The 51,364-nt window shown below is 61.5% G+C and carries 70 protein-coding genes, 1 other RNA gene and 1 pseudogene (2 of these 72 only partly in view); 46 read left to right on the forward strand and 26 right to left on the reverse strand.

Going from position 1 to position 51,364, the window contains the following annotated elements:
* A protein-coding gene (locus NKT35_RS20720) for an AI-2E family transporter (RefSeq protein ID WP_254296767.1) crosses the window boundary here: on the forward strand, positions 1 to 827 show its 3' portion. The gene continues 265 nt to the left of window position 1, outside the view; the window shows 827 of its 1,092 coding nt (coding positions 266-1,092); the start codon falls outside the window, past its left edge; it ends in the stop codon at positions 825 to 827.
* 141 nt (positions 828 to 968) lie between these two features.
* On the opposite strand, the gene NKT35_RS20725 is transcribed toward NKT35_RS20720, so the two are convergent.
* The 13 genes from NKT35_RS20725 to NKT35_RS20785 all read right to left on the reverse strand — a co-directional run bounded on the left by NKT35_RS20725 (position 969) and on the right by NKT35_RS20785 (position 8,818).
* Positions 969 to 1,322: a Mor transcription activator family protein gene (locus NKT35_RS20725; protein WP_254296771.1), complete on the reverse strand. Its 354-nt coding sequence runs from the start codon at positions 1,320 to 1,322 to the stop codon at positions 969 to 971.
* Positions 1,319 to 1,921: a gp16 family protein gene (locus tag NKT35_RS20730; protein ID WP_254296774.1), complete on the reverse strand. Its 603-nt coding sequence runs from the start codon at positions 1,919 to 1,921 to the stop codon at positions 1,319 to 1,321. The genes NKT35_RS20725 and NKT35_RS20730 overlap by 4 nt, the downstream gene beginning before the upstream one ends.
* Positions 1,922 to 1,996, reverse strand: an RNA gene (locus tag NKT35_RS20735) — hammerhead ribozyme type II. It lies immediately after the preceding gene.
* The gene (locus NKT35_RS20740; protein WP_254296777.1) at positions 1,996 to 2,268 is read right to left on the reverse strand and encodes an HU family DNA-binding protein; all 273 of its coding nucleotides are present in this window, start codon (positions 2,266 to 2,268) and stop codon (positions 1,996 to 1,998) included. Before NKT35_RS20740 ends, NKT35_RS20735 begins: the two co-directional genes overlap by 1 nt.
* A gap of 91 nt (positions 2,269 to 2,359) precedes the next feature.
* Positions 2,360 to 2,971 carry a DUF3164 family protein gene (locus NKT35_RS20745; protein ID WP_254296781.1) on the reverse strand — a complete coding sequence of 204 codons (612 nt, stop codon included), beginning with the start codon at positions 2,969 to 2,971 and terminating at the stop codon, positions 2,360 to 2,362.
* On the reverse strand, positions 2,968 to 3,345 hold the full coding sequence (locus tag NKT35_RS20750) for a hypothetical protein (protein ID WP_254296784.1): 378 nt from the start codon (positions 3,343 to 3,345) through the stop codon (positions 2,968 to 2,970). The genes NKT35_RS20745 and NKT35_RS20750 overlap by 4 nt, the downstream gene beginning before the upstream one ends.
* The gene (locus NKT35_RS20755; protein WP_254296789.1) at positions 3,339 to 3,671 is read right to left on the reverse strand and encodes a hypothetical protein; all 333 of its coding nucleotides are present in this window, start codon (positions 3,669 to 3,671) and stop codon (positions 3,339 to 3,341) included. Before NKT35_RS20755 ends, NKT35_RS20750 begins: the two co-directional genes overlap by 7 nt.
* A gap of 44 nt (positions 3,672 to 3,715) precedes the next feature.
* On the reverse strand, positions 3,716 to 4,021 hold the full coding sequence (locus NKT35_RS20760) for an HI_1482 family protein (protein WP_254296794.1): 306 nt from the start codon (positions 4,019 to 4,021) through the stop codon (positions 3,716 to 3,718).
* 1 nt (position 4,022) lies between these two features.
* Positions 4,023 to 5,219 carry an ExeA family protein gene (locus NKT35_RS20765; protein WP_254296797.1) on the reverse strand — a complete coding sequence of 399 codons (1,197 nt, stop codon included), beginning with the start codon at positions 5,217 to 5,219 and terminating at the stop codon, positions 4,023 to 4,025.
* A gap of 11 nt (positions 5,220 to 5,230) precedes the next feature.
* The gene (locus NKT35_RS20770) at positions 5,231 to 7,018 is read right to left on the reverse strand and encodes an integrase (RefSeq protein ID WP_254296802.1); all 1,788 of its coding nucleotides are present in this window, start codon (positions 7,016 to 7,018) and stop codon (positions 5,231 to 5,233) included.
* A gap of 11 nt (positions 7,019 to 7,029) precedes the next feature.
* Positions 7,030 to 8,025 (reverse strand): hypothetical protein, encoded by a 996-nt coding sequence (locus NKT35_RS20775; protein ID WP_254296812.1) that lies wholly within the window; start codon positions 8,023 to 8,025, stop codon positions 7,030 to 7,032.
* Between the two features lie 14 nt (positions 8,026 to 8,039).
* Complete coding sequence (locus NKT35_RS20780; protein ID WP_254296822.1) at positions 8,040 to 8,348, reverse strand: helix-turn-helix domain-containing protein; 309 nt, start codon at positions 8,346 to 8,348, stop codon at positions 8,040 to 8,042.
* Positions 8,345 to 8,818 carry a hypothetical protein gene (locus tag NKT35_RS20785; RefSeq protein ID WP_254296830.1) on the reverse strand — a complete coding sequence of 158 codons (474 nt, stop codon included), beginning with the start codon at positions 8,816 to 8,818 and terminating at the stop codon, positions 8,345 to 8,347. Before NKT35_RS20785 ends, NKT35_RS20780 begins: the two co-directional genes overlap by 4 nt.
* Positions 8,819 to 8,929: 111 nt before the next feature.
* Between NKT35_RS20785 and NKT35_RS20790 the strand changes: the two genes are divergently transcribed.
* Positions 8,930 to 9,202, forward strand: coding sequence for a hypothetical protein (locus NKT35_RS20790; RefSeq protein WP_254296836.1), 273 nt, complete (start codon positions 8,930 to 8,932; stop codon positions 9,200 to 9,202).
* Positions 9,203 to 9,392: 190 nt separating this feature from the next.
* Here the strand turns inward: NKT35_RS20790 and NKT35_RS20795 are convergent, their stop codons facing one another.
* Positions 9,393 to 9,635, reverse strand: coding sequence for a DNA-binding protein (locus NKT35_RS20795; protein WP_254296842.1), 243 nt, complete (start codon positions 9,633 to 9,635; stop codon positions 9,393 to 9,395).
* A gap of 128 nt (positions 9,636 to 9,763) precedes the next feature.
* Between NKT35_RS20795 and NKT35_RS24245 the strand changes: the two are divergent.
* The 27 genes and pseudogenes from NKT35_RS24245 to NKT35_RS20920 all read left to right on the forward strand — a co-directional run.
* Positions 9,764 to 9,904: pseudogene (locus NKT35_RS24245) on the forward strand (carph-isopro domain-containing protein); the annotation flags it as partial.
* Positions 9,905 to 9,913: 9 nt separating this feature from the next.
* Positions 9,914 to 10,279 (forward strand): hypothetical protein, encoded by a 366-nt coding sequence (locus NKT35_RS20800; protein WP_254296847.1) that lies wholly within the window; start codon positions 9,914 to 9,916, stop codon positions 10,277 to 10,279.
* Between the two features lie 61 nt (positions 10,280 to 10,340).
* Positions 10,341 to 11,204: a coiled-coil domain-containing protein gene (locus tag NKT35_RS20805; protein WP_254296851.1), complete on the forward strand. Its 864-nt coding sequence runs from the start codon at positions 10,341 to 10,343 to the stop codon at positions 11,202 to 11,204.
* A gap of 14 nt (positions 11,205 to 11,218) precedes the next feature.
* Positions 11,219 to 11,749 (forward strand): hypothetical protein, encoded by a 531-nt coding sequence (locus tag NKT35_RS20810; protein ID WP_254296853.1) that lies wholly within the window; start codon positions 11,219 to 11,221, stop codon positions 11,747 to 11,749.
* A gap of 111 nt (positions 11,750 to 11,860) precedes the next feature.
* Positions 11,861 to 12,271 (forward strand): M15 family metallopeptidase, encoded by a 411-nt coding sequence (locus NKT35_RS20815; RefSeq protein ID WP_254296855.1) that lies wholly within the window; start codon positions 11,861 to 11,863, stop codon positions 12,269 to 12,271.
* The gene (locus NKT35_RS20820; protein ID WP_254296858.1) at positions 12,268 to 12,498 is read left to right on the forward strand and encodes a DUF2644 domain-containing protein; all 231 of its coding nucleotides are present in this window, start codon (positions 12,268 to 12,270) and stop codon (positions 12,496 to 12,498) included. Before NKT35_RS20815 ends, NKT35_RS20820 begins: the two co-directional genes overlap by 4 nt.
* A complete protein-coding gene (locus NKT35_RS20825; protein WP_254296861.1) occupies positions 12,491 to 12,658 on the forward strand; it encodes a hypothetical protein in 168 nt (55 codons plus the stop codon). The genes NKT35_RS20820 and NKT35_RS20825 overlap by 8 nt, the downstream gene beginning before the upstream one ends.
* Positions 12,651 to 13,247: a hypothetical protein gene (locus tag NKT35_RS20830; RefSeq protein ID WP_254296864.1), complete on the forward strand. Its 597-nt coding sequence runs from the start codon at positions 12,651 to 12,653 to the stop codon at positions 13,245 to 13,247. The genes NKT35_RS20825 and NKT35_RS20830 overlap by 8 nt, the downstream gene beginning before the upstream one ends.
* A complete protein-coding gene (locus NKT35_RS20835) occupies positions 13,240 to 13,458 on the forward strand; it encodes a TraR/DksA family transcriptional regulator (protein ID WP_254296867.1) in 219 nt (72 codons plus the stop codon). Before NKT35_RS20830 ends, NKT35_RS20835 begins: the two co-directional genes overlap by 8 nt.
* Entirely contained in the window at positions 13,455 to 13,796 is a 342-nt protein-coding gene (locus NKT35_RS20840; RefSeq protein ID WP_254296870.1) for a hypothetical protein, read from the forward strand. The genes NKT35_RS20835 and NKT35_RS20840 overlap by 4 nt, the downstream gene beginning before the upstream one ends.
* Positions 13,793 to 14,104, forward strand: a complete 312-nt coding sequence (locus tag NKT35_RS20845) for a hypothetical protein (RefSeq protein ID WP_254296872.1) — start codon at positions 13,793 to 13,795, stop codon at positions 14,102 to 14,104. Before NKT35_RS20840 ends, NKT35_RS20845 begins: the two co-directional genes overlap by 4 nt.
* A gap of 1 nt (position 14,105) precedes the next feature.
* On the forward strand, positions 14,106 to 14,675 hold the full coding sequence (locus tag NKT35_RS20850) for a DUF3486 family protein (RefSeq protein WP_254296874.1): 570 nt from the start codon (positions 14,106 to 14,108) through the stop codon (positions 14,673 to 14,675).
* Complete coding sequence (locus tag NKT35_RS20855) at positions 14,675 to 16,276, forward strand: hypothetical protein (protein WP_254296876.1); 1,602 nt, start codon at positions 14,675 to 14,677, stop codon at positions 16,274 to 16,276. Before NKT35_RS20850 ends, NKT35_RS20855 begins: the two co-directional genes overlap by 1 nt.
* Positions 16,273 to 17,745, forward strand: a complete 1,473-nt coding sequence (locus NKT35_RS20860) for a DUF935 domain-containing protein (protein ID WP_254296878.1) — start codon at positions 16,273 to 16,275, stop codon at positions 17,743 to 17,745. Before NKT35_RS20855 ends, NKT35_RS20860 begins: the two co-directional genes overlap by 4 nt.
* Positions 17,738 to 18,574 (forward strand): phage head morphogenesis protein, encoded by an 837-nt coding sequence (locus NKT35_RS20865; protein WP_254296880.1) that lies wholly within the window; start codon positions 17,738 to 17,740, stop codon positions 18,572 to 18,574. Before NKT35_RS20860 ends, NKT35_RS20865 begins: the two co-directional genes overlap by 8 nt.
* Positions 18,571 to 19,023, forward strand: a complete 453-nt coding sequence (locus NKT35_RS20870; protein WP_254296881.1) for a phage virion morphogenesis protein — start codon at positions 18,571 to 18,573, stop codon at positions 19,021 to 19,023. Before NKT35_RS20865 ends, NKT35_RS20870 begins: the two co-directional genes overlap by 4 nt.
* A gap of 80 nt (positions 19,024 to 19,103) precedes the next feature.
* The gene (locus NKT35_RS24075; RefSeq protein ID WP_256493415.1) at positions 19,104 to 19,226 is read left to right on the forward strand and encodes a hypothetical protein; all 123 of its coding nucleotides are present in this window, start codon (positions 19,104 to 19,106) and stop codon (positions 19,224 to 19,226) included.
* Positions 19,227 to 19,418: 192 nt separating this feature from the next.
* Positions 19,419 to 20,024, forward strand: a complete 606-nt coding sequence (locus NKT35_RS20875; protein WP_254296883.1) for a hypothetical protein — start codon at positions 19,419 to 19,421, stop codon at positions 20,022 to 20,024.
* Positions 20,025 to 20,097: 73 nt separating this feature from the next.
* On the forward strand, positions 20,098 to 21,204 hold the full coding sequence (locus NKT35_RS20880; protein WP_254296885.1) for a phage protease: 1,107 nt from the start codon (positions 20,098 to 20,100) through the stop codon (positions 21,202 to 21,204).
* A gap of 13 nt (positions 21,205 to 21,217) precedes the next feature.
* Positions 21,218 to 22,144, forward strand: a complete 927-nt coding sequence (locus NKT35_RS20885) for a hypothetical protein (protein WP_254296887.1) — start codon at positions 21,218 to 21,220, stop codon at positions 22,142 to 22,144.
* 9 nt (positions 22,145 to 22,153) lie between these two features.
* On the forward strand, positions 22,154 to 22,393 hold the full coding sequence (locus NKT35_RS20890; RefSeq protein ID WP_254296889.1) for a hypothetical protein: 240 nt from the start codon (positions 22,154 to 22,156) through the stop codon (positions 22,391 to 22,393).
* On the forward strand, positions 22,390 to 22,722 hold the full coding sequence (locus NKT35_RS20895; protein WP_254296890.1) for a capsid cement protein: 333 nt from the start codon (positions 22,390 to 22,392) through the stop codon (positions 22,720 to 22,722). Before NKT35_RS20890 ends, NKT35_RS20895 begins: the two co-directional genes overlap by 4 nt.
* A 1-nt stretch (position 22,723) precedes the next feature.
* Positions 22,724 to 23,173 (forward strand): gp436 family protein, encoded by a 450-nt coding sequence (locus NKT35_RS20900; RefSeq protein WP_254296892.1) that lies wholly within the window; start codon positions 22,724 to 22,726, stop codon positions 23,171 to 23,173.
* The gene (locus NKT35_RS20905) at positions 23,173 to 23,637 is read left to right on the forward strand and encodes a Gp37 family protein (RefSeq protein ID WP_254296894.1); all 465 of its coding nucleotides are present in this window, start codon (positions 23,173 to 23,175) and stop codon (positions 23,635 to 23,637) included. The genes NKT35_RS20900 and NKT35_RS20905 overlap by 1 nt, the downstream gene beginning before the upstream one ends.
* On the forward strand, positions 23,634 to 23,849 hold the full coding sequence (locus NKT35_RS20910; RefSeq protein WP_254296896.1) for a hypothetical protein: 216 nt from the start codon (positions 23,634 to 23,636) through the stop codon (positions 23,847 to 23,849). The genes NKT35_RS20905 and NKT35_RS20910 overlap by 4 nt, the downstream gene beginning before the upstream one ends.
* Positions 23,850 to 23,851: 2 nt before the next feature.
* Positions 23,852 to 25,282 carry a phage tail sheath subtilisin-like domain-containing protein gene (locus tag NKT35_RS20915; protein ID WP_254296898.1) on the forward strand — a complete coding sequence of 477 codons (1,431 nt, stop codon included), beginning with the start codon at positions 23,852 to 23,854 and terminating at the stop codon, positions 25,280 to 25,282.
* Position 25,283: 1 nt separating this feature from the next.
* Entirely contained in the window at positions 25,284 to 25,808 is a 525-nt protein-coding gene (locus NKT35_RS20920; protein ID WP_254296900.1) for a phage major tail tube protein, read from the forward strand.
* A gap of 61 nt (positions 25,809 to 25,869) precedes the next feature.
* Here NKT35_RS20920 and NKT35_RS20925 read toward each other — a convergent pair whose 3' ends face one another.
* From NKT35_RS20925 to NKT35_RS20940, 4 genes are read right to left on the reverse strand one after another with little or no spacing between them, the layout of a single operon-like run.
* Complete coding sequence (locus NKT35_RS20925) at positions 25,870 to 26,163, reverse strand: hypothetical protein (RefSeq protein ID WP_254296901.1); 294 nt, start codon at positions 26,161 to 26,163, stop codon at positions 25,870 to 25,872.
* Between the two features lie 20 nt (positions 26,164 to 26,183).
* Entirely contained in the window at positions 26,184 to 26,735 is a 552-nt protein-coding gene (locus NKT35_RS20930; protein ID WP_254296903.1) for a hypothetical protein, read from the reverse strand.
* Positions 26,732 to 27,346, reverse strand: a complete 615-nt coding sequence (locus NKT35_RS20935) for a lysozyme family protein (RefSeq protein WP_114072857.1) — start codon at positions 27,344 to 27,346, stop codon at positions 26,732 to 26,734. The genes NKT35_RS20930 and NKT35_RS20935 overlap by 4 nt, the downstream gene beginning before the upstream one ends.
* The gene (locus tag NKT35_RS20940; protein WP_254296905.1) at positions 27,339 to 27,872 is read right to left on the reverse strand and encodes a PAAR domain-containing protein; all 534 of its coding nucleotides are present in this window, start codon (positions 27,870 to 27,872) and stop codon (positions 27,339 to 27,341) included. The genes NKT35_RS20935 and NKT35_RS20940 overlap by 8 nt, the downstream gene beginning before the upstream one ends.
* A 145-nt stretch (positions 27,873 to 28,017) precedes the next feature.
* On the opposite strand from NKT35_RS20940, the gene NKT35_RS20945 reads away from it, so the two are divergent.
* Positions 28,018 to 28,287, forward strand: coding sequence for a phage tail assembly protein (locus NKT35_RS20945; protein ID WP_254296907.1), 270 nt, complete (start codon positions 28,018 to 28,020; stop codon positions 28,285 to 28,287).
* Positions 28,288 to 28,382: 95 nt separating this feature from the next.
* Here NKT35_RS20945 and NKT35_RS20950 read toward each other — a convergent pair whose 3' ends face one another.
* The gene (locus tag NKT35_RS20950) at positions 28,383 to 28,634 is read right to left on the reverse strand and encodes a hypothetical protein (protein ID WP_254296909.1); all 252 of its coding nucleotides are present in this window, start codon (positions 28,632 to 28,634) and stop codon (positions 28,383 to 28,385) included.
* A 29-nt stretch (positions 28,635 to 28,663) separates the two neighbouring features.
* Between NKT35_RS20950 and NKT35_RS20955 the strand changes: the two genes are divergently transcribed.
* The 13 genes from NKT35_RS20955 (at position 28,664) to NKT35_RS21015 (ending at position 41,595) form a co-directional block, all read left to right on the forward strand.
* Entirely contained in the window at positions 28,664 to 31,426 is a 2,763-nt protein-coding gene (locus tag NKT35_RS20955) for a phage tail tape measure protein (RefSeq protein WP_254296911.1), read from the forward strand.
* Positions 31,426 to 32,304, forward strand: a complete 879-nt coding sequence (locus tag NKT35_RS20960) for a phage tail protein (protein WP_254296913.1) — start codon at positions 31,426 to 31,428, stop codon at positions 32,302 to 32,304. The genes NKT35_RS20955 and NKT35_RS20960 overlap by 1 nt, the downstream gene beginning before the upstream one ends.
* A complete protein-coding gene (locus NKT35_RS20965) occupies positions 32,304 to 32,510 on the forward strand; it encodes a tail protein X (protein ID WP_254296915.1) in 207 nt (68 codons plus the stop codon). The genes NKT35_RS20960 and NKT35_RS20965 overlap by 1 nt, the downstream gene beginning before the upstream one ends.
* A complete protein-coding gene (locus NKT35_RS20970) occupies positions 32,498 to 33,670 on the forward strand; it encodes a phage late control D family protein (protein ID WP_254296917.1) in 1,173 nt (390 codons plus the stop codon). The genes NKT35_RS20965 and NKT35_RS20970 overlap by 13 nt, the downstream gene beginning before the upstream one ends.
* The gene (locus NKT35_RS20975) at positions 33,667 to 34,275 is read left to right on the forward strand and encodes a phage baseplate assembly protein V (protein ID WP_254296919.1); all 609 of its coding nucleotides are present in this window, start codon (positions 33,667 to 33,669) and stop codon (positions 34,273 to 34,275) included. The genes NKT35_RS20970 and NKT35_RS20975 overlap by 4 nt, the downstream gene beginning before the upstream one ends.
* A 148-nt stretch (positions 34,276 to 34,423) precedes the next feature.
* Positions 34,424 to 34,612 (forward strand): hypothetical protein, encoded by a 189-nt coding sequence (locus tag NKT35_RS20980; protein ID WP_254296921.1) that lies wholly within the window; start codon positions 34,424 to 34,426, stop codon positions 34,610 to 34,612.
* 42 nt (positions 34,613 to 34,654) lie between these two features.
* A complete protein-coding gene (locus tag NKT35_RS20985) occupies positions 34,655 to 35,881 on the forward strand; it encodes an IS256 family transposase (protein WP_254293804.1) in 1,227 nt (408 codons plus the stop codon).
* A 216-nt stretch (positions 35,882 to 36,097) separates the two neighbouring features.
* Entirely contained in the window at positions 36,098 to 36,442 is a 345-nt protein-coding gene (locus tag NKT35_RS20990) for a GPW/gp25 family protein (RefSeq protein ID WP_254296923.1), read from the forward strand.
* Complete coding sequence (locus NKT35_RS20995) at positions 36,439 to 37,545, forward strand: baseplate assembly protein (protein ID WP_254296925.1); 1,107 nt, start codon at positions 36,439 to 36,441, stop codon at positions 37,543 to 37,545. Before NKT35_RS20990 ends, NKT35_RS20995 begins: the two co-directional genes overlap by 4 nt.
* On the forward strand, positions 37,538 to 38,119 hold the full coding sequence (locus NKT35_RS21000; protein WP_254296927.1) for a phage tail protein I: 582 nt from the start codon (positions 37,538 to 37,540) through the stop codon (positions 38,117 to 38,119). Before NKT35_RS20995 ends, NKT35_RS21000 begins: the two co-directional genes overlap by 8 nt.
* Positions 38,119 to 40,035: a phage tail protein gene (locus NKT35_RS21005; protein WP_254296929.1), complete on the forward strand. Its 1,917-nt coding sequence runs from the start codon at positions 38,119 to 38,121 to the stop codon at positions 40,033 to 40,035. Before NKT35_RS21000 ends, NKT35_RS21005 begins: the two co-directional genes overlap by 1 nt.
* 11 nt (positions 40,036 to 40,046) lie before the next feature.
* Complete coding sequence (locus NKT35_RS21010) at positions 40,047 to 40,664, forward strand: tail fiber assembly protein (RefSeq protein ID WP_254296931.1); 618 nt, start codon at positions 40,047 to 40,049, stop codon at positions 40,662 to 40,664.
* A gap of 154 nt (positions 40,665 to 40,818) precedes the next feature.
* The gene (locus NKT35_RS21015) at positions 40,819 to 41,595 is read left to right on the forward strand and encodes a DNA adenine methylase (protein ID WP_254296933.1); all 777 of its coding nucleotides are present in this window, start codon (positions 40,819 to 40,821) and stop codon (positions 41,593 to 41,595) included.
* A 236-nt stretch (positions 41,596 to 41,831) separates the two neighbouring features.
* Here NKT35_RS21015 and NKT35_RS21020 read toward each other — a convergent pair whose 3' ends face one another.
* The 6 genes from NKT35_RS21020 to NKT35_RS21045 all read right to left on the reverse strand — a co-directional run bounded on the left by NKT35_RS21020 (position 41,832) and on the right by NKT35_RS21045 (position 48,209).
* Positions 41,832 to 42,170 (reverse strand): 2Fe-2S iron-sulfur cluster-binding protein, encoded by a 339-nt coding sequence (locus tag NKT35_RS21020; RefSeq protein ID WP_254296935.1) that lies wholly within the window; start codon positions 42,168 to 42,170, stop codon positions 41,832 to 41,834.
* A complete protein-coding gene (locus NKT35_RS21025) occupies positions 42,170 to 43,360 on the reverse strand; it encodes a molybdopterin molybdotransferase MoeA (protein ID WP_254296937.1) in 1,191 nt (396 codons plus the stop codon). The genes NKT35_RS21020 and NKT35_RS21025 overlap by 1 nt, the downstream gene beginning before the upstream one ends.
* A 148-nt stretch (positions 43,361 to 43,508) precedes the next feature.
* Complete coding sequence (locus NKT35_RS21030) at positions 43,509 to 44,474, reverse strand: ABC transporter permease (protein ID WP_254296939.1); 966 nt, start codon at positions 44,472 to 44,474, stop codon at positions 43,509 to 43,511.
* Between the two features lies 1 nt (position 44,475).
* Positions 44,476 to 45,567 (reverse strand): ABC transporter permease, encoded by a 1,092-nt coding sequence (locus NKT35_RS21035; RefSeq protein WP_254296941.1) that lies wholly within the window; start codon positions 45,565 to 45,567, stop codon positions 44,476 to 44,478.
* The gene (locus NKT35_RS21040; RefSeq protein WP_254296943.1) at positions 45,564 to 47,093 is read right to left on the reverse strand and encodes an ABC transporter ATP-binding protein; all 1,530 of its coding nucleotides are present in this window, start codon (positions 47,091 to 47,093) and stop codon (positions 45,564 to 45,566) included. The genes NKT35_RS21035 and NKT35_RS21040 overlap by 4 nt, the downstream gene beginning before the upstream one ends.
* A 114-nt stretch (positions 47,094 to 47,207) precedes the next feature.
* Positions 47,208 to 48,209: a BMP family lipoprotein gene (locus tag NKT35_RS21045; protein ID WP_254296945.1), complete on the reverse strand. Its 1,002-nt coding sequence runs from the start codon at positions 48,207 to 48,209 to the stop codon at positions 47,208 to 47,210.
* 454 nt (positions 48,210 to 48,663) lie between these two features.
* Between NKT35_RS21045 and NKT35_RS21050 the strand changes: the two genes are divergently transcribed.
* From NKT35_RS21050 to NKT35_RS21060, 3 genes are all read left to right on the forward strand, one after another.
* Positions 48,664 to 49,413, forward strand: coding sequence for a tRNA pseudouridine(65) synthase TruC (locus NKT35_RS21050; protein WP_254296947.1), 750 nt, complete (start codon positions 48,664 to 48,666; stop codon positions 49,411 to 49,413).
* Positions 49,414 to 49,425: 12 nt separating this feature from the next.
* Positions 49,426 to 50,274, forward strand: coding sequence for a 23S rRNA (adenine(2030)-N(6))-methyltransferase RlmJ (locus NKT35_RS21055; RefSeq protein WP_254296949.1), 849 nt, complete (start codon positions 49,426 to 49,428; stop codon positions 50,272 to 50,274).
* 273 nt (positions 50,275 to 50,547) lie between these two features.
* Entirely contained in the window at positions 50,548 to 51,240 is a 693-nt protein-coding gene (locus NKT35_RS21060; RefSeq protein ID WP_254296951.1) for a nitroreductase family protein, read from the forward strand.
* Positions 51,241 to 51,314: 74 nt separating this feature from the next.
* On the opposite strand, the gene NKT35_RS21065 is transcribed toward NKT35_RS21060, so the two are convergent.
* On the reverse strand, positions 51,315 to 51,364 hold the 3' end of the coding sequence (locus tag NKT35_RS21065; RefSeq protein ID WP_254296952.1) for a dienelactone hydrolase family protein. 811 nt of this gene lie beyond the right edge of the window; 50 of the gene's 861 nt are visible here — the last part of the coding sequence; its start codon lies off the right edge, out of view — the gene reads right to left on this strand; the stop codon is at positions 51,315 to 51,317.

Here is a 51,364-nt window from a genome sequence, read left to right on the forward strand (position 1 = left end):
CGCTGGCCGACACGCTGCCGCACCTGGCCAATCTGGCGCACGACCTCACCAGCTTCCGCCTGCCCGATCCGCCGGCCTGGCTCTCCAATTTCCCGCTGGCGGGAGAAAGCCTGCGCAATCTGTGGCTTAGCACCCAGGCCGACCTGCCCGGCTTCTTCGACAAAGTGCGTCCGGCCGTGCAGAAAGCAGGCCTATGGCTGCTGTCCGGCGGCGCCAACCTGGGACTGAGTTTGCTGGAAATCGTGCTGGCCATCGTGGTGGCGGGCCTGCTGCTGATCAACGGCGATAAATTGTGGGACCTGGTGGAACGCATCGTGGTGCGGCTCGGCGGCGAGACGGCGGGCGACCTACCCGAGGTGATCGCGCGCACCATACGCAGCGTCACCACCGGCGTGGTCGGCACCGCGCTGGCGCAAACCATACTGTGCGTGGTCGGCCTGCTGATCGCCGGCGTGCCAGGCGCGCTGGTGCTGGGCTTTGTCTGCTTCGTGATCGCGGTGGCGCAGATGCCGACGCTGATCGTCTGGCTGCCGGCCGCGCTGTGGGTGTTCTACACCGGCCACACCGGCCTGGCGGTATTCCTGACGGTGTGGGGTTTCCTGCTGATCAACACCATAGACAACTTCCTCAAGCCGCTGCTGATCAGCCAAGGCGCGCAGATGCCGCTGTCGGTGATTTTCCTCGGCGTCATCGGCGGCTTGATCGCCTGGGGCGTGATCGGCCTGTTCATCGGCCCCACGCTGCTGGCGGTGGCGCTGACCATGCTGCGGCATTGGCTGGAACGGGATGAAAACGAGGAAATGGCCTGCGAAGGCGAGCAAGGCTGACTGAAGGGGTGAGAGATAAACCCACCCAGTAGTTACGTGATAATCGGGAACAGCTGGGATGATACGGGAAGAGGATGGATGGTGGTCTGAAAATCTATTTCACGTGTTGCAAAGGGTGGTGAGCGGGTCGGCCCACCACTTTTAGCTGAACATGTCGCCCTGGCGGCTTTCCATTTCCTCACGTCGGACGGCCTTCACGATCTTGTAAATCCACTGCAGGCTGACGCCATACTTGCGCGCCAGGTCGCCGTGGTTGTCTCCGGTGAATTCCTCGAATATCTTCCGGTCCCGCTTTGACAGCCTGACCGACAGCCCCATCGGAAAGTAAATGTTCTGGCCACCCCAGTGTGCCGCCATCCGGTTGGCGATCTCGCTTCCCAATTGCTCACCAATTTCTCGTTCAATGCTGGCTAGCTCCTGCAGAGCCTCGGCAATGTGATCAGCCAGGTCGGTTAGCAACTCCGGACCTTTGCTGCGGGTATGGATGGGCTTCATGCTTCCTCCTTCGCCTTCATGGCGGCTGTCAGGCTTTCCCAGGCGCTCAACATCGGATCGAACGTCTTGCGCGTCATGGCCGTAGTCATCCGCTGGTTGAGTTCGTCACACTGCGCTGCCGTCAGCGGCAATTGCTGCACCTCAGCCGCCAGCTTTAGCACCAGATCAGGCAGTGAGCGCATTGCCCATTTCTTCAACGATTCGATCACCTGTTCCAGTTGGTTGCCGGTCAGCCACTGCATGGCGTCCTGCCCGGTAATCCGCCTCACATAGGCAGCAAGGGCGCTTTCTGCCGGGTTCTTAACCACTCCGATCTGATACAGAAACAGCCACAGCGCGCGTATCTTCTTATGCTGCTCGTCCTGGGCCAGCGGGCGCGACTGAGTGGCTGGCTGCGCTTTGGAACGCACCTTGAAGCCACTGCGCTTCAGGTACTCCAACACCAGGTTCAGCTCTGGAACGGTCAGGTCAGCTGCGGATGCCTTCTTTCCAATCCGCTGGAGAATAGCGCGGTAGCTGTCGTCATCCAGGGCCAGCTCGCGCTTGGCTACGTGGATCAGGCGGATCAATCGCTGTCGGTCTTGAGTCTTTGCGTTCATCGTTGGCTGCTCATCAGTACCCGGCAACCACGCCGGGCAGACCGCGCACATATTTCTATGTGCACGGTTTCGCTTTACGCGGCGGCGTCCTTCAGCGCCTTGGCCGGGGAGAACTTAGGCGCGCGCTTGGCGGCGATCTGGATGGTCTCGCCAGTTTTCGGATTGCGGCCGGTCTTGGCTGCGCGCTGGGTAGTGCCAAACTTGCCGAGGTCAGAGATCGCCAGTTCGCCTCCCGCCCGCACGGTATCCAGTACCGCGGTGGTCAGCGCGTTGAGAATGGCTTCGGCTTGCTTGTTGGTGACATCTGCGTGGGCGGCCAGGTGTTTGATCAGGTCTTGCTTGGTCATGGTTTGCTCCTTGCTGGTGAAAGAAATTGTCAAAACGGCGTAGTGCTTAATCCGCTCGCACATCGTTTATGGCTTCGTCCTCCTCTGCATCTCACACCCCCGCCAGGTCCAGCCGCACCGCTTCGAACTTGCCAGTGCCTTCACTGCGCCGTTCGATGCGGACATAGGCCTTGGAGCACTGCACCCGAACCGATTCGGATAGCGCGCGCATCGCGCGTTGCCACTTCTCGTCCTGGATATCCAGACGCCGCAAGCCCAGCACTCGGCCTGTTGAGATGTTGCCGGCCTTATCGGTCTGGAAGGCGTCGGCAATCAGAGCCTTCACCTCCGGTCGCGCGTCCTCGGTCCATTCGTGGACGCATTCGTCAATCAGCGCCTTGGCCGCCTGCAGGCCCTCGTCAAATGTCAGCGTGTCGGCGATGGCCCGCTGCACACGGGTATTGCCGTCAAAGCTGGTCAAAGTGACATTGCCCTTTTGCCCGCCGACATCGGCCTGGTAGCGCTCGGCCGACAGGCTGACAAATGCCTCAATGTCGGCGAACAAGCCGGCCTTGAACTGCGTTAGCTGGTCCTGCATAGCCAAAGCCTTCTGCAGCGCCTCGGCGACAAACTCGTCGCGGGCGATGTCTATCGGCTTGATGATGTTGATCGGCACCAGCCGGCCCTTTCCGTCCTGCTTGTACCCTTCAGGGATAGCGTTCATTCCTCGCTCCTCAGTCCTACCAATCGTTTCACCTTGGCCAACTCGGCCCGGTTTCTTGCCAGCCATTCCGGCGTCAGCGGCACCTCATCTGCCGCTCGCCAAAATCGTCTGGGCGATAATGTCGGCGGTGGTGGCGGTTCCGGGCCGGGTGTTTCCTGGGTGGGCGTGGCCGGTTCCTCTGTCTCCGTCTCGGCTGGGGCTGCTACTTCTGTCGCAGGTGCTACCTGGCGCTGCTGCAACTCGTCCTGGTAGTCCAGCCAGACGATCTGTCTGGCCTGCTTGCGGTCAGTGCCCATAGCCACCAGCCGTTCCACTTCGTCGGCCAGACGCTGCCGGGTGGCAGCGTCCAGCTCTGGCACGACTGGCTTCAGCATCCCGCCTGGGCCTGCAGCAGCTGGCGTTTGCCGTTGATCATCTGCCGCGCCATCCGGTACAACTGGCGCCACGCCGGACGATTGGCCGGGGCAGACATCACCAGCATTTCCTGCTCCCACGCCGCGGTGTCAAACGCCACGCTGGTATCGATCCGTTCCTCTTGCTCAAACTGCACCGAGTAGATGTCCGCCACCAGCTCCAGGGCGGCCGGGCTGGCGCGAGTGATTTCGATGAAGCTGCGGCCGGCTGCCGAGGCGCGGATGATGTTTTCAGAGGCATACCGGGCAATGCGTTGCAACGAGGCCACTTCGTGATTCAGGTTCATGACTGACTCCTTGAATTGGGAAAGCTGCATTTGAATGACGGGGGTCAATTCCCCATTTCCGTCCAAACAATCCGGCATCCGCCCAGCTCAAACTGCCCCTGGCGGTACGGGCCAAAGTAAGTGTCACGGCCAAAGCTGAAGTAAACGGCCTCGCCCTTTTCAATCATCCGGCGGCAGTTGCCGCAGGTTTGAATGTTGATGGTCGGTCTGCTTGGGGTGCTCAGTTCCACAGACACCACGGTGAAATTGTTCTGGCTCAGCGCCTCTATCGCGCGAACTACCCTCATCGCGCCGGCCATCATTTGGGCGTTGAATGGCGGGCGTCGGGTTTGGATCGTTTCCGTCTTCACGTCACACTCCTTTCACCACGTCAGCGTTGACCAGCGGCGCGCCGATTTCGGCGGCCAGATTCATGCAAGCGGTCAGCATGTTGCCCACCGCCAGCGGGTACAGCAGGGAAACCGTTTCCGGCCGGTCCATGCGCTTGGTGTTGACCGTCAGCCGGGCGCGCAAGGCCTGGATGCCGCTATCGTCTATCACTTCCGCCACCGGCTTGTTCAGCCGCTCCAGCTTGAACTTCAGGTACTCATCCAGGCGCGCGCCTTCCAGCGGCGCCAGTTCCACCATCTCGCAGCGCTGCACCACCTCACGCACGGCGGCATCGCGTTCGGACAGCTTTACCTTCAGCTCCGGCTGGCCAATCAAGATGATGGACAGCAGCTTCTTGAAACCCAGCTCCAGCTCGAAAAAGCGCTTCAAATGCTTAAGGGTGGCGATGGGCAGCGCATGGGCTTCGTCAATCACCAGGCAGTGGCGATAGCCGGCGGCGTGGCTTTCCTTCAAGGCCTTGTGCAACTGGGCAAACCGGGCTTCCGGGCTGCTTTTCAGCTTCTCCAGCGGCGCCACCGCCGACATGATGGCTTCGCCTATGTGGGTGGACTTCAGCGTCTTGCCCTTCTTGTCGTTGTCTTCCATGGCCAGCACATAAGGCTTGATCAGCATGATGGGCTGGTTGTCGCGCAGGATGCGGTCTTCCAGGTCGCGCAGCAGCGTGGTCTTGCCCGCGCCGGACTCAGCCACCACCGCCAGCAGGCCGCCGTGTTTGGCCGTTTGCAGCATGGCTTCCCGCACGTAGCGGATGTCCGGGCTGATGAACATGTCCTCGTTGGACTGAATGGCGTCATCTGCAAACGGGTCGCGGAACAAGCTGAAATGTTTGCGGGTGGCGGGCAACAAGGTCTGTTTGCGTAGTAACATGGTTTCCTCCTGGTTGGATTCCTGGTCGGTTTTCGTCTGGGGGACCGAGCGGGCCGCGTTGGCGCGCGGCTCGCTCACCTCTTCAAATGCGCCTTCGATGTCCCCATCGCCGGCGCCATGCGTCTGCAGATAGCGACGGATGCTCTCCTGCAGCTCGGTTTCATCCAGGCTCTTGGGCCATTCGCCGTGATTGACGATTTGGGCCACCGTGGCCTGGGATACATTCAAGTGCTCAGCCAGGTCAGCCTGCTTACGGCCCACCTTTTGCAGCACGCTCTTCAGCTTCAACATGACTTGCTCCTCTATGCCGACTTCACCACGCGAAGCGGCGATTTCGCGCCCGCAGCCGGGCTGGTCAGCTCGGCCACAATGGCGGCGAGCTGGTCTTCGGGTACGCCGGCCGGGTAACGCTGGGCCAGCCATTGGAAACGGTCTTGCGTCCATTCGCCTCCCGCAGCGGTTACGCTTTGTTTCAGCTGTTTGGCGGCTTCGATCAAGGTCAAAGGCGCATATTCGATAGCTGGCGCTGCCAGCGCATGCTCTGTGCCGCGCCGCGGCAAGTAGCTTGGCAATTCAATGTCCTGTAGGTAGGAGTGCGCCTTGAGCCCACCCTCGAAAGGCGTCACGCGCTTAGCCCGCGCCGCCTCTGCCTCCGCGGTGGACAAACCCGGATAGGCCTGCTCATCCATCGAGCTGGCGGCATGCTCTATCACGGTTTGCGGCATGGACTGGTACGCTTCGCCGATCACTGGAGCCGACAACAGCTGGCCATAGGCGTCATAACCACGCTCCGGCTCCACCTGGTAGACGCGGTCGGCGCCGTTGTAGACAGGCACCGCCACCTGGATGGCGCAGTCTCCGAACACCATGGCGTTGACGCGCACCTCGTCGCCCACGTTGACCCCATCCAAGCCGCGCAGGCTATAGGCTGCGGTGCGTTCGGCCTGCGGATGCTTGAACGAAATGGTCAGGTCCGGGCGCACCTTGCGGGACTCCTCCTTGGCCGTCATGAACGCTTTGCACACCTCCACTGGGGGCAGCAACAGCAGCTGTTGCGGCTGGATCAGCTGCCAAAGATCAATGCGCGCAATCGCGTCAACCAAGCCGGTGCGGCGCAGCCGGCTGTCTTGGCCGGGAATCAGGTTGGCATTCCAGGCCCGGCTCCAGGTCATGGCAGCGTGGTTCAGCTGTTCGATGCTCGTCACCGGTTCAAAGCGCAGCCGGCTTTCGAACTGGGTTTCGACGATGTTGTTGGCGCCTTCCACGCCACCCTTGACGCGGGCTTGGCCGGCTTGGTGCTCCAGCGTTTCCACGCCCAGGGCGCGGCACAGGTTCTTGATGGCGGCCGAGGTGTTGGCGCTGCCCTTGTCCCACAACAGGAAGCGCGGCAGGCCCTGGAATAGCCGGCCCGGCTGCTCGCCCCAGGCGAACATCAGGAACTCGAACAGCTTGTGCTGGTTCTCGCCGGCCGATTCGCAGTACCAGGGCACGATCACGCCGCTGGCCTTGTCGTACAGCACGTAGCGCCACACCTTGAACTTCACCTTGGCGAAGTTCTCCAGCTTGTTCTTGTAGAAATCCCGGTCGCGCATGATGTGCTGACGGCCCTTCAAGTAGTACACCAGGCACAACGACGGATCGATTTCGTGGGTGTGGTTGGGGTGCGGCGCCCGCAGCGCTTGCACTGGGTCCGCGCAGCGCTGGGCGGCTACATTCAGCTTGCGGTCGCGGATCAGGCGGTTCAGCTGGCTGTTGCTCACCTTCAGTTCAATGCCGTTTTGTTCCAGCATGCCGCGCGCAGTGGTGGTGAACAGCGTCTGCTTGCCGTTGTCGCGAATGGCCTCGCGCTGCACCGCGCCCAGCATCACCAGGGCGCCCTCAGCCACCACAGTGCTGCCTTTGTCAGCGCGCGGCTTGCGGCCGGACTGCCACCCCACCGCCTGCTTCAACTGGCGGTAAACCGTCTGCGGCGACCAGCCCAGGAATACCGCCGCCTCCTGCACCAGCGTGGTTTGCTCGCCGTGCCGCGCCGCGTCCAGCTTGCCTGCCAAGCCGCGCAAAACCTCGCGCACTTCCGGTGTCATGGACATAGCCGCCTCCCTTACGCCTCGCTGCCTTCGGTCAGGACATTCCGCCGTGCGTCGTCAATATCGGCGGCGAAACGGCGTCCAAGCTCATCGCGCAACTCGGCTGCCAGCATGGCGGTGCGGGTGACGGCGTCGTCTAGGTGCAGCAGCACCGCACGCACCTCCGGCGGCAGCGGCGCCGGCATTTCCGGGTCATAGTCGGGGGCCTGGGTGATTTCCGCGGTCAGCCAGGCATCCAGCGCTTTTACAGCTTCCAGGTGCTTGGCGATGGCGGCATCCAGCACCGATTGCCGCTGGGTGATTTCCTGCTGGAACGGGGCCACGCGCTTGTCCCAAGGGAGCGTCTTCAAGGGGTTGGAGAGCTTGGCCACTTCTTCGGTCAACTGGTCTATCTTGCTGCTCTTGTCCTGCAGCACCCGCGACCGCGCCTCCAGATTCGCTTCGGCTTCCTCTGCGCGCGCGGCCAGCGCCTCTTTCTCCTTGGCGTGCTTGGCGATGATTTCCTCGGCCAGCTCCACAAACGACTCTTTGTCGCCGGCTTTGGCCACTTCGATCAGCGCGGTCTTCTGGTCCTCCGGCAGCTTGCGGAATTGGCGCAGTTCGCGATAGCCGATGCCCATGCGGGACATGCTTTCCAGGGCTTCCTCGCCGAAGGCGCGGAGATTGGAAATATCTCGGTCAACTTGATCAACTGATCGTCCAAGTAAGCTGCAAAACTCCTCCCAAGTTCCTTTCAAAGACTCCGCACCGGTGCGGAGTTTCATACCTTCAACTTGGCGATAAAGCTTGTTTTCCTTGACGTAGGCCAGTTTGGAAATCCGCACCGTGCGGGAAAAGTCCTCGAATGCTCCGGCCAGTTGGGCTTGCCCAAGCAGCTGATTTACCAGGTCACGCTCTTCGCCATAGCTCGCTTGAGCAATGGCCATCACGTTCGCGGCGTCTACCGCATCCTGGCGCAGCTCAACGGCTGGGGCGATTACTGGGGCTTCGGTGGTTTTGGTGCGTGCCATGAAGGAAACTCCTCTTATCGTTCAAACGTGATGCGGGTGGTTAATTCATCCAGGCGGCTGCGGGCGGCTTCCAGACTGCGCAGGATCGCCACCGCGTGCTGGGCCAGCTTGACCGAGGGACGGATGCGACCGGTTTCCGGGATGCGCTCGGCAAAGCCGGCTTCCTCCAGCGTGGCCACGTAACGAGTGATGTTGGACGGTGACAAATCGGTGGCTTTTGCCAGCTCGCTCGGCGTCAGACCGTGGGCGAAGTGGCCTAGCAGTACCGTCAGAACTTCCAGCACTTTGGCGGCGCTGGAGGTGGTTTGGGTAGTGGCGCTCATGGGTTTAGCTCCAGCTCGGGTTGCAAGTGCTGTTCAACATTGCGGTGGTGCCAGGCTAGGCCTTCAAGGCCTTGCCGGATGGCAGCTAGCGTGTCCGCCTCCTGGCCTTTGCCCGCATGGAATTGCAGTAGTAGTCCGACGGCGTCGTTCAAAGTCTGCTGCAGCACCTGGATATCCTCGGCCGAGGCATTGCGGCCTGTGGGCATGTCGATCAACAGGTAACCGCCGCTGGCAGCCAGCCAGCGGGTGGCATAATTGATGCCGCATACCGCTTCGTAGGCGCGGACCAAGCAGAGCGGCATGCGGCCGTTTTGAATCCACTTGTAGAGGGTCCAGTGGTCGGCCAGGCCCATCTGCTCGGCGATCCGCTCCACAGACAGGTTGTGCTTGTCCTTGGCGTAGTCCTTGCACAGCTCTAGGGCATGGCGCAGCGAGCTGGGCTGCAGGCGTTTCCAGTTGCGGCGGCTCATTGGAATGCTCCCCAGAACAGGCGCTCCAAACAAAATGCCGTTTTGCAGCTGGTGCAACGGGTTTGCGCCGCATAGCATTCACAGCGGATAATCCACAAAAGGGAGCAAGCCATGACGACGGACCTGGAAACCCGGCTGCAGGCGCAGATCACTGCGCAGAATCTTATGATTGAGGCGCTGCTGGATGCCGCCATCCGGACGGGCCAACTGGACCCGCGGGCGCTGGTGGATAGGCTGGAGAAGTTCGTCTCCGCGCCCAAGGCCAGTGTTGCCAACCCTGGCGAGATTGCGGCGGTAATCGTTGAAGTGGATGCGTGGGCAGACATGATCAGCGACCGTTATTTAGAGGTTAAGGTCAGTTCACCGGAGCGTAGCTTGCGGTAAGCCTGCTGCAGGCTGATTCCCAGGCACGGAGACAGGTTCTCCAGCTCGGCGCGCTGGGCAGCAGTCAACTGCATTCGCTGGCGTAATACGGATTGCGCACGCTGCACAGACAGAGCGCTCGGTAGAAACAACGTGTCGCTAGCGGCGGGTGGGTTCGAATCAGTCAGTTGTGACTTGATCATGGCGGGCCTCATGCAGCAACGCGGCGACGGGACTGAGCCAAGGCATTGGCCGGGTCGGTGCAGATTTCACCGGCCTTAATGCCAAGCTTGACCGCGATTTCATGAGCCTGGCCGCGCACGCACTTTTTGCGGCCGCCCAAAACTTCAAACACCAGGTTCGGGGAAAATTTGTTAGCGATAGCCCATTGGGTGATCGAAATCCCTTTCGCTTGCAGCTCTTCGCGAGCTTGAGCCGGGGTACGTAGTTGCATGGTTAGCTCCTATTCAAGGGGCAGCGGCGCTTGGGAGAGTGCCGCTTAAGTTGCCGTCCGTGGTGGGATGGTGTGAGTAGATTATTGCTCATTATTTTGAGCACATCAAGCACTAAAAGGTCATTTTTATGAGCAACTCTGGGAAGCGCTTGGCGGCAGAAATAGAGCGACTCGGTGGAGTCTCACCCGTAGCAAGGTTGCTTGGGGCTGTACGCAACACGATTTACAACTGGGTTGAGAAGGGAAACATTCCCCTGAACAAACTAGAGGAGCTAGGCATGGCGGGGGCTGATGTAGTGTTCATCCTCACGGGCCAGCGCCAGAGTCAAGGGATAGATGGTTCTGCCGTTCAGCAGGCTGTACTGGATGCTGTTGACCTGCTGTCTTTGGAAAAGAAAGTGGACGCCAACCAGTTGGCCAAAGCCGTCACTAAACTAGCCCTTAGGTCAGTGCCAGTTAGTACTGTTCCATGCGATGATCATGCCGTAGGCATTGCCTCGCCACAGCCCACGCAGCAGACTTCAAAGTACTCGGTTGACTTTGGAAACTCCCAGATTGGTCAGGTGGTACAAGGTGGCATGACCGGCGGAGTCAATCTTGTAGATAACCGCCGTGAGCCCAAGCAATCTGGGAGGAAAAAGTAAGCGACGCAGTTCTGTTGTACTTGGCCGTGCTTAACAGTAATGAACCATAAGCCAAAACAAAATGAGCGATACGAATAAGCCAGACCCTCAGGTAAAAATTGATGGCCAGATCGACAACGTCCACATTGGGGATGCCGAACACCACCACTACACAGAAGGTCGACGACTGACCGAGCCAGAAATTAGGGAGTTGAAGCTAAAGGTCCGCAGGCTTTCGGATACAACTAAAATTGACGAGGTGGAGTACTGGGCCGAGCTGAAAACTATTTTAGGCAAGGGACTGCGGGAGCTTTGCCTAGAACAAAAAGCTGCCGCACATAAGATTTTGGACCTCCTGCTGGAGATCTCCGATTTCAGCAAAGATCTGAACAGACTCCCTCAGTCAAGCCAAGAGCAGGCCAGCGCAATTACAGAAATGCTAGTGCAAAATAGCGATCTCGCTGCCAAGTTAACTAACTTGCAACGCACTAATGACGATCTAAAAAAGCAGCGCCAGCAACTGCAAGATAACGCACAGCAGCTGCAAAGCAAAAACAGCAATCTATCCCAACAAGTCGATGAACTGACCCGATCTCTCAAGCATGCTCAATCTCATCGTATATCAACACATTGCACCTCCTGCGCTACTACCAAAATAGAACTGTCAGATGCCAAAAATGCGATGCGCCTCTGGATTAGTGGCGCCTTTCTCATGGCGGTGGGTGCTGGGGTGTTCGGCATGCTCTACAAGCAGGCTCATGCAGAAACTGTCGCGATTGGAGCAAGAATCCAAAACTGCGAGTACAACGGCCAGCCATATCGATTAGGCAGCATTATCGACAATCCTCAGGCACCGGACATCCAATGCGTGGCCGGCAATGCCGGACAGGCCGCTTTCTGGCAGAAAATTCATATTGGTCAAAAAAGAAAATCACGACTGCACTGAGCCAAGGACTAACGATGAAAAATGTACTTTTCGCACTGCTCGTCGCACTTTCAATATCAGCTTGTGGCGGAGAATCCCCCACGCCTCCCAAGGATGTCAAAGATATTGATTCCAAAATCACGAAAGTTGACCAAGCAAAAGTAGATGGAAAATCTGTGATGAGGGTGACCATGAAGCTTAATGGGCTCTCAGCATCGGCAGACGTTTTCTCTGCGGGGTCAGAGATGTTGAACATCTCTAAAGAGATCGTAAAGTACTTCCCAAAGCAAGCCGGCGACGAGGTCCATTTTGTTCTCGTGGCGGATCTTGTAGATAAATATGGAAATAAAAGTGAGGCCGGAGTTCTTGAAATTCCCTATGCAACCAATGAGCTAAAGAAAATCAACTTTGAATCAAGTAGCTTCACTGGATGGAATTTATTAAACCTCAGCCAGGAGGTAACTCTGCTTCACCCCGTTGGCAGAGAGTTTATTCGAGAATTTTGCAAAGATGAGAGCAACGCCAAGTACGCAGACACCTTCTGCACGAACACTATCAATTTGTAGCGGGTCGCTGGAAAATAACTAATGCCAGCACATCCTTAAACTGCATTAAAAGTCCCTCCGAACATGCCACCCCACAATGGGTGGCATGTTTCATTTTGACAGGAGGGAATCATGCCCAGCCGCAAGATCGAAGACCTTCACCCGGACTTGCAGCCGCTATGCCGCGAGTTTTTGCGGCGCTGCCAGGCCGCCGGCCTCGACATCCTCATCACCTGCACCTGGCGCTCGCCTGCCGAGCAGGACCAGCTCTACGCCCAAGGCCGTAACGGCAAGCCTGGCGCGCGCGTCACCAATGCCAAGGGCGGCCAGTCCGAACATAACGCGATGATCAACGGCCAGCCGGCTGCCCGCGCCTTCGATATCGTGCCGCTGGTGAGTGGCAAACCGGTATGGGATGACAAGCACCCCGCCTGGCAGACGGCCGGCAAGATCGGCATGGAATTAGGCCTGAACTGGTATGGCCGGCCGGACGCGCCGTTCCGCGAGTTCCCGCACTTCGCCCTGCCGCGGGGGTATCAATGAAGCTCGCCGATCTGTTTACCAACCCCGCCACCGGCAGGCTCAGCCACAGCAAGCTGTGGGCCAATGTGGCCTGCGCCGCCGCCACTTGCATGTTCGTGTACCAAGGCATGGCCGGCACGCTGACCGCCGAGGTCTGGCTGATCTACCTGGGCGTGGTGGGCGGTTATTCCGCCGCGCGCAGCTGGATTGCCGCCAAGCGCGGCAGCAAGGAGACCGGCCATGTTTGAGCGCCTGCTGCAGCTGCTGATGTGCTGGTTGGCCTGGCCGTCGCCATCCCGCCAAAGCCGAGCCGGCTATCCCGTTCCTCGTACCAGCAAGTCCGGCGTCGCGGCGATTCAGCGCGCAGCGCGCCATGCCCGCAACCGCAGAAGGAGCCGGCATGTTTAATCCAGCCCTTTCATTGCTGCCCGGCGCATGGCGCTTGGCGCTCGCCGCCCTGGCTCTGGGCACGTCCGTGTATTCCGGCTACCACTTTGGCGCAAGCCAAAGCTCGCAGACCTATGAGACGCGCTTGGCCAAGCAGGAAGCCAGCCATGCCGAAACCTTGCGCCTGGCGGCAGACCAGCGCCTGCAGGAGCAAGTCAGTTCCCAGCAGGAGCAGGCGCGGCTGTCCGACCTGGCGCATCAGGTTGGCTGGCAGCTATTGCAAACCCAGGGCCAACTGGCGCGCAGCCAGGCCCAACTCAAGGAAAGGATCGCCGATGCGACTCGCCATGATGGCCAGGCTTGGACTGGCCTTGGCCCTGACAGCCTGCGGCTCTATCGCACCGCCCTCGGCTATCCCAAACGTGATCCGGGTCTGCCCTCAGCCGACGCCGGAGATGCTGTTGAAGCCAGCCAAGCCGGCGCCGCCGAGCGCGGGCTACCGCCCGCAGACCTACTGAACCACGCCGCCGACTACGGCCGCTGGTGCCAAGAGCTGGAAAGCCAGCTGGACAGTTTCATCCAACTGCACCAGGAGGCCGATCATGGATGAGTTTGACCGCGCCCAAGAGCTGGAAGCGCTGTACCTGACGGCATCGCTGGCGGCCCAGGCCGCCGCCAGCCGGCCGCTGGGCGCCAGCCTGTCGCAGTGCGACGATTGCGGCGAGACCATCCCGCAAGCGCGCCGCCTGGCCGCGCCTGGTTGCACCCGCTGCGTGGACTGCCAGGACTGGGCGGAACAGCGCAAGCGAGGCAGCCTATGACCATTCAGATGGAGCTGGGCATGTTGGTGACGCTGATCTTGGCTTTTCTGGGCTTCCTGTTTGGTGCGGGCAAGGTGCTGCTGGCGCAGATTGACCAGCGGCAAAGCGAGCGGGACGCCAAGCAGGAAGAGCAGATCAAGACCTTGCTGGCCCAGATCGCCAAGGAAGCCGAAAGCGTGCATCGCCTGGAGCGGGACTTCCTGAAGTTCCAGGCTGATCTGCCGCTTGCCTATGTCCGCCGTGAAGACTATGTCCGCAACCAAACCGTGATTGAGGCCAAGCTGGATGCGGTGGCGCTCAAGATCGAAAACATCCAATTGAAAGGTGCGCAACGATGATGGATCAAGCCAAGGTGCGCCGCGAAAGCCTGCGCTGGTATCTGCTGCTGGCGCTGTACAACGCGCGGCCGGAGGAAGTGTGCGAGGACGTGATCCAGATGACCATGCGCTCCATCTACCCGGATGTGACGCCGCTGGAAGTCCGCAAGGAACTGGACTACTTGGCAGACCGTGTACTGGTGAAGCTGCGCAAGGAACCCAGCGGTCGCTGGTGGGGCGACCTGACCCGCTATGGCGTGGACATCGCCGAGTACACCATAGACTGCGAGCCTGGCATCGCCCGGCCGGCGCAATACTGGGGACAGTAGCATGGCCCGACGCAACAGCGTGGAGCAGCTGCCGCAGGCCGTGCGCGACTGGCTGGACAAGGCCTTGATGGACGGCAACTTCAGCGGCTATCAGCTGCTGGAAGGCGCATTGCGCGACAAGGGCTTCGCCATCAGCAAATCGGCCATCCACCGCTACGGCCAAAAGATCGAACGCCGCTTCGCCGCCATCAAGGCATCCACCGAGGCCGCCCGCCTGCTGACCGAAGGCGCGGCCGACGACCAGGACGCCCGTTCCGAGGCGGTGATTGCCCTGGTGCAAACCGAGCTGTTCGAAAGCATCGTCAACCTGCAGGAAGCCGGCGACGAAGACCTGGACCCGGCCGAGCGCATCGGCCTGCTATCCAGCGCGGCCAAGAATATCGCCACCCTGGCCCGCGCTAGCGTCAACCAGAAGAAATTCCGCCTGGACGAGCAGGCCCGCATCGAACGCGAAGCCCGCGCCAAGCTGCTGGCCGAGCAAGAGGAAAAGCTGGAAGAACTGCGCGGCGCCGATGGCATGAGCGAGCAGATGGAGGCCCGCATCCGCCGCATCCTGTTGGGTAAAGCGTAATGGACAAGCCAACGCTCAAGCCGCTGGGCGCGCCGCGCAAGATCGACCTGGCCGAAGAGCTGGAGCTGGCCGGCGTGGTGGTGCCGCAGGATGTGGCGGACGCCATCCCGGCCGAGCAGCCGGTGTTCCTGCCGTACCAGCAACGCTGGTTCGAGGACGAGGCCCAGATCATGTTCGCGGAAAAGAGCCGCCGCACCGGCCTGACCTGGGCCGAGGCCGGCCGCAACGTGGTGAAAGCCGCCCGGCCGCGTCGCCGCCAGGGCTGCAATACCTTCTATGTGGGCAGCAAGAAGGAAATGGCGCTGGAGTACATCGCCGCCTGCGCGCTGTTCGCCAAGGCCTTCAACGAGCTGGCCCAGGCCGATGTCTACGAGCAAAGCTTCTGGGACGAAGGCAAACAGGAGGAAATCCTCGCCTATATGATCCGCTTCCCCAATAGCGGCTTCAAAATCCAGGCGCTGTCCAGCCGGCCGTCCAACCTGCGCGGCCTGCAGGGCGATGTGGTGATCGACGAGGCGGCCTTCCATGACTCGCTGGAAGAGCTGCTGAAAGCCGCGCTGGCGCTGACCATGTGGGGCAACAAGGTGCGGCTGATCAGCACCCACAACGGCGTCGAAAACCTGTTCAACCAGTACATCCAGGAAGCGCGCGAAGGCCGCAAGGACTACAGCATCCACCGCATCACCCTGGATGACGCCATCGCCGATGGCCTGTACCAGCGCATCTGCTACGTGACCGGCCAGACCTGGTCGCCGGAGGCGGAAAAGAAATGGCGCGACGACCTATACCGCAACGCGCCGAATATGGAGTCAGCCGACGAAGAGTATGGCTGCATCCCCAAGCACAGCGGCGGGGCCTGGCTGTCCAGGGCGCTGATCGAATCCCGGATGTCGGCCGAAACGCCGGTATTGCGCTATGCCTGCCCGAATGGCTTCGAACTGTTGTCCGATCACGTCCGCCATGCAGAATGCAGCGACTGGCTGGCGGCCAAGCTGGCGCCGCTGCTGGCTGCGCTGCCCGCCGACGCCATCAGCTTCAACGGCGAGGATTTTGGCCGCACGGGCGACCTGTCCGTGCATGTGCCGTTGATCCAGCAGCAGAACCTGGTGCGCCGGGTGCCATTCATTCTGGAACTGCGCAATGTGCCGTTCCGCCAACAAGAGCAGATCGCCTTCTACCTGATGGACCGCTTGCCGCGCTTCATGGGCGGTGCCTTCGATGCCCGCGGCAACGGCCACTCCTTGGCCGAGTTCGCCATGCAGCGCTACGGCGCCAGCCGCATTCAGCAGGTGATGCTGACCGAGAGCTGGTACCGCGAGCACATGCCGCCGCTGAAGGCTGCGCTGGAAGATGGCGACCTGGTGGACTTGCCCAAGGACGCCGACATCCTGGCCGACCTGCGCGCGGTCCAGGTGATCAAAGGCGTGCCGCGCATCCCGGATGCACGCACCACTGGCGAAGACCAGGGCAAGCGCCACGGCGATGCGGCGGTAGCCATCGCTTTGGCTTACTACGCCAGCCGCGAACTCAACAAAGGCCCGGTGGCCGTGAAATCCCGCCGCCGCCGCGCCGCCACTCGCATCACACAGGGGTACGCATGAAAGCAAAAGGCATGTGGGTCAGCCCCACCGAGTTCGTCCAGTTTGGCGAGCCGCGCCAGTCGCTATCCAGCCAAATCGCCACCCGCTCCAGGAGCATAGATTTCTATGGCCTGGGCATGTACCTGCCCAACCCGGACCCGGTGCTGAAGGCCCTGGGCAAAGACATCAAGGTCTACCGCGAGCTGCGCGCCGACGCTCACATCGGCGGCTGCATCCGGCGTCGCAAGGCGGCGGTGAAGGCGCTGGAATGGGGACTGGACCGCGGCGCATCCAAAAGCCGGGTGGCCAAGTCGATCACCGACATCTTCAACGACCTCAACCTGTCACGCATCATCGGCGAGATGCTGGACGCCATGCTTTACGGCTACCAGCCGATGGAGATCATGTGGGGCAAGGTGGGCAGCTACCTGGTGCCGGTGGACATCGTGGGCAAGCCGGCCGATTGGTTTGTCTACAACGAAGACAACCAGCTGCGCCTGCGCACCAAGCAAGCCCCGCTGAAGGGCGAGGAGCTGCCCGAGCGCAAGTTCCTGGTACCGCGCCAGGATGCCAGCTACGACAACCCCTACGGGTTCGCCGATCTGTCCATGTGCTTCTGGCCCACCACCTTCAAGAAAGGCGGCCTCAAGTTCTGGGTGCAGTTCACCGAGAAGTACGGTTCGCCCTGGTTGGTCGGCAAGCATCCGCGTTCGGCCAGCACACAGGAGACCGACCAGTTGCTGGACAGCCTGGAGGCCATGGTCCAGGACGCGGTGGCGGTGATCCCGGACGACTCCAGCGTGGAAATCAAAGAGGCGGCCAACGGCGCCAACAATGCCGACGTCTACGAGCGGCTGCTGCACTTCTGCCGCTCTGAGGTCTCCATCGCGCTGCTGGGCCAGAACCAGACCACCGAAGCCAGCTCCAATCGCGCCTCGGCCCAGGCCGGGCTGGAGGTGACACGCGACATCCGCGACGGCGACAAAGAGGTGATCGAGGAGGCGCTGAACCAGCTGGTGCGCTGGGTCTGCGAGCTGAACTTCAACGGCGGCGACCGCCCGCGGTTCGAGATGTGGGAACAGGAGCAGGTAGACGAAGTCCAGGCCGGCCGCGACGAGAAGCTGACCCGCGCCGGCGCCCAGCTTACACCTGACTATTTCAAACGCGCCTACAACCTGCAGGACGGCGACCTGGTGGAAACCGCCAAGCCAGATACCACCGCCAGCGCCGAGTTTGCCGAAGCCGACGAAGAGGCACCGGACCAGGACGCGCTAGACGCGGTGCTGGATGCGCTGCCCGCTGACGAGCTGCAGGCGGACGCCGCCGCCATGCTGCAACCGCTGTTCGACCGCATCCAGGATGGCGCGCAGCCAGACGAACTGCTGGGCAGCCTGGCCGAGCTATACCCAAACATGGACGCCAGCGGCCTGCAGGAACGGCTGGCTCGCGCCATCTTCACCGCAAAGGTCTGGGGGCGCCTGCATGGCTAGGGTCGATCTCGCCTACTGCATGAGCCTGCCGCCGGGAAAGGCCATCCAGTACCTGAAGAACAAGGGCTACGCCATTACCTGGGACTGGGAGGAGCTGTGGCAAGACGCCCAGGCCCAGGCGTTCACGGTGGCCAAGGTGACGCGGCTGGATATCCTGCAGGATATCCGTGATGCCGTAGAGAAGGCGCTGGCCGAAGGCAAGACCTTTGCCTGGTTCAAGAAAGAGCTGACGCCGGTCCTCAAAGCCAAGGGCTGGTGGGGCAAGCAGGAAGTGCTGGACGAAGACACTGGCGAAGTGCGCGAGGTGCAGCTGGGCAGCCCCAGGCGGCTGGAGACCATCTACCGCACCAACCTGCAGACCGCGTACATGGCGGGCCGTTGGCAGACCCAGATGGAAAACGTGGGCGACCGGCCGTTCTGGCGCTATGTGGCGATTCTGGACGGCCGCACCCGCCCCAGCCACCGGGCGATGAACGGCCGCGTATTCCGCTACGACGACCCGTTCTGGGAAGCGTTTTACCCGCCGAACGGCTGGGGTTGCCGCTGCAGGGTGACAACGCTCTCAGCCGACGATCTGCAAGCACGCGGCATCCAGCGTGAGTCCTCGGCCGGCCGGCTGGGCACCGCCATGCGGACGGTGTCCGAACGAAGCGGCGAACAGCGCGAGGTGGCCACCTTCCGCACCATTGACCCGGTCACCCGGCGCGAAATCAGCGTTTCGCCGGACGTGGGCTGGAGCTACAACCCCGGCGCGGCCGGTTGGGTGCCGGACCTGGCGCGCTATACCGGAGACTTGGCCAAGCTGGCCAACAAGGAGCTAAGAGCATGAGCGACTTCGTCAGCATCACCATCCAGGACGACCAGGTGCAACGCGTGCTGCGCCGGCTGGAGACGTCGGTGGCCGATATGACGCCGGCCATGCGCGCCATCGCGGCCTCGCTGGCGTTCATCACAGAGGAAAACTTCGAGGCCGAGGGCCGGCCGAGCTGGACGCCCAGCCAGCGCGCCAGCCGGGACGGCGGCGTGACGCTGCAAGACCGCGGCCAGTTGGCGGCCTCGGTGGTCACCGACCACGACCCTCACTCCTCGGTCATCGGCAGCAATCTGCCTTATGCGCGCATCCAGCACTTGGGCGGCCAGGCTGGCCGCAACGAGGCGGTGGAGCTGGAACCGCGGCCGTATCTGCCGATGACCGAGGACGGCGAGCTGCAGCCAGAGGCCGGCGAGGCTGTCATCGGCGCCGTGATGCGCCACCTGCAGCATGCGGCGGCTGGCTGACCGTCTTACACACGCATGTTGCGCATCTCCGGGAACGAGGACTTGGGGCATAGGGCTCCGCTCGAACTCAGGAAACAAACATGAAGACCTATGTGACTGTACTGGCTGTGGTTGTGGTGCTGGCGTGGCTGACCGGGTGGCGCTGGCTGAGCGTTTTGGCCGTAACGATGTGGTTTGGGCTGTTTGTAATGGTGCCGGCTTAAGTCAAACCTCCCCTGCGGTGTAATAGCCACAGGGGAGGTTTTTTATTTTCCTGCGCCTGATGATGGCCCACAGCTGGCGCAGTGAAGGTGTAAAGCTTTATAAAGGCTTTACTGATTGGAGATGAGGCCCACTGGTTCCCTGCGAGTGAGGTCAACCACGATAGCGCTTAACGACTAAGGAGGTGATCCATCATGAGCAAGACAAGCAAGGTCATTGTCGAGGTAAAAACAGAACGACAGATGATTATGTATTCAGAGCTTTGGGATGCTAGTTATTGTGTATTGGAACTAGCACGGCAGAGCCCAGAAGACTCTTCGTGGCAATTTCTCTCATCAATATTGTTGACGGCCTTTACCTTTGAGGCCTATCAGAATCATATAGGACCGAGTCTATTCGCTCATTGGGGCCACCTTGATCGACTTCGACCACTTGACAAGTTTGACCTGATCATTGACCGGCTAGAGATTAATGTTCCAAATGCAAAGAGCGGCCGTCCTTGGCAAACGTTGCGTGATCTATTTGCATTCCGAAACACAATTGCTCATGGCCGATCCAAGGATCTCAAAAAGGTCGAACAAAAGACTGCAGCCACTTACCAGTACAGGGAAGCCTTTGATCGGTTACTGGATGATTGGGAGTCACGCATCCAAAATGATGTGTTTGCGGTGCGCTGCCGTGAAGATGTCGAAGTTGTGCTTCGCATCATTCATGAAAAGTTGCCAGGGAAGCAGGAGGAATTATTCACGCTTGGGCTGGGTTCTCACTCGGCGACTGTCCTACCTCAAGCTCCGCGTTGACTCATTCGAGACCCGACGAAAACTTTAAAGCCGATTAAACGTCCCTCCCGCTGACGCCGTTCACCATGACGGCATGAACGCGACCCAACCCCTGCACGTATTCAAATCCGGCCGCCAGACAGCGATGTCTGGCGACGTGTTGGACTTCTCCGAGTCCGATCTCGCGGCCAGTGCCCGCGCCTACGATCCGGCCCTGCATGAGGCGCCCATCGTGATCGGCCATCCCAAACACGACGCGCCGGCTTATGGCTGGGTAAAGTCTCTCGCCGCCCGCGACATTGGCCTACTGGCCGAGCCGCGTCAGGTGGACCCGGCCTTCGCCGAACTGGTGGAGGCCGGCCGCTACAAAAAAATCTCCGCCTCCTTCTACCGTCCCGACTCGCCGAACAACCCGGTGCCCGGCGTCTACTACTTGCGCCATGTCGGCTTCCTAGGCGCGCAGCCGCCAGCCGTAAAGGGGCTGCGCCCAGTGGAGTTCGGCGAGGCCGACGACGACGTAGTCGAGTTCGGCGATTGGGGCGACGTCCAGAACGCCAGCCTCTGGCGCCGCATGCGCGAGTGGCTGATCAGCCAGTTCGGACTCGATGCCGCCGACAAGGTCATTCCCGACTATGCCGTGGCCAACCTGGAGGACGACGCCCGCCAGGATGATTCCTCTTCCTTTGCCGATCCATCCCAACCCAAGGAGACCTCTGAAGTGACCCCTGAACAGCAAGCCGCCCTGGAGGCGGAAAACGCCAGGCTGAAGCAGCAACTGGCGACGGCCGCGGCCGAGAAGAAGGCAACGGCCGCCGCTGCGCGCCACGACGAACATCTTGCCTATGCCGAGCAGTTGATCGGCGAAGGCAAGCTGGCGCCCAAGCACAAGGACGCCGTAGTGGCTTTTCTGGACTTTGCGGACGGCGAGGCCTCCGTCGAGTTCGGCGAGGGCGATGCCAAGCAGCCGCTGGCCCGCGCCTTCAAGGGCTTCCTGGGCGACATGCCGAAAGTGATCGATTTCAGCGAGGCCGCTACCAAGGACAAGGCCAATCAGTGGGAGCAGGACGGCTCGCTGGAGTTCGGCGAGCGCGCCGATCCGGAACGGCTGCAGCTGCACAACCGGGCCACCGCCCTGGCTGCAGAGAAGGGCATCCCCTACGAGCAGGCCGTGCGCCAGCTGCTGAAATCCCGTCCCAACTGAATAAGGAGCCGCCATGAGCGACCGTTTGCAGAAACTCCGGGTAGTCGACCCGGTACTGACCAGCCTGGCGCGCGGCTATCGCAACGCGCAATACATCGGCGAGAACCTGTTCCCGATTGCGCCGCTGGACAAGGAGGCCGGCATCATCCCGCTGTTCGGCAAGGAAGCCTTTCTGCTGTGGGAAACCGAGCGCGCCATCCGCGGCCGCACCAATGTGATGATCGCCGACGACCCGGAGACCCTGGACGTGGTGCTGCGCGAGCATGATCTGGCCTACCCGGTGGACCATCGCGAGCAAGCCGAATCGATGTTCAACGAAGAAGTCAAAGCCGCCAGGCGGGTCAAGGACGCCATCGACCTGCGGCGCGAAGTGGCCGCCGCCTTCCTGGCGCAAAACCCCAAGACCTATCTGCCCGGCGCCAAGGTGGCGCTGTCCGGCAGCAGCAAGTGGGCAAACGGCGGCGGCGACCCGGTCAAGGAGGTGGAAGATGGTAAAGAGGTGGTGCGTCAGCGCACCGGCATGCGCCCCAACACCGCCGTCATCGGCGCATCCGCCTACGCCACGCTGAAGTTCCATCCCAAGCTGGCCAACGCCCTGGGCTCCCAGGAGCGCAAGTTGATCACGATTGAACACCTGAAGGCGCTGTGGGGACTGGAAGACATTTTCATCGGCGAAGCGCTGGCATCGGACGGCCGCAGCGCGACGGGTGATATCTGGGGCGACAACGTGGTGCTGGCCTATGTGGCCAAGCCGGCCGCCGGCACCGATGGCGATGCCGACATCCCATCCTTCGGCTACACCCTGCGCAAGCGCAACATGCCGGAAACCGACAAGTACGATGGCGAAGGCGGCAAGGTGCGCTATGTGCGTCATACCGACATTTACAAGCTGGTGGTGGTCGGCGCCGATGCCGGCTACCTGATTAGCGATGTGGCGTGAGGAGGATGTATGCCGATCTATCGCATTGCAGGCATGGCGGTGAAACACGATGGCCAACTGCTGGAGGAAGGCCAAACCATCGAGCTGGACGAACCGCAGTTGTCTCCCTGGCTGGTGGAGGTGAAAACCACCCAGGCCAGTGAGCAGCAGGCCGACAGCAAAACTGACCAGCAGACCGACACCGAAAGCGAAGACTCGCCGCCGGCAGGCGACACCGCCAAAACGGGCAAGAAAGGAGAAGGCAAGTGAAAGGACAAAACGTCGTTTTGACCCTGTCGGTGCTGGCCGCAGCTGATCTGCAGGCGCGCCGCTTTGTCGGCCTGGACGGCAAGACCTGCGGCGACGGCGCCAAGGCCTTGGGCGTGGTCGAGGTGGACACCGGGGCCGACAACATGGTGCCGGCCAACGTGCTGGGGGCCATCCTGGTGGAGGCCGGCGGCGCCATTGCGGCCGGCGCGGATGTGCAGTCGAACGCCTCCGGGCAAGCGGTGGTCAAGGCGGCCGGCCTGGCCAACGGCATCGCCCTGGACGCCTCCACTGCGGCCGGCGACGTGATCCGCATCCTGCGGGGCATCTGACATGCGCTATTGCACCCTGGCCGACCTGCAACTGGCCATCCCGCAGGCGACGCTGGTTCAGCTCAGCAATGACGCTCCCAGCGATTTCCGCGCCGCGCCGGAATTAAACCTGGCCGTGGTGGAGGAAGCGGTGCGCCAGGCCGAGGAGCTGGTGGACGCGCACCTGCGCGGCCGCTACGTGCTGCCGCTGGCCACGGTGCCGTCCGTGATCAAGGACAACACTGTCAACCTGGCGCGGCACTGGCTGTATGCGCGGCGGCCGGAGGGGAACGAGCTGCCGGACGCCGTCACTCGCACCTACAAGGCCGCACTGCAGATCCTGGAGTCCATCCGCGACGGCAAGCTGACCATCGGCCTGCCAACCGGAGAAGCCGCTCCGGAGCCGGGCGAGGTCAAGGTCCGGGCGCGGCGCCAGCTGTTCAGCGCCTCCATGCTGGAGCGCTACCGCTGATGGCCGCCACCATTGAGATCATCGACGCCCTGGCGGCGCGGCTGCAAGCCAGGCTTCCCAGCCTGGCCGTCGAGTACTTCCCGGAGCGGCCGGCCGAATATCGGCTCAATCACCCGGCCGGCGCGCTGCTGGTCAGCTACCTGGGCAGCCAGTTCGCCGCGCCGGTAGATGCCGGCATCGTGGCCCAGCCGCGCACCGTCAAACTGTCGGTGACGGTTGTGCTGCGGCAGTTAAACGGCCGCACGGGCGCAGTGGCGGTGCTGGACGATGTCCGCCGCGCGCTGGTGGGTTACCGGCTGCCGGATTGCCGCAAGCTGCAGGCCGCAGGCGAGCGCTTCCTGGGGCAAACCGCCGGCCTGTGGCAATACGCCGTCGACTTCACCGCGCTGGCGATGCAAGTCGAGGAGGACGACACCGCCGACTCGCCCGTCCTAAGCCAAGTCAATCATGAGGAGCAAGCATGAAGTATCTGTATAGCGGCCCGGTGAGCGGGGTCACGCTGGCCGATGGCCAGGAAATCATGTTGTATCCCGGCAAGGAAGTGGACATGCCGGCCGAGCACGAATACACCCAGACGCTGCTGGCGCTGCAATACCTGGTTCCGGTTCAGGAACCGGCCAAGGCCAAGGGCGGGCGCGCGACGGGCGATGAGGCTTCGGCCGAGAAAGGAGCTTGATCATGGCGGCGAATTACCTGCATGGCGTCGAAACCATTGAAGTCGAACGCGGCCCGCGCCCGGTGCGCACCGTCAAATCGGCGGTGATTGGCTTGATCGGCACCGCGCCGGCCGGCGCGGTCAACACCGCCACCCTGACGCTGTCGGAAAAGGACGCGGCGGCCTTTGGCCCGCAACTGGCCGACTTCACCATCCCGCAGGCGCTGGACGCGATTTACGACCACGGCGCCGGCACCGTCATTGTGATCAACGTGCTGGACCCTGCCATTCACAAGAGCAGCGCCGCCGCCGAGATGGTTGCGCTGGACAAGGCCAATGACCGAGCCAAGCTGGGGCGCGGCGCGGTATCCAATTTGGCGCTCAAGAACGCGGATGGCAGCGTCAACTATGCCGAAGGCGCGGACTATGCGCTGGACGCGCTGGCGGGCATCGTCACCCGCTTGAAAACCGGCAAAATCGCCGCTGGGGCGGCGCTCAAGGCGAGCTACGACTACGCCGATCCGGCCAAGGTGACCGCCGCCGACATCATCGGCACCGTCAACGCGGCCGGCGTGCGTACTGGACTGAAGGCGCTGAAGGACACCTATAACCGGTTCGGTTTTTTCGCCAAGTTACTGATCGCGCCCGGCTGGTGCACCCAGAATTCGGTGGCGGTGGAACTGGTGGCCATGGCGGAGCAGTTGGATGCGGTGGCCTATATCGACGCGCCTATCGCCACCACCTTCGCCCAGGCGCTGGCTGGCCGTGGTCCGGCCGGCACCATCAACTTCAACACATCCAGCGACCGCGTGCGCTTGTGCTACCCGCACGTAAAGGTATACGACCCGGTCTTGAATGCGGAACGGCTGGAGCCGCTGTCAGCCCGCGCTGCCGGCCTGCGCGCCAAGGTGGACAACGACAAAGGCTTCTGGTGGTCCAGCTCCAACCAGGAGCTGGCCGGCATCACCGGGGTGGAGCGGCAGTTGTCGGCGATGATTGACGACCCGCAATCGGAAGTGAATTTGCTGAACGAGCAAGGCATTACCACCGTCTTCAGCAGCTTCGGCAGCGGCTACCGCTTGTGGGGCAACCGCACTGCTGCCTGGCCGACCGTCAGCCACATGCGCAACTTCGAGAACGTGCGCCGCACCGGCGATGTGATCAACGAATCCATCCGCTACTTCAGCCTGCAATATATCGACATGCCCTTGAACCAGGCCACCATCGACTCGCTGGTGGAATCGGTGAACGGCTACGGCCGCAAACTGATAGGAGATGGCGCGCTGCTGGGCTTCAAAGCCTGGTTCGACCCGGCGCGCAACCCGGAAACCGAGCTGGCGGCCGGACATCTGCTGGTCAGCTACAAATACACGCCCCCGCCGCCGCTGGAGCGGCTGACCTTTGAAACCGAGATCAGCTCGGAATACCTGCTCAGCCTGAAGGGAGGAAACTGAAATGGCCGGCAAGATTGAAATCAACCGCATCACCAACGCCAATATCTACCTCAACGGCAATTCGCTGCTGGGGCGGGCGGATGAGGTAAAGCTGCCGGATGTGTCGGCCATCATGCAGGAACACAAGGCGCTGGGCATGATAGGCAAGATCGAGCTGCCGGCCGGCTTCGACAAGCTAGAGGGCGAGATCAAGTGGAACTCGCTCTACCTGGACGCGGCCAAGATAGCGGCCAACCCGTTCAAGGCGGCGCAACTGCAATGCCGCTCCAGCATCGAAACCTATGGCGCCCAGGGGCGGCTGCAGGAAGTGAGCCTGGTCACCTACCTAACGGTGATGTTCAAGAAAAACCCGCTGGGCACCTACAAACAGCATGACAACGCCGAGTTCGGCTCCGCCTTCAGTGCCACCTATCTCAAGCAGGTGATAGACGGCCAGGAGGTGCTGGAGCTGGACTACCTGGCCAACATCTTCCGAGTGGGCGGCGAGGACATGATGTCGGTGTACCGCAGCCATATCGGCGGCTGATCGTTGCTTCCAAGAACCAGGCCCGCGATTGCGGGCCTGGTTTATTTCGACGACAGGGCGACTAAATCAAGTCCTCCCGATATGGCTTCAGTTGCTCCTGCACCTTCGCATTGTCCTTATATTTCTTGTCTAGGCGCTTCAGCTGTCGCTTTGCGCTATCGCAGTAACGATTGATCTGCTTCACCAGCTTTCGCTGCTCTGCGGAACGCTCCCCACTGATTTCGCCAGATAAATGTATGCAGCTATCCGCGTCTTCCTGGAAACGCGCGACGTCTCCTGGCTGTTGAGGGGGAGCGGTTTCGGCTGCGGACGGTTGCATCGTTGCCATGCAGACCAGCAGGAAAAACGCTTTCATGATGTTTTGCATGGCCTGGCTTACTTGCAACCCTTCGTGATCTTGCCGCTATCAATGTCTTGAGTAGAGCAAGAGACCTCTTGATACTTGCCGGCCTTAAACGAAAGCCTGGTCAAATAGCATTTCCCGCCACGGCACTGAGCCTCCTCTATGTCCTTCATGCCGTTGCTGCCGCTGCCTAACACCCGAAAAGCGTCTGAATTGCCCGCATGGATGATGCTGTTCCGCTCATCCACAATCCAGTGAAAGAAGGTGTGCGCACCATAGAAAGTCGAGAGATACGGCTCCAGCTTTGGACGGACCAATAAGAAAGTCTTGTGGCTTGTGGAAAGGGGGAGCTTGCGGCTGACGAACAGCTGCTGATAGTCCCCAGCCTTGATGTCCTTGTCCGCCATTTCTTCGTCGGCCTGAGATTTCAGATCCGCATCCGAACTGACGATCAATTCCGCCTGCGTCTTGGACACGCCGGGCCAGCCATTCGTTTTCTGTTCCGTATAGGTTTCGAAGATAGGTTTAGCCAGCACAGCGCTTGAAAATAATGCGATTACCAGACCAAGAGCTTTCATCATCATTCCTTACTCACGGTTCCACCATGGCCTTTGAACATCGACACCACTTCTTCATATTTGAAGTAGTGCTGCCCCGCGACTCGGTTGCCAGCCCCTTTGCCTACAGGCATGGAGTTCCAAGTCTTGGCGGCCTTGCCAATCGCAACAGTCATGTCGCCATCGACCACAGCCTCGATTGCCTTGGCTTGCCTTAGGCCTTCCACCGCGATCAGGTCTTGCGTATGAGGCGAAAAGTCCGACAGCCCCATTTTCTTGATGCCGTTCTCGGTCCAGTTCGCTTTGTTAATTTGATACCGGCCTGCTGCAGTTGTTTTGCCGCCGGCGCCTGCGCCTGGGTGCGTGGAATAGTCTTTGATACGCCACTTGTCGTTTTTCTTACCCTTGACCGCGCCGTACATAAAGTCGTAATCGCCGCCTTCACAGTCGGCTATCGTGTCGAGAAAGGCTTTCACATTGGGTTTGCTGAGATAAGCCTCGTTCTGCGCTTTGCGAATGGCTTTCTTATCGACTTGGACAACCTTGGCGCTGCTATCGCTTGCGGGCGTGGTGGTTTTCTCTGCGACCTTGACTAAAGGCGTGCCCGTTTCGCTGACATGTGCGGTGGTATCAGTCATCAAAATCCCCAATATGGATCGCCACGATTTCCGCCGCCTTATGATCATCAAGCATATGGGTATGGCCACTACCATCCGTTTTTCCGCTCTCTTGACTGCCATCCGCTCGAATGATGGTGTACTCGGCATTTTTCAAAGGTTGGCCATCCTCATCTCGTAATTGATATTTGTCATTAAACATCAGCGCGACGGCGGCTGCGGCTGCCGCGGCAACAGCTGCGACATCGGCCCCTGCGCCTGTTGTGGCGGTGCCGCTGCCCTCATAACTGCGCATCACAGAGCCCAACGTGCTGATCAGCTTGGCGCCGCAGCTCACTGCATGGCCGTCCAGCGCCACGCCTTTGCCGCCCACCGTCCAGGTGGGGTCGCCTTCCACAATCACGCAGTTGGTGTGGCCTTGCTGCGGGCAGGTAACCGAATCGCCCACCAGGGCGACGGCCTTGCCGAACATGGTGGTGGTGCTGGAGGCGCTGACAACTTTGCCGCCGTGGCTGGTGGGATCGCCTAATCGGATAACGGGTTTCATGGGCGCAAAAATTACCACAATGCCTTGACGTTTTCGACTGGCCAATTGTGCATGACAGCTTTAAAGCCCTTTAACGGCTATCGGGTTAACCGCCGAGCACAATCCGTCTTGTTGTAACCGATCCCTCAACGAGAAAGACGCCGCCATGGACAAGATCACGCTGCAGTACCCGTTCACCAATGCCGCCGGCCAGCGCATCGAGGCGCTGGACATCAAGCGCCTGAAGCGCGCCGACCTGAAGGCGGCCAGCCGCTACAGCCAGGAGGACGCCGACCAGGAAGACTTTTTGTTCGCCCGCATGACGGGTCTGACGCTGGAAGACATCGACCAACTGGACATCGCCGACAGCAAGACGCTGTCCGATTGCTTTCGCCAAATGGTGGGCATCGGAGACCAGCCTGCAGCCGCTGGATGAGGTGCTGTTGATTGTGTTGCGGATACAGCCGTCCGAGATCGACGGGCTGGAGATGGCGAATTACTGGTTTTGGGTGGGAGCGGCTGAGCGGGAGCTCAAGCGCCGAAGCGCATAGCGCGGCGGTACACGGCCAGCACGACCCCCACCAATAAGCCAGCCGCAAAGGATGCGCCGGCCGCCAAGGGCGCGCCGGCCATCGCTGCCAGTGGCAAGGCGATGGCGAACAGGATGACCGCGGCCCACAGCGGCAGATTGGCAAAGCAGACCCAAGCCAGCCAGATGGCTCCGCTGCAGATGGCCAGCCAGTAAATGGCTTTGGCGGTAGTGAGGGCGGTTTTTTCAAACATGTTCACAGCATAGCAAAAGGTCGCATGGCATGGCCAATGAACTGCTGATCGGGGTAAAAATCGGCGCGGCGCTGTCCGGCACGTTCCAGTCTGCGTTCGCATCGGCGCGCGGCACCGCCTCGCGTCTGGGCCAGGTCGCCGACGAGTTGCGGCTCAAACACAATCGGCTGGGCGAGGCGATGGCGCAGGCGATGTCCCACCCCACGCGCAATGTCGCAGAACTGAAACGGCAATACGACCGGCTGGGCCAGACTCTGGACCAACTCCGGGGCAAGCAGGAGCGCCTGACCGCCAGCCTGGCGCGGGGCGAGATGTTAAAGGCAGCGCGCGCCGATTTGCGTGGCCAGGCGTTTGAGACAGCGGGCACGGCGCTGGCGTTGGGCGGGCCGATTGTCAAATCGGTACAAGTCGCGGCAGGCTTCCAGGATCAGATGCGCGACACCGCCATTACCGGCGAATTCAGCAAAGCCGAGGAAGCAAAGCTCGGCAGCGCAGTGCGGGATGCTGCGCTCAAGTGGAACCAGCTTCAGTCCGAAGTGGCCCGCGGCACCAACGTGCTGGTGGCCGGCGGCATCCAGGATGCGAAGGCGCTGGAGAAATACGCTCCGATCATGGCCAAAGCGGCAACCGCGACTCGCGCCAGCATGGACGACTTGGGCAGCGTGGCCATCGCCCTGAAGGACAACCTCAAGGTAGGCGAGGATGGATTTGAAGGCGCGCTCAATATGCTGGCTTACGCGGGTAAGCGCGGCCAATTTGAAATCCGCGACATGGCCAAGTGGTTGCCGGCGCTGTCGCCGTCGTTCCAGGCGCTTGGGGTCACTGGCAAAGAGGCCGTGGCCGAAATCGGCGCGGCCTTGCAGATTGCCCGCAAGGGGGCGGGCTCAAACGATGAGGCGGCCAACAATTTCAAGAACTTCCTGCAGAAGATCACCGCTCCAGACACCCTCAAGGATTTTGAGAAGGCGGGAATCGACCTCAAGAAAAGCATGATGAATCTGCGGGCCGAGGGCATGACACCCGTGCAGTCGATGTTGGAGATCATCACCCGCTACATGGGAAAGAAGGGACCGGAAGCTGCCGGGCAGTTTCAAAAGGTCATGGCAATTAAAGATGACAAGGAGCGCGAGGCCGCTCTGCAGCGTTTGTCGGAAGCCTACAAATTGGGCGAGCTGTTCCAGGACATGCAGGCGATGTCGTTTATCCGCCCGGCCATCGCCAATATGAAAGACATGAAAAGCATCAAGGACGGTTCAGTCGAAGCTAGTAACAAAGACCTGCTTGGGGGTGATTATAAAAAGCGCATGGAAACGGCGACCGAGCAGTTCAAGGCGTTCAAGATAGGCCTAGCGGATATCGGCATCACCATCGGCAATGCATTATTGCCGCCCTTGACTGAAATGCTGCAGGCGCTGAAGCCAGGCGTCAAAGCCTTTGGAGAGTGGGCCAAAACGCACCCTGGAATCATTAAGGGAGTCATTGGCTTGGTAGGCGGCCTCCTTGCCGGCAAGATGGCCTTCATTGGCATCAAGTACGGCATCAACTTGGTGCTGTCGCCGCTCACCTCGCTGACGAGCGCGATCACGACAGTGTCCAGCAAATGGACTCTATTGCGGGCCTTATGGCAAGCCGGCCGCTTCGCGCCGTTTATTTCCGGCTTGAGAAGTATCGGCGGCGGGGTCTTGGCGCTTGGTCGCTTCTTGCTACCGTTTGGCCGGGGCTTGGCGATGGCCTTCGGCTCTCCCTTGATACTGGCCGCGCGCGGCGTGCTGGCGCTGGGCCGCGTATTGGGCGGAGGCTTGCTTGGCGGCATTCGCCTGGCAGGCCAAGCCATCCTATGGCTGGGCCGCGCGGCGATGATGAACCCGATAGGCATAGCCGTGATGGCGATAGTCGGAGCGGCTTACCTGATCTATCGCTACTGGACACCCATCAAGGCGTTCTTCGGCAAAGTCTGGTCGGCAGTGGATGGTGTATTCAAGCGTTATCCGATCCTGAACTACATCTTCCCCATTATCGGCATCCCGCGGCTGATCATCGCCAACTGGGGCCGCATCAAAACCTTCTTCAGCGGACTATGGGAAGGCATCAAACAAGGCATGGCCAGCGCCTGGAGTTGGATGAAGTCCAAGGTGGCCAGCTGGATCGTCTACTGGTTGCCGGTGATCCGCTTTGCCGGCGAGCTGCCGGGCAAGTTCCTGCAGGCGGGCAAAGACCTGGTGATGGGGCTGGTGAACGGCATCAAGTCCAAACTCGGCGCGGCCAAGGATGCCATTGTCGGCCTGGGAGCGGGTATCAAGGGCTGGTTCGCCAACACCCTCGGCATCAAGTCTCCATCCCGCATCTTCATGGGTTTTGGCGACAACATCGCCCAGGGCGCGGCCATAGGCATCCAGCGTTCCGCAGCGGGCGCAGGCCAGGCGTCCGGCGCCATGGCGCTGGCGACCATTCGCGGCTGGGGCAAGCCTCAGCTGCCGGTAGCTGCCGCAGGGCCTGATGCTCTCAGCGGCCTGTCTGCGAGGGCGGCTGGCTCGGCTCAATCGCGTCTGGCCAACCGGGTGCGAGCAGCCGCTCAGCCCACCGAGACTGAGCCTGCCGCCGCCCAAGCTGCCAAGCCTAAGCCGGAGAAGCCTGGCTATGTCATCCACTTCAGCCCCGTCATTCATCTGCCGGCCGGCGCTCCGGAAGCGGCCAAGGCAGCGGTGCAAAGCGGCCTGCAGCTGTCCTTGCGGGAGCTGGAGCAGATGATCCGCCGCATTACGGCGCAACAAGACCGGAGGGCATTCAACTAATGTTCGCGCTCCTGGGCGAGGTGCAATTCGACCTCATTACCTATTTCGACGGTTTCGAGTCGCAGTTCGGCGCCGATTATGCCGAGCATGCGTTGATTGAAGGAAAGCCGCGGCTGCAGTGGATAGCGGACAAACTGGACGAAATCCGCATCCAGCTGTCCTTCCACAGCCAATATTGCGATCCGGAGGCCGAACTGCTGAAGCTGCGCCAGGCGTTGGCAAACCACCAGGCCATGGCGCTGGTGCTGGGCAACGGCGATTACAAGGGCTGGTTCGTTCTGACCGATGTGACGGCCACCAGCAAGCAAACGGACAAGGCCGGCACGCTGATCGCGCTGGAGGCCAGCATCACCCTGCGTGAATACGTGGGCGACAAGAAGAAGCCGCCCGCGCCGGCGGTGCAACCCAAGCAAGCGCCGCTGGCTGCCATCAGCCAACCCGCAGGCGGCGCGCTCAATGCCGCCGCCAACAGCATGCGCGAGCAAGTCAGCAAAATGGCGGCGCATGCCAGCCAGGCACAGGCCGCCATCCGGGTCGCGGGCGATGCCGCCGCGCTGGCCAAGCAGATGGGCAGCCCGCAGGCCATGCTGGGCCGCGTGCCGGGGCTGCTGTCGCAACTGAAAGATGCCGCCGGGCCATTGCAAAAATTGTCCAGCATGAGCGGGCTGCCCGAGATGGCCGGCATCGCCCGCAGCGCCAGCGAGGCGCTGGGCGTGGTCGACAGCGCCAAGAACGCGCTGTCCGGCGCGAGCGCCGGCAATATCCTGGGCCAACTAGAGCGGGCGTCCGCTTATCTGGGCGCGGCTGGCGGCGCGCTGAACGCCGCTGCGCCCGCCGTCTCCAAACTGGCCAGCCGCGCCATCACGAGGGCGATCTGATGTATTTGACCCATCTCACCATGGCTGGCGAGCGCTGGGACCAGATCGCCTGGCGCTACTATGGCGACGCGCTGGCATACGAGCAGATCATCGCCGCTAACCCACACGTCCGGATCGGCCCGGTGCTGACCGGCGGCCTGACGCTGTCCATCCCGGTGATTGAACAAGCCGACCTGGCTGAGGAACTGCCGTTATGGATGCGCTGAATGCCGTCCCGCACCCGGTGTTTCAGCTGGCTTACGGGCAGCACAACATCACCAGCGACATCACGCCCTATGTGCTGTCTGTGACCTACTCCGACTATCTGTCCGGCCAGTCGGACGAACTGGAAGTAGCCCTGGAGGATAGCGATGGCCGCTGGATCAATGCTTGGTATCCGCGCCAGGGCGACAGGCTGACGCTGAAGATCGGCTATGCCGGCGAGCCGTTGCTGCCTTGCGGCGAGTTCGAGATCGACGAGGTGGAGTTCTCCTTTCCACCGTCTACGGTGTCGATCAAGGCCTTGGCGGCCGGTGTGAAAAAGTCGGTGCGCACCCGCGTAGGCCGGGCCTACGAGAACACCACGCTGGCGGCCATCGCCCAGCGCATTGCCAAGCGCAACCGCCTGACGCTGGTCGGCAAAATCCGCGATATCCGCATCGACCGGGTGACGCAATACCAGGAGCGCGATGTGGCCTTCCTCACCCGGCTGGCGCGGGAGTTCGGCTACGTGTTCAAGATCACCGGCAACAAGATGGTGTTCAGCGAACTGGCCGACCTGCGCGACGGCTCGGCGGTGCTGACCCTGCAGAGGACCGACCTGACCTCGGTCCATCTGCGCGACAAGATCAAGGAGGTCTACCAAGAGGCCAAGCTCAAGCGCCACGACCCCAAGACCAAAAAGCTGGTGGTGTACGGAATGCAGAACGGCCAGGTGGCCGAGGTGGGCCATGCCACCCAGGCCAGCAAGAAAGGCGGCCACACGCCCGGCTCCAGCGGCGACACGCTGAAAATGGCCGGCCGCGCCACGTCCAGGGCGGCGGCCCACGCCAAGGTGAAGGCGGCGATGGACAAGAGCAACTTGGAGCAGACGTCCGGCAGCTTGGCGTTGCCAGGCCAGCCGAAGCTGGTGGCGGGCGCCACCTTCGATCTGGCCGGCCTGGGCAAGCTGAATGGCCGCTACCTGGTGGAATCGGCCCGCCATCGGATTGAGCGCGGCAGCGGCTACTCCACCGAGCTGGAGGTGAAGCGCGCCAGCCTGCCGGTACAGAAAGGCTCCGGCCATGCCGGCAAGAAGGCCGCCAGCAAAGGCCTGAAGGTCTATGGCATGAAAGATGGCAAGGTGGAGGTGGTCGGCGCCACGCCGCAGAAAGGCAAGAAGAAATGAATGAAACCCTGGACGAATTCGGCGCCACCATCAAGTACGGCACCGTCAGCGCCAGCAAGCCGGGCTTCGCCCGCGTGCGCCTGCCGGACATGGACAATATGCGCACCATGTGGCTGCCCATCGCCTACCCAAAAAGCCAGAACGACCAAGCCTGCTGGACTTACGACGACGGCGAACAAGTGGCAGTGCTGCTGGACGCGCGCGGCGAGGACGGCGTGATTCTGGGCGCGATCTACTCCGAAGCCGACCCGCCGCCCACCACCAGCCGCGACACCTTCCTGGTGCGGTTCAAGGACGGCGCGCTGCTGGAGTACGACCGCGCCAGCCACACGCTGACCGTGTCCGGCGTGCAGAAGGTGGTGATGCAGGCCAGCGCCGACATACTGCTGCAGGCCGGCAGCAAGGTGACGGTGGACGCGCCGGATGCCGAGTTCTCCGGCAACGTCCTGGTGAAGGGCAAGCTGGTGGGGCAAGGCGGGATGGCGGTGTCTGGCGGGGCCGGTTCGGCGGCGGTGATCAGCGGGGATGTGCGGGTGGATGGCGATGTGAGCGCCAGCGGGTCTATCATGGATGCGGGAGGGAATTCCAATCATCACACCCACTGATTGAGCTCAATGTTGTGAAGCGCAATACTCAGGAGGCCTGATTGTGTGACATAACCGAAAGAGAATATGCCATGCACAATTTAGGACATGTCGTAGTTGTCGTTTGGGCGTCTGCGCCGGGCGCAAACCATGAACGGAGGATGCACGCATGACACGACGCATTAATGACATAGCCGATGTATACGCAGCTGCACATAATACGGTCGCTGCTCCTAAACCGCCCGATCTCTTTACGGTGGGGGATGTGGTCAAGGTTAAGTTGCTGTCAGGGCAGTTGCTGTGCATTGCACTGGAGAGTGTCACACGGGACATCGGGCGTGTACTGAATTTTGTGTAAACGGACATTTGGCAGGAAACTGCCACCTAGTCTGGAGACACAATGAGCTCAAAGAAACACGACGTACCTGACACACTACTGGACAGCTTGCTGGCCGACTATCAGAAGCCCGAAGACCTCATCGGTGAGAACGGCCTACTCAAGCAACTGACCAAGCTGCTGGTCGAGAAAGCACTGGATGCTGAGATGGCCGCACACCTCGGCCATAGCAAACACGAGCCGGTGCTCAATCCAGCCGGCAACACCCGGAACGGCAAGAGCCGCAAGACCCTCAAGGGCGAGTTCGGCGAATTGCCTATCGAAGTGCCACGAGACCGCCAGGGTACCTTCGAGCCGCAACTCATTCCCAAGCACCAGACCCGCTGGACCGGCTTCGACGACAAAGTCATCTCGCTTTACGCCCGTGGTATGACTGTTCGGGAAATCCAGGCCCATCTGGAAGAGATGTACGGCACCGAGGTCTCGCCCAGCCTGATCTCCTCCATCACCGATTCCGTCACAGAAGAGGTCAAGGCGTGGCAGGCTCGCCCCCTGGACTCGCTCTATCCGATCATCTACCTCGACTGCATCCACGTGAAAGTACGTGAGGGAGCTGTACGTGTGAAAGCCGTCTATCTCGCCATCGGTATTACCCTGGCTGGAGAGAAGGAGGTTCTGGGGATGTGGCTGGCTCAGACGGAAGGAGCCAAGTTTTGGCTTCAGGTCGTGACCGAGCTGCGTAACCGGGGCGTACAGGACATCTTTATCGCCTGCGTCGATGGTCTGAAGGGTTTCCCGGAAGCGATCGAGGCGGTCTTCCCGAAAGCAGCGGTGCAGTTGTGCATCGTGCACATGGTGCGACACAGCCTGAACTACGTGTCGTGGAAGCGGCGTGCTGAAGTAGCCGCCGACCTGAAGCGAATCTACCAATCGGCCACCCTCGACGAAGCTGAGCAGCGGCTAGGTGAGTTTGAGGCCAAGTGGGATGACGAGTATTTGCCAATTGGTCAGTCCTGGCGGCGCAACTGGGCTCGGTTGACGCCATTCTTCGACTACCCGCCGGAGATCAGGAAAGTGATCTACACCACTAATGCCATCGAGTCGGTGAATATGAGTCTGCGAAAGCTGACCAAGAATCGGGGCTCGTTCCCGAGTGATGAGGCATTGCTGAAACTGTTCTATCTGGCGCTAAGGAACATCAGTCAGAAGTGGACCATGCCGATTCGGGATTGGAAGGCAGCGCTGACTCGCTTTACCATTCAGTTCGAGGAACGCATTCCACAGGCGTAACCCAAACCCCGTTTACACAAAAATTCGGACACGCCCGACATCCTCTCCGGGGAAGTAAAAAAAGTGGACCCCAGCGCCGGGGCGACCTATGCAATTGGCGAAAAAGTAGAGTTTCGTAATCCAGAACCTTAGAGCTTTATACGTCACAGGTCTGACACCCTAGGTTCTAATCCCCTTTAAAGTCCCCCAGGTGGTTTGCGCGGCAACATTGTCCGCATGAACCGCCTATCTGATTCCCTTCACTGGCAACCCGCGCTGAACTGCCCCGACCTGGTCGAGGCCGAGGCGGACATCGACCAGTGCATCCGCATCATACTGAGCACCCCCAAGGGCAGCGATCCGCACCGCCCGGACTTCGGTTCCGACATCCATCTGTATATCGATTACCCGGTCACCCAGGCCGTGCCGCATGTGGTGCGCGAAGCCGTGGAAGCGATTCGGCAATGGGAGCCGCGCTGCCAGCTGGTGAAGGTGACGCCGTTGATCGACGGCGCCCGCATCGTCTTGCGCGTGATTTGGCGCATCGCCGCTGGCGTGAGGGAAACGGAGGTCAGGCTGTGACGCTGCCCGAACCCGACTTCATTGCGCGAGACCCTGCAGTCATCACGGCCGAGCTTATCGCCCAGTACGAGCAGGAGAGCGGCAAGACCCTGTATCCGGCCCAGGTGGAGCGGCTGTTGATCGACTTGATCGCCTACCGCCAAACCCTGGTTCGCATCGGCATCCAGGAGGCGGCCAAGCAGAACTTGGTGGCCTACGCCCGCGCGCCGATGCTGGATTACCTGGGCCAGCTAGTCGGCGTCACTCGTCTCCCAGCCCAGCCCGCGCGCGCCACGCTGCGGTTCAGCCTGGATGCGCCCTTAGCCAGCCCGCTTCCAATTCCGGTCGGCACCCGCGCCGAGAGCGGCGACGGCGTGGTGGCCTTCGCCACCGACGAGGCCGCCACGCTACCGGCCGGCCGCACATCGCTGGAGATCGCAGCCACCTGCCAGGACGCCGGCAGCGCCGGCAACGGCTGGCAGCCTGGCCAGATCGTCAACCTGATGGACGACCTGGGCGACATGGACGTGGTGGTAACCAACACGGCGGTGACGGCCGGCGGCGTGGACGAAGAGGACGACGAACGGTTGCGTGAGCGAATCATGCTGGCGCCTGAGTCATTCTCCAATGCCGGCAGCCGCCAGGCCTACCGTTTCCACGCGCTACGCGCGCACCAGAGCATTGTTGACGTAGCCGTGCTATCGCCCACGCCTGGCGTGGTCCAGCTCTACCCCTTGCTGAAAACCGGCTTGCCGGACGCCAATATGCTCGCCCTGGTGCAGGCGACCTGCTCGGCTGAGAAGGTGCGGCCGCTGACCGACCAAGTGCAGACACTGGCACCCGCCGCCGTGGACTATGTCATTGAAGCCCAGCTCAAGTTGTTCTCCTCGGCTGATGCGACGTTTGTGCGTAAAGCAGCAAATGAGCGTGCCTCAAGCTATGCCGCCTACCACTCTGCCGCGCTTGGCCGAGACATTGTTCCCAGCCAGGTGATCGCCGCGCTGCAGGTCGACGGCGTCTATGAAGTGACATTGATCAGCCCGCAGCGGCTGGAGCTCGCTGAGAACGAATGGGCGCGCTGCAGCGCCATCAAGCTGATGCCTACGGAGGCAACCAATGGCTGACCTGCCGCTGCCGCCAGCCCTGGCTGGCGACACCCGCAGCCGCATCCTGGCCGCGCTGTCGGCCAGGATCAGCGAAGCGGATTTGTCCACGCTCTTGGTCTACCTGGTGGACAACGTGACCCGCTCGGCGCTGCCACACTTGGCCGAACAGCTCAGTCTGACCGGCGCTGATGGCTGGGCGCTGGCCGAGTCCGATGATGCGCAACGCAGCCTGATCAAGAGCGCCATTGAACTGCACCGCTACAAGGGTACGCCCTGGGCGATCCGCGAAGTGATCCGTCGCCTGGGACTGGGCGAGGTGACGCTGGTTGAGGGGCTGGCTAACAAACAACATGACGGCACCACTCGCCGCGACGGGATTTACTTCCATGGGGAGCCCACCGCATGGGCGCGCTACCGCGTACTGCTGCAGCAGCCGATCACCAACGACCAGGCCAACCAGGTGCGCAGTATGTTGGCCATGTATGCGCCTGCTCGATGCCACTTGACCAGCCTCGACTTCCAGGGCGTGGCCAACAGTCATAACGGCGCGATTGCCACCCGAAATAAACAATTCAACCGAGGGAGTGCCTGATGGCGTATTTGCCGGAAAAGTCCGTCTGGGAGGCGGGCATCTATCAACTGGAGACCTCTGATCCGGTCCTGGCCGGTCCGGATGGCATCGACAACCTGCAGGGCAAACAGCTGGCCAACCGTACGGCCTTCCTGAAAAAGCAGATCGACGACATCGTGTCCGGCGCGCTGACAGCCGAATACGCCGACCGCCTCAAAACCCCGCGCAACATCGCCATGACAGGCGACGGCAGCTGGAGCGTGACATTCGACGCCAGCGGCAACGTCAGCGGTGCGCTGACGCTGGCCAATACCCCGGTCACGCCCGGTACCTGGGCGATGACCACCGTGGACGCCAAAGGCCGCGTCACCGCTGGCCGCGCGCTGGCGGCTTATGATGTCCCGTCGCTGGATTGGACCAAGATCATGTCCGGCAAGCCCACCACGCTGGGCGGCTACGGCATTACTGATGCCGCGAGCAAGGCGGACCTGCAAACCGCCGTCAATAATCTGGTGGCCGGCGCGCCGGGCGCGCTAGACACCTTGCAGGAGCTGGCGGCCGCGCTGGGGAATGATCAGAACTTCGCCGGCACCATTGCCAATACCTTGTCGAACAAGGCAGACAAAGCCGACTTGGCCAATGCCGGTTTGCTAGGCTTTGCAAAAAACATCACGCAAGGCTCATGCTTGGAGTTTCGGCCGAATGGTTTGTATCACGTTGCCGATTTAGTCAAAGACAGGCCCATCGCCAGCAATGGCATGCTGGCAGTGAATTTCCTGGTTCCAGGCTGGGGCAGCATTGCCTACCAGTCATGGGGTGGTGCGACGTTCGAAGCTCGGGTGGAAAATGGTATCTGGCAGCCATGGGTGAAAGTGCTGAAAAGTGGCCAGCAAAGCACGCTGGCCAGCTACGGCATCGCCGACGCGGTGCCGCTGGATGGTGCCGGCCGAGCCAGCGCGCAATCGTTCCGGGCGGCAAAAGGCCTGCCGATGAATGACTCTGCGGCCGTCGGCTTCGCATTCGGGCCGGATGGCGATACCGGCATGTTTGCCGACTATTCCGGCTCCAACCCCAACACCGGCAGTAAAACCATCAATTTGCGGGTTGACTCTAAAGATGTCCTCGTCGCGGATGTTACCGGCGGGCTTTGGGCGCAAGGTTATGGTTGGCTGCATGATAAGTTCGCATTGTCCAGCAATCCAGTCCTGAAGGGGGTAACGAAGATCGAGCGCCTGGCGCCTGACACCATCATCACTGCCCAGGGTGGAGATGAGGGTGGGCAGCTGAATTTTGAGCGGTCGGTAAACTCCAGCCTCAATGGTGATGTTGCCATCGATATTTGGCGGAATTGCCTGAGAATTTTTGAGACCGGAGGGGAAAATCGCGGCATAGCCATAGATCTCAGCTCTCTGCCGGCGCGTATCGGGACACGCCTGGCGACAACTGACGATGTGGCCTCCGCCGCTCCGCCTGGGCAGATCGCATTTTTTGCCCGCGATGCCGCGCCGGCCGGCTGGCTGAAATGTGACGGCGCGCAAAATGTCTCACGCGTAGCGTATGCGGCGCTGTTTGCCGCCATTGGCGACCGGTTCGGCGTAGGGGATGGCAAAACAACTTTTGGTATCCCGGACTTACGCGGCGAATTTGTGCGGGGTTGGAGCGCCGGGCGCACAGACGCAGACTCAGGACGCGCTTTTGGCAGTTTGCAAATGGATGCGATCCGCAACATTACGGGATCAATCAGCGCGTCTGGTACATGCTTTGATGGCGCGAGTGGAGCCATTGCACTTGCAGACACCCAGTCCGGCTCGGTTGCCAATTCTGCGACGCAGAACGGCCGTACCGATGACTTTATCTTTGATGCCAGTCGAGTGGTTCCCGTTTCGAACGAAGTCCGCCCCCGCAACATCGCCATGCTCGCCTGCATCAAAATCTGACGGAGAACACCATGACTGAAACCACACAAAAAACCGTGTATTGCTACAGCGCCGCAACCGGCGAATACGCCGGCGAAACCACCGCGCAGCGTTCGCCGCTGGATGTGGATGAGATCTACTTGATTCCGGCCTGGGCCGCCGAAACCGCGCCGCCAGCGGCTGGGCCTCGCCAGGCAGTGGCATGGCGGACAGTGGATGGCGCAATTCCGCAGCATTGCATCTTGGGCGGCGGCTGGCAGCTGCTGCCGGACTGGCGCGGCGTGCCGCTGTGGAGCAAGGCCACCGCGCAGCCCGTGGCCGCCCAGCTGGGCGACACGCCGGACAGCCTGGAAGCCACCGAGCTGGAGCCGCCGCCGTTTGGCGTCTGGCAAGGCAAAGCGTGGGCGGTAGACACGACTGCCCAGCAGGCCGCGCAAACCGCTGCAACAGAGGCCGAGATTGCAGCCAAGCGCAGCCAGGCCGACGCCGCCATTATCCCGCTGCAAGATGCGGCGGACCTGAAGATGGCGACAACGGCAGAGGAGGACCAGTTGACCGCGTGGCGCCGCTACCGGGTGGAGCTGTCGCGCGTGCCGCAACAATCCGGATATCCCGGCAAGATCGACTGGCCAACACTGCCTGGCCAATAAGCATTGAGAAGCAGCGGCCGAGTGAGTGTTGGAGCACCCACTCGGCCAGCTGACCCGCAGACGAGACCTGCAAGTCAACCCAAGGCTAGCTACCGTAGGCCCACGGTATCAACAAGCCTATCGGGATATTTCGCAATAAGAAAGAGTCTTGCAGATGTTACAAATCACAGCATCCCCCATTGTTCCGTGGGTCGGCGGCAAACGCCGTCTGGCAAAACATATCCTCCCGCTTTTCCTGGAACATACCTGCTACGTTGAGCCGTTTTGCGGAGCCGCCGCATTGTACTTCCTGAAAGAGCCAGCCAAAGTTGAGGTGATCAATGATGTGAACGGCGAACTGGTCAACCTCTACCGGGTGGTACGTCATCATCTTGAGGAGTTTGTCCGCCAATTCAAATGGTCACTGACCTCGCGGCAAATCTTCAAGTGGCTGCAGATTACGCCGGAGGAGACTCTAACCGATATCCAGAGAGCAGCCCGATTCTTCTATCTGCAGAAAATGGCCTTTGGTGGCAAGGTAGATGGCCAGAATTTTGGCACGGCCACCACCAGCCCACCCAGACTCAATTTACTGCGGCTGGAAGAAGACTTATCAGCTGCCCACCTTCGCCTGAGCCGCACCTACATCGAAAACCTGGACTGGGCCGACTGCATCAAGAAGTACGACCGCGACCATACACTGGTCTACTGCGATCCACCGTACTGGGGTACCCAAGGGTACGGTGTTGAATTTGGACTGCATCAGTACCAGCGTATGGCCGAGCTGGCCAGGAACATAAAGGGGCACATGATCATTTCGGTCAACGACATCCCGGAAATGCGCCAGGCGTTTGACGGGCTGACGATTGAAAGAGTGGATATCAACTACAGCGTAGGAGGAGGCTGCCGCAGTAAGGAGAGGAAGGGCGAGCTGATCATACGCAACTGGTGACAAGCGTCTAGAAACAGCGAAGGGGCCAAGAGGCCCCTTAAAATGCAATTCTGTTGCAGATGCTGCAAAATGGACGAATCCCATTTATCGCGCAGATTGGCGCTCAATTTTCGCGCCGCGCTTCAGCTGACCCACCGTAGGTCGGATGCCCCGCCCACGGGGCGATCCGACATCCTCACACGGCTACCATCTGAATCTGCGGAACGCCCGGCGGAGCCGGGCTTTCGCCCTACCGCTCAATAATCCGGGCAGGAAACATCCCAACCCGGCCCCTCTTCCACCGCCAGATGGCAAGCCAAGCGCCAAGGCTCGGCCTCCTGCCACTCTTCGCGCGCGGCCTGAGCCGCATCGATGGCCCCGGCGCGCAGCAGCACATTGCGCTCCTTGCGGCTGGGCCGCTGCGGCGCGGCCATGCCAGACACCCTGACCTTGCAAGTGCCGCAGGTTCCCTGCCCGCAGCGCCAATGCAGCGGCACATCGGCCAGCCGGGCGACATCCAGCAGATTGTCGCCCGCCATCGCCTCGGCCTGATGCAACAGCGCGCCGCGGGCATCCAGAAAACGGATGACAGCCATCAAACCACCAGTTCGAGGTAGTCCAGCAAATCGCCCGGCTTGACCGTCTGTCCCGGTTGCAACACCGCCAGCCCATCCGCCCAGGCGCAGGACATCAACACGCCGGAACCCTGCTGCGGATAGATCTCCAGCGCCCAGCCCGCGCTGCCCATGACCTTGCGCACCCGCAGAAACTCGCTGCGTTTCGCATCGGGCTGGCTCCAGGCGAATGCCGCGGGAAGGCGTTGCGCCGACAACTCCGGCACAGCCAGGCCCATGCGCTTGAGCAGGAAGGGCAGGATCAGCGTCTGCAAGGTCACGAAGCCGGAGACCGGATTGCCCGGCAAGCCGATGAAGTCGGCATCGCCAACGCGGCCATAAGCCAGCGGCTTGCCCGGCTTGATCGCCACCTTCCACAAATTCAACTCGCCTTCGGCTTCCACCGCCGCCTTGACGTGATCCTCCTCGCCCACCGATACGCCGCCGCAGGTGATCACCACATCGGCCACAGCCGCTGCGTCGCGCAGCAACTCGCGGGTCGGTTCCAGCGCATCGCCCACCATGCCCAGGTCTATCACCTCGCAGCCCAGCTTGTGCAGGGCCGGCAACAACCAGTAGGCATTGGAGTTGTAGATTTGGCCGGCCGCCAAGGGCTGGCCCGGCTCCACCAGCTCGTCGCCGGTCAGGAACACCGCCACGCGCAAGGGCGGCAACACCGGCAGCGTCGGCAGGCCGATCGAAGCCGCCAGGCCCAGATCAGCCGCCGTGATGCGCTTGCCGGCCTCCAGAATGCGCTGGCCAACGGCAATGTCCTCGCCGCGGCGGCGAATGTTCTGGCCCGGCTGCGGCGCGGCGGAGAAACTCACCAAACCTTGCTCGTCCACCGTCGCCTGCTCCTGCATCACTACCGCGTCGGCCCCGGCGGGAATCGGCGCACCGGTAAAAATCCGCGCCGCCGTGCCGGCCTGCAAAGGTATAGGGGCGCTGCCGGCGGGGATGCGCTGCGAAACCGGCAGCGCGGCCGCCGCATCGGCGACGCGGACCGCATAGCCATCCATCGCGCTGTTGTCGCCAGGCGGCACATCGATGGCGGCGATGACAGGCTGCGCCAGCACGCCGTCCAGCGCCTCCAGCAACGGCGCTTGATGGGAGTATTGCAGAGGCCGCGCGCGCTCAAGCAGCCAGTCGCGGGCTTGTTGGAAGCTCAACATGGGGAAATCCTGTTTCAGTTGGCGCCGCAGCGCCGGAATGCTTGTCATCATAGCATGGCAAGCGCGCGCGCTTTCTGCCCTGGGTCAGGCCTACAGACGCAAAAAAGCCCGCTGCGGACAGCGGGCTTTGGCATGCGCGGCGCAGCGATCAGCGCGACTTGACGAAAGGCACGCCAATGGCCTTGGGCGCCAGGGCGCGGCCAACGAAGCCTGCCAGCAGCAGCACGGTCAGCACGTAGGGAATCACCGCGATGGCTTGCGACGGGATCTGCCCCACCACCGGCAGCGCCACGCCTTCCATGCGGATCTGGATCGCGTCGGCGAAGGCGAACAGCAAGCAGCCGATCACCGCCGGCACCGGACGCCACTTGCCGAAGATCAGCGCAGCCAGCGCCAAAAAGCCCTTGCCCGCCGTCATTTCCTTGATGAAGCTGCCGGTCTGGTAGACGGACAGATAGGTGCCGGCCATGCCGCACAGCACGCCGTTCCAGAACAAGGCGGTATAACGCACCTTGGCCACCGAGATGCCGGCGGTGTCCGCCGCGTGCGGGTTTTCGCCCACGGCGCGCAGGCGCAGGCCGAAACGGGTCTTGTACAGCACCCAGGTCACCAGCGGGATCACGATGAATATGGTGAGGTAGACCAGGATGCTGTGGCCGGACAGCAGCTTGCTGTACACCAGGCCCAGCACCGGCACATCGCGCAGCGCGTCCGCGAACGGCAGCACGATTTCATGGAAGCGGCCGTCGTCCGGCAGCTGCGGCGAGTTGCCGCCCTGCTGGAACCAGGCCAGGCCCAGCACCGGCGTGATGCCGGAGGCCACGGTATTGATGGCCATGCCGGAGATCAGCTGGTTGCCGTTATAGGTGACCGACACGAAGGCGTGGATCATCGAGAACGACACCGCCGCCATCATGCCGGCCAACAGACCGATCCACGGATTGTGGGTGATGTAGGCCGCGGCGGCGGAAGCGAAAGCCGCCACCAGCATCTTACCTTCCAGGCTGATGTCCACCACGCCGGAGCGTTCGGAGAACATGCCGGCCAGCGCGGCCAGCACCAGCGGAGTGGCCACGCGCACGGTGGAGTCGAGAAGACTGAAGAACATTTCCATATTACTTGTCCTTGCGCTTGAACAGGCCGGCGATGAACGGCTCGAACAGGTTTTCCAGCGCGCCGCAGAACAGAATGATCAGGCCCTGGATGAACAGAATCATCTCGCGGGTGATCAGCGGTTTTTCAAACGACAGGTCGGAACCGCCCTGGGTCAGCGCGCCGAACAGCAGCGCGGACAAAATGATGCCCACCGGGTGGTTGCGGCCCATCAGCGCCACGGCGATGCCGACGAAGCCCACGCCATTGGTGAACAGCACGTTCATGCGGTGCGAGGAGCCCAGCAAATCATTGACCGAGGCCAGGCCCGACAAAGCGCCGGACACGCACATGGCGATGATGATGACGCGGGTCACGCTCATGCCGGCATAGCCGGCGGCGTGCTCGTTGGTGCCGACCGTGCGCAGCGCGAAGCCCCAGCGGCTGTGCCAGACGATCAGATAGAACAGCAGCGACACCACCAGCGACAGCAGGAAGCACAAGTTCAGCGGCGACTTGGGCAGGAAAGGCAGCACTTCATGCGCCTGCGAGATCCAGCCGTTTTCAGCGAACATGCGCGTGGTCGGGTTTTGCGAGCCGGCTTCGATCAATTGGTGGCTGATCAGGTACAACATCAAGGAATAGGCGATGAAGTTGAACATGATGGTGGTCACCACGATGTGGCTGCCGCGCTTGGCTTGCAGATAAGCCGGGATATACGCCCAGGCCGCACCGAAAGCCATGGCCGCCAGCACCGCCAGCGGGATCAGCAGATAGCCCGGCAAGGTGTGGTCGAAGCCCAGCATCACCAGCGTCACGCCCAAGCCGGCCAGATAGGCCTGGCCTTCGCCGCCGATATTGAACAGGCCGGCATGAAACGCCGTCGCCACCGCCAAGCCCGCGAAGATGAAGCTGGTGGTGTAGAACAGCGTGTAGCCTATGCCTTCGCCGTAGCCGAAGGCGCCGTTAATCAGCAACTTCAGGCATTCCCACGGATTTTCGCCGATCATCCAAGTGACCAGGCCGGTCACCAGCAGCGCCGCCATCAGGTTCAGCGCCGGCAGGATGGTCAGCTGCGCCCAGCGCGGCAGAGTGGAAGGTTGTCCGAATTTCAATGCTTGTGCCCCCCCATGAGCAAGCCGAGGGAAATGGTGTCGGCGTCCTTGGCCGCCACTTCGCCGGTGATCTGGCCGCCGGCCATCACCAGGATGCGATCCGCCAAAGCCAGGATTTCTTCAAGTTCCACCGAAACCAGCAAGATGGCCTTGCCCTGGTCGCGCAACTCGACCAGCCGTTTGTGGATGAATTCGATCGCGCCGATGTCGACGCCGCGCGTCGGCTGGCCAATCAGCAGCAGGTCCGGATTGGCGTGGATTTCGCGCGCCAGCACCACTTTCTGCTGATTGCCGCCCGACAGCAGGCCCACGCGCAACAGCGGGTTGCCCGGGCGGATGTCGAACTGGTTGATGAAGTCGCGGGTGCGCTCCACCAGCTTTTTGCGCGAGTACAAGGGGCCGCTGCTCAGCGATTTGTCGTCGTGATAGCCCAAGATGGCGTTTTCATAGGTGGAGAACGCCTTGACCAGGCCTTCGCGCGAACGGTCTTCCGGAATGTGGCCGATGCCGCGTTCGCGGTAGACGGCCGGACGCGGCTTGCGCTTGCACGGCAGCTTGAGCAGGTCTTCGCCCTTGTAGACGATGCTGCCCGCGCTCGGCGTTTGCATGCCGGCCAGCACTTCCAGCAATTCCGACTGGCCGTTGCCGGACACGCCGGCCACGCCGACGATCTCGCCCGCCTTGACCTGGAAGCTCAGGTTGTCCAGCAGCTTGACCTGGCGCGCGTCGATCAGGGTGAGGCCCTTGACGTCCAGCACGGCGGCTCCGGCCTGGCACTCCGCCTTGTCCACCTTCAGCGATACCTTGCGGCCCACCATCAGGTCGGCCAGTTTTTCCTTGTCCACATCGCAGGTGCGGACGTTGTCCACCACCGTGCCGGCGCGCATCACGCTGACATTGTCGGTGATGTCCATCACTTCGCGCAGCTTGTGGGTGATCAGGATCACCGTCTTGCCTTGCGCCTTCAAGGAACGCAGGATGTGGAACAGATGGTCGGCCTCTTGCGGCGTCAGCACCGCGGTCGGCTCGTCCAGAATCAGCACGTCGGCGCCGCGGTACAGCGCCTTGAGGATTTCCACCCGTTGCTGCAGGCCCACGCCCAGATCGCTGACCAGCGCATCCGGATCCACCTCCAGCGAGTAATTCTTGTTCAGTTCCTTCAGATGCTCGCGGGCCTGGTCCATGCCGCCCTTGAGCAGCCGGCCGCCTTCGGCGCCCAGCACAATGTTTTCCAGCACGGTGAAGGTATCCACCAGCATGAAGTGCTGATGCACCATGCCGATTCCCAGTTGGATCGCTTCCTGGCTGTTGCGGATGCGCGCGTCCTTGCCGTTCACGCGGATGTCGCCGCTGTCGGCCTGATAATAGCCGTACAGGATGCTCATCAGCGTCGACTTGCCGGCGCCGTTCTCGCCGATGATGCCGTGGATGCTGCCCTTGGGCACGCTCATGGTCACATCGCGGTTGGCTTTTACGGCACCAAAGCTTTTATTGATGCCTGTTAGCTCGATGGCAAACTCGGTCATTCTTCGTATGTTCCCGATCTTCGATCAAACCCCCGTCCGGCGACGAACAAACAGCCGCGATGACCTTGTCACCGCGGCTGCTGATTCCCGGCGGCCGGGGAAATTACTGCCTGCTTATTGCACCGGGCAGCTGTTGGCCGCGCGGTAGTCGACTACCTTGATCTTGCCGCTGATGATTTCAGCCTTGGCTTCGGCGATCTTCTTTTCCATGTCGGCGGTGATTTGCGGACGGTTGTTCTTGTCCAGCGCCCAGTCAACAGCTTGTTCCTTCAGGCCCAGCACGCGCACGCCGGACTTCCAGGAACCATCCTTCGCGTCCTTGAAGGTGTTGTAGACGGCTACGTCCACTTTTTTCACCATCGAGGTCAGCACCGAGCCCGGGAACAGGTAGTTCTGGTTGCTGTCCACGCCGATGGAGTACTTGCCGGCGTTCTTGGCGGCTTGCAGCACGCCCATGCCGGTGCCGCCGGCGGCGACGAAGATCACGTCCGCGCCGCGGTCAAACTGGCTCTTGGCCAATTCGGTGCCGCGCGCCGGATCGTTGAAGGCTTGCGGCGTGGTGCCGGTCATGTTCTGCAGCACGGTCACGTTCTTGTTGGCGTACTTGGCGCCCTGAGCGTAGCCGCAACCGAAGGCGCGGATCATCGGGATGTCCATGCCGCCGATGTAACCCACCTTGCCGGTCTTGGACTTCAGCGCGGCGGCCATGCCCACCAGGAAGGAGCCCTCTTGTTCCTTGAACACGATGCTCTGCACGTTCGGGCCCTTGGCCACGGCGTCGATCAGGGTGAACTTGACCTTCGGGTATTCCTTGGCCACGGTTTCCACGGCCTGGGCGAAGTTGAAGCCGACGGCGACCACGATGTCGGTGTCGCGGCTGGCCATCTTGCGCAGCAGTTGTTCTTTTTGCGCGTCGGAGGTGATCTGGCCGTCGCGGTAGCTGACCTTGAAGTCCTTCTTGAAACGCTCGGCGCCGTTGTAGGCGGCTTCGCTGAAGCTCTTGTCAAACTTGCCGGCTTGATCATAGATCACGGCCGGGATGAAGTCCTTGGCGCATGCGCCGGCGGACAGCACGGCGGCGGCTACTGCAAAGCTGATTCGTTTCAGTTGGGTCATCTCTATAACTCTTGGAGTTTAGTTGGTCATCGCGCACAGCCCCATGCAGGCGCTGAGTGTGCAAAGTGCTTGGACTTGGGACGGCGGCCAGCGCGAAAATCGCAGCGGCATGTAGCCTTGAAACTACACCCCTGGCTGTGCCTAAGCGGCGAGTGCCTTGATTTCGTCATGCAAAACCGGTACTGCGCCGCCGTTGTCTATCTTTCTGAGCGCGGCGAATTGTAATGAGCGTTCACGCGACTGTAAACATTTTCCTCTCTACTTTGAAATATCGTGTCGCAATCGTTTCCCGCCCGCCTCGCCGCGCCAGCCAGGCCCTGCGCGCATTCTGCCGCCGCAAAACAAACTGGTCATGACAATTTGGATACAAATTGACGCCGCGCAAACGCCTTCGGCTATACCCAAAGCAGCCGCCAGCGCCTACAATCCCGCCCTTGCCTGACTGAACCTATCCATGCTGCCGATACTTTATCGCGACGACGCCGTCATCGCCATCCACAAGCCCGCCAACCTGCTGGTGCACCGCACCGAGCTGGATCGCCACGAAACCCGTTTCGCCGTGCAATTGCTGCGCGATCAGATCGGCCAGCGCGTCTACCCGGTGCACCGGCTGGACAAGGGCACTTCGGGCGTGTTGCTGTTCGCGCTGGACAAGGACGTCGGCCGCGAATTGTCGCTGCAATTCGAGCGCCAAGAAGTGCAAAAACGCTATCTGGCGGTGGCGCGCGGCCACACCGGCGACGCCGGCCGCATCGACCACCCGCTCAGCCGCCGGCCGGATGACCTGGAATGGATAGGCGAAAAGGTGGAAACCGCGCCGCAGCCGGCGCAAACCGACTACCGCACGCTGGCGCGCATCGAGCTGCCCATCATGGTGGAGCGTTACCCGACCAGCCGCTACAGCCTGGTGGAGCTGACGCCGCTGACCGGCCGCCGCCACCAGCTGCGCCGCCACCTGAAGCACATCTCGCACCCCATCATCGGCGATTCCACCTACGGCAAAGGCCGCCACAACCGGATGTTCGCCGAGGCGCTGGATTGCCGCCGCATGCTGCTGGCCTGCCTGGAAATGACCGTCACCCACCCGCTGAGCGGCGAGGCGCTGCACTTGGCCTGCCCGCTGGAAGCCGAGTTCTCGGCGCTGCTGGCGAAACTGGGCTGGCAAGAGGCGGCGCGCGACGCCAAAATCGAATTAACCATCTGAAAGACAAGAACAATGCTCAGCTACCGCCACGCCTTCCATGCCGGCAACCACGCCGACGTGCTCAAGCACCTGATCGAAATCGAACTGCTGAATTACCTGGGCCAGAAGGACAAGCCCTACTGGTATATCGACACCCACGCCGGCGCCGGCGCTTACTCGCTGGTGGAGGGCTACGCCACCCAGAACGCCGAATTTGAAAGCGGCATCGCCCGGCTGTGGCAGCGCGATGACCTGCCGGAAGCCGTGCAAAACTATGTCGAGGTAGTGAAGCGGATGAACCCGGACGGCGAGCTGAAGTTCTATCCCGGCTCGCCCTGGTGCGCCGCCGACGTGATGCCGGAAAGCGACAAGCTGCGCCTGTTCGAGCTCCACCCCACCGACGCGCAGCTGCTGCAGCAAAACTTCGACGGCAGCGGCCGCCGCGTGCAAATCCAGCAGGCCAACGGCTTCGACGGCATCAAGGCGATCCTGCCACCGCCGCCGCGCCGCGCGCTGGTGCTGATCGACCCGCCCTACGAGGACAAGCGCGACTACCACAACGTCGTCACCGCGCTGAAAGAAGGACTCAAGCGCTTCGCCACTGGCGTCTACGCCGTGTGGTATCCCTGCCTGCAACGCGTGGAAATGAAGGAAATGATTCCCGAGCTGAAAAAGCTGCCGGCCAAGAGCTGGCTGCGCGCCGAGCTGCATGTGCAAGGCCCCTCCGCCGACGGTTTCGGCATGCACGGCAGCGGCATGTTCATCCTCAATGCGCCGTGGACCTTGCCGCAAACGCTGAAGGAAACCCTGCCCTATCTGGTCAAGCATCTGGGCCAGGACGCCAAGGCCAGTTTCGTGCTGGAAACCGGCGGCGATCTGTAAGCCCTCCCACTTGCCAGTGAAAAGACGCGCCGATGCGCGTCTTTTTTTATTTCAAATTACTTCATTTGAAATTTCTTTAAATGAAACAAAATTACATGACAAACAAGACATCAGCAGCATAATGCATATTGCATTTCACCTCGGAGCAATGCCATTCTCTTTCTCGGCCGCCGCACAGCGCGTCCGCTTATATCGATCAAATAGCATAAATCGCCCCAGCCGACTGACTCGCCCACCCTCAACTCCGCCGGCGACTACACAGACCAGGAGAGCATGATGAGCAAACTGCCGTTCAACCAGGGACAACCGCAATTCGTCCCGCTCAGCACCTATCGGCGCTACTCGGAGGCGGACATGCTGGACCGCTCCCGCGCTTATTACGAGGACATGAAACGCCGCAAAACCATACGCGAGTTCTCTGGCCAACCCGTGCCGCGCGAAATCATAGAAAACTGCCTGCTCACCGCCAGCACCGCGCCTTCCGGCGCCAATCACCAGCCCTGGCACTTCGTCGTGGTCAGCGACCCTGCTTTGAAAAAGAAAATCCGCGAAGGCGCGGAGGCGGAAGAAAAGGAATTCTACGAACACCGCGCGCCGCAAGAGTGGAAAGACGCGCTGGCGCCGCTGGGCACCGATGCCGACAAACCGTTCCTGGAAACCGCGCCCTATCTGATCGCCATCTTCGGCCAAAAGAAAACCGTGCTGGACGACGGCAGCGAGCTGAAGAACTACTACGTGCCGGAATCGGTCTCCATCGCCACCGGCTTTCTGATCTCGGCGCTGCACCACGCCGGACTCGCCACGCTGACGCACACGCCCAGCCCGATGAACTTCCTCAACCAGCTGCTGGACCGCCCCGCCCACGAAAAGCCCTACATCCTGCTGGTGGTCGGCTACCCGGCGGAGCAGTGCATGGTGCCGAATATCGGCAAGAAATCGCTGGCGGAGATCGCCAGCTTCCGCTGAGCCGTCAAGCAAAGGGCGGCCGCAAGCCCATATGCGGCCGCCCATTCCTCCTGTCGTTACAGCAAGAAAGCCGGCTAGGGCCCAGCCGAGAATGCCTGCCTTAGAAAATCGGCCACCCACACCG

Source organism: Chromobacterium sp. IIBBL 290-4 (assembly GCF_024207115.1).
Classification (GTDB): domain Bacteria; phylum Pseudomonadota; class Gammaproteobacteria; order Burkholderiales; family Chromobacteriaceae; genus Chromobacterium.

What these genes read in the sequence shown, in the direction of transcription:
- NKT35_RS20925 (WP_254296901.1), bottom strand. Translation starts at nt 26,163, where the DNA reads ATGAAAGCGTTTTTCCTGCTGGTCTGCATGGCAACGATGCAACCGTCC.
- NKT35_RS20940 (WP_254296905.1), bottom strand. Translation starts at nt 27,872, where the DNA reads ATGAAACCCGTTATCCGATTAGGCGATCCCACCAGCCACGGCGGCAAA.
- NKT35_RS20850 (WP_254296874.1), top strand. Translation starts at nt 14,106, where the DNA reads ATGGCCCGACGCAACAGCGTGGAGCAGCTGCCGCAGGCCGTGCGCGAC.
- NKT35_RS21025 (WP_254296937.1), bottom strand. Translation starts at nt 43,360, where the DNA reads ATGTTGAGCTTCCAACAAGCCCGCGACTGGCTGCTTGAGCGCGCGCGG.
- NKT35_RS20835 (WP_254296867.1), top strand. Translation starts at nt 13,240, where the DNA reads ATGGATGAGTTTGACCGCGCCCAAGAGCTGGAAGCGCTGTACCTGACG.
- NKT35_RS20825 (WP_254296861.1), top strand. Translation starts at nt 12,491, where the DNA reads ATGTTTGAGCGCCTGCTGCAGCTGCTGATGTGCTGGTTGGCCTGGCCG.
- NKT35_RS21030 (WP_254296939.1), bottom strand. Translation starts at nt 44,474, where the DNA reads ATGGAAATGTTCTTCAGTCTTCTCGACTCCACCGTGCGCGTGGCCACT.
- NKT35_RS20860 (WP_254296878.1), top strand. Translation starts at nt 16,273, where the DNA reads ATGAAAGCAAAAGGCATGTGGGTCAGCCCCACCGAGTTCGTCCAGTTT.
- NKT35_RS20890 (WP_254296889.1), top strand. Translation starts at nt 22,154, where the DNA reads ATGCCGATCTATCGCATTGCAGGCATGGCGGTGAAACACGATGGCCAA.
- NKT35_RS20905 (WP_254296894.1), top strand. Translation starts at nt 23,173, where the DNA reads ATGGCCGCCACCATTGAGATCATCGACGCCCTGGCGGCGCGGCTGCAA.
- NKT35_RS20855 (WP_254296876.1), top strand. Translation starts at nt 14,675, where the DNA reads ATGGACAAGCCAACGCTCAAGCCGCTGGGCGCGCCGCGCAAGATCGAC.
- NKT35_RS21005 (WP_254296929.1), top strand. Translation starts at nt 38,119, where the DNA reads ATGGCGTATTTGCCGGAAAAGTCCGTCTGGGAGGCGGGCATCTATCAA.
- NKT35_RS20865 (WP_254296880.1), top strand. Translation starts at nt 17,738, where the DNA reads ATGGCTAGGGTCGATCTCGCCTACTGCATGAGCCTGCCGCCGGGAAAG.
- NKT35_RS20790 (WP_254296836.1), top strand. Translation starts at nt 8,930, where the DNA reads ATGACGACGGACCTGGAAACCCGGCTGCAGGCGCAGATCACTGCGCAG.
- NKT35_RS20985 (WP_254293804.1), top strand. Translation starts at nt 34,655, where the DNA reads ATGAGCTCAAAGAAACACGACGTACCTGACACACTACTGGACAGCTTG.
- NKT35_RS21050 (WP_254296947.1), top strand. Translation starts at nt 48,664, where the DNA reads ATGCTGCCGATACTTTATCGCGACGACGCCGTCATCGCCATCCACAAG.
- NKT35_RS20950 (WP_254296909.1), bottom strand. Translation starts at nt 28,634, where the DNA reads ATGTTTGAAAAAACCGCCCTCACTACCGCCAAAGCCATTTACTGGCTG.
- NKT35_RS20900 (WP_254296892.1), top strand. Translation starts at nt 22,724, where the DNA reads ATGCGCTATTGCACCCTGGCCGACCTGCAACTGGCCATCCCGCAGGCG.
- NKT35_RS20795 (WP_254296842.1), bottom strand. Translation starts at nt 9,635, where the DNA reads ATGCAACTACGTACCCCGGCTCAAGCTCGCGAAGAGCTGCAAGCGAAA.
- NKT35_RS21060 (WP_254296951.1), top strand. Translation starts at nt 50,548, where the DNA reads ATGATGAGCAAACTGCCGTTCAACCAGGGACAACCGCAATTCGTCCCG.
- NKT35_RS21000 (WP_254296927.1), top strand. Translation starts at nt 37,538, where the DNA reads ATGGCTGACCTGCCGCTGCCGCCAGCCCTGGCTGGCGACACCCGCAGC.
- NKT35_RS21015 (WP_254296933.1), top strand. Translation starts at nt 40,819, where the DNA reads ATGTTACAAATCACAGCATCCCCCATTGTTCCGTGGGTCGGCGGCAAA.
- NKT35_RS20975 (WP_254296919.1), top strand. Translation starts at nt 33,667, where the DNA reads ATGAATGAAACCCTGGACGAATTCGGCGCCACCATCAAGTACGGCACC.
- NKT35_RS20935 (WP_114072857.1), bottom strand. Translation starts at nt 27,346, where the DNA reads ATGACTGATACCACCGCACATGTCAGCGAAACGGGCACGCCTTTAGTC.
- NKT35_RS20955 (WP_254296911.1), top strand. Translation starts at nt 28,664, where the DNA reads ATGGCCAATGAACTGCTGATCGGGGTAAAAATCGGCGCGGCGCTGTCC.
- NKT35_RS20740 (WP_254296777.1), bottom strand. Translation starts at nt 2,268, where the DNA reads ATGACCAAGCAAGACCTGATCAAACACCTGGCCGCCCACGCAGATGTC.
- NKT35_RS20930 (WP_254296903.1), bottom strand. Translation starts at nt 26,735, where the DNA reads ATGATGATGAAAGCTCTTGGTCTGGTAATCGCATTATTTTCAAGCGCT.
- NKT35_RS20965 (WP_254296915.1), top strand. Translation starts at nt 32,304, where the DNA reads ATGTATTTGACCCATCTCACCATGGCTGGCGAGCGCTGGGACCAGATC.
- NKT35_RS20845 (WP_254296872.1), top strand. Translation starts at nt 13,793, where the DNA reads ATGATGGATCAAGCCAAGGTGCGCCGCGAAAGCCTGCGCTGGTATCTG.
- NKT35_RS20770 (WP_254296802.1), bottom strand. Translation starts at nt 7,018, where the DNA reads ATGTCCATGACACCGGAAGTGCGCGAGGTTTTGCGCGGCTTGGCAGGC.
- NKT35_RS20805 (WP_254296851.1), top strand. Translation starts at nt 10,341, where the DNA reads ATGAGCGATACGAATAAGCCAGACCCTCAGGTAAAAATTGATGGCCAG.
- NKT35_RS24075 (WP_256493415.1), top strand. Translation starts at nt 19,104, where the DNA reads ATGAAGACCTATGTGACTGTACTGGCTGTGGTTGTGGTGCTGGCGTGG.
- NKT35_RS20785 (WP_254296830.1), bottom strand. Translation starts at nt 8,818, where the DNA reads ATGAGCCGCCGCAACTGGAAACGCCTGCAGCCCAGCTCGCTGCGCCAT.
- NKT35_RS20840 (WP_254296870.1), top strand. Translation starts at nt 13,455, where the DNA reads ATGACCATTCAGATGGAGCTGGGCATGTTGGTGACGCTGATCTTGGCT.
- NKT35_RS21055 (WP_254296949.1), top strand. Translation starts at nt 49,426, where the DNA reads ATGCTCAGCTACCGCCACGCCTTCCATGCCGGCAACCACGCCGACGTG.
- NKT35_RS20980 (WP_254296921.1), top strand. Translation starts at nt 34,424, where the DNA reads ATGACACGACGCATTAATGACATAGCCGATGTATACGCAGCTGCACAT.
- NKT35_RS21010 (WP_254296931.1), top strand. Translation starts at nt 40,047, where the DNA reads ATGACTGAAACCACACAAAAAACCGTGTATTGCTACAGCGCCGCAACC.
- NKT35_RS20765 (WP_254296797.1), bottom strand. Translation starts at nt 5,219, where the DNA reads ATGTTGAAGCTGAAGAGCGTGCTGCAAAAGGTGGGCCGTAAGCAGGCT.
- NKT35_RS20915 (WP_254296898.1), top strand. Translation starts at nt 23,852, where the DNA reads ATGGCGGCGAATTACCTGCATGGCGTCGAAACCATTGAAGTCGAACGC.
- NKT35_RS20780 (WP_254296822.1), bottom strand. Translation starts at nt 8,348, where the DNA reads ATGAGCGCCACTACCCAAACCACCTCCAGCGCCGCCAAAGTGCTGGAA.
- NKT35_RS20970 (WP_254296917.1), top strand. Translation starts at nt 32,498, where the DNA reads ATGGATGCGCTGAATGCCGTCCCGCACCCGGTGTTTCAGCTGGCTTAC.
- NKT35_RS20750 (WP_254296784.1), bottom strand. Translation starts at nt 3,345, where the DNA reads ATGCTGAAGCCAGTCGTGCCAGAGCTGGACGCTGCCACCCGGCAGCGT.
- NKT35_RS21020 (WP_254296935.1), bottom strand. Translation starts at nt 42,170, where the DNA reads ATGGCTGTCATCCGTTTTCTGGATGCCCGCGGCGCGCTGTTGCATCAG.
- NKT35_RS20800 (WP_254296847.1), top strand. Translation starts at nt 9,914, where the DNA reads ATGGCGGGGGCTGATGTAGTGTTCATCCTCACGGGCCAGCGCCAGAGT.
- NKT35_RS20820 (WP_254296858.1), top strand. Translation starts at nt 12,268, where the DNA reads ATGAAGCTCGCCGATCTGTTTACCAACCCCGCCACCGGCAGGCTCAGC.
- NKT35_RS20815 (WP_254296855.1), top strand. Translation starts at nt 11,861, where the DNA reads ATGCCCAGCCGCAAGATCGAAGACCTTCACCCGGACTTGCAGCCGCTA.
- NKT35_RS21040 (WP_254296943.1), bottom strand. Translation starts at nt 47,093, where the DNA reads ATGACCGAGTTTGCCATCGAGCTAACAGGCATCAATAAAAGCTTTGGT.
- NKT35_RS20755 (WP_254296789.1), bottom strand. Translation starts at nt 3,671, where the DNA reads ATGAACCTGAATCACGAAGTGGCCTCGTTGCAACGCATTGCCCGGTAT.
- NKT35_RS20920 (WP_254296900.1), top strand. Translation starts at nt 25,284, where the DNA reads ATGGCCGGCAAGATTGAAATCAACCGCATCACCAACGCCAATATCTAC.
- NKT35_RS21045 (WP_254296945.1), bottom strand. Translation starts at nt 48,209, where the DNA reads ATGACCCAACTGAAACGAATCAGCTTTGCAGTAGCCGCCGCCGTGCTG.
- NKT35_RS20730 (WP_254296774.1), bottom strand. Translation starts at nt 1,921, where the DNA reads ATGAACGCAAAGACTCAAGACCGACAGCGATTGATCCGCCTGATCCAC.
- NKT35_RS20870 (WP_254296881.1), top strand. Translation starts at nt 18,571, where the DNA reads ATGAGCGACTTCGTCAGCATCACCATCCAGGACGACCAGGTGCAACGC.
- NKT35_RS20810 (WP_254296853.1), top strand. Translation starts at nt 11,219, where the DNA reads ATGAAAAATGTACTTTTCGCACTGCTCGTCGCACTTTCAATATCAGCT.
- NKT35_RS20880 (WP_254296885.1), top strand. Translation starts at nt 20,098, where the DNA reads ATGAACGCGACCCAACCCCTGCACGTATTCAAATCCGGCCGCCAGACA.
- NKT35_RS20830 (WP_254296864.1), top strand. Translation starts at nt 12,651, where the DNA reads ATGTTTAATCCAGCCCTTTCATTGCTGCCCGGCGCATGGCGCTTGGCG.
- NKT35_RS20945 (WP_254296907.1), top strand. Translation starts at nt 28,018, where the DNA reads ATGGACAAGATCACGCTGCAGTACCCGTTCACCAATGCCGCCGGCCAG.
- NKT35_RS20990 (WP_254296923.1), top strand. Translation starts at nt 36,098, where the DNA reads ATGAACCGCCTATCTGATTCCCTTCACTGGCAACCCGCGCTGAACTGC.
- NKT35_RS20725 (WP_254296771.1), bottom strand. Translation starts at nt 1,322, where the DNA reads ATGAAGCCCATCCATACCCGCAGCAAAGGTCCGGAGTTGCTAACCGAC.
- NKT35_RS20745 (WP_254296781.1), bottom strand. Translation starts at nt 2,971, where the DNA reads ATGAACGCTATCCCTGAAGGGTACAAGCAGGACGGAAAGGGCCGGCTG.
- NKT35_RS20910 (WP_254296896.1), top strand. Translation starts at nt 23,634, where the DNA reads ATGAAGTATCTGTATAGCGGCCCGGTGAGCGGGGTCACGCTGGCCGAT.
- NKT35_RS20960 (WP_254296913.1), top strand. Translation starts at nt 31,426, where the DNA reads ATGTTCGCGCTCCTGGGCGAGGTGCAATTCGACCTCATTACCTATTTC.
- NKT35_RS20885 (WP_254296887.1), top strand. Translation starts at nt 21,218, where the DNA reads ATGAGCGACCGTTTGCAGAAACTCCGGGTAGTCGACCCGGTACTGACC.
- NKT35_RS20775 (WP_254296812.1), bottom strand. Translation starts at nt 8,025, where the DNA reads ATGGCACGCACCAAAACCACCGAAGCCCCAGTAATCGCCCCAGCCGTT.
- NKT35_RS20875 (WP_254296883.1), top strand. Translation starts at nt 19,419, where the DNA reads ATGAGCAAGACAAGCAAGGTCATTGTCGAGGTAAAAACAGAACGACAG.